The 56,655-nt window shown below is 64.4% G+C and carries 49 protein-coding genes (1 of these 49 only partly in view); 37 read left to right on the plus strand and 12 right to left on the minus strand.

Annotation, left to right across the window (positions count from 1 at the left end):
• Window positions 1-399 precede the first annotated feature (399 nt).
• The gene (msrP, locus tag ACOQFS_RS19820) at window positions 400-1,395 is read left to right on the plus strand and encodes a protein-methionine-sulfoxide reductase catalytic subunit MsrP (protein WP_421564528.1); all 996 of its coding nucleotides are present in this window, start codon (window positions 400-402) and stop codon (window positions 1,393-1,395) included.
• 105 nt (window positions 1,396-1,500) lie between these two features.
• A complete protein-coding gene (locus tag ACOQFS_RS19825) occupies window positions 1,501-2,139 on the plus strand; it encodes a sulfite oxidase heme-binding subunit YedZ (RefSeq protein ID WP_421564529.1) in 639 nt (212 codons plus the stop codon).
• 86 nt (window positions 2,140-2,225) lie between these two features.
• Here the strand turns inward: ACOQFS_RS19825 and ACOQFS_RS19830 are convergent, their stop codons facing one another.
• Window positions 2,226-3,050, minus strand: coding sequence for an MBL fold metallo-hydrolase (locus tag ACOQFS_RS19830; RefSeq protein WP_421564530.1), 825 nt, complete (start codon window positions 3,048-3,050; stop codon window positions 2,226-2,228).
• Window positions 3,051-3,185: 135 nt separating this feature from the next.
• Window positions 3,186-3,419 carry an LPS translocon maturation chaperone LptM gene (gene lptM / locus ACOQFS_RS19835; RefSeq protein ID WP_421564531.1) on the minus strand — a complete coding sequence of 78 codons (234 nt, stop codon included), beginning with the start codon at window positions 3,417-3,419 and terminating at the stop codon, window positions 3,186-3,188.
• A gap of 12 nt (window positions 3,420-3,431) precedes the next feature.
• Here lptM and cyaY point away from each other — a divergent pair, with 12 nt between their 5' ends.
• Window positions 3,432-3,761 carry an iron donor protein CyaY gene (gene cyaY / locus ACOQFS_RS19840; protein WP_421564532.1) on the plus strand — a complete coding sequence of 110 codons (330 nt, stop codon included), beginning with the start codon at window positions 3,432-3,434 and terminating at the stop codon, window positions 3,759-3,761.
• Between the two features lie 62 nt (window positions 3,762-3,823).
• Here cyaY and ACOQFS_RS19845 read toward each other — a convergent pair whose 3' ends face one another.
• Entirely contained in the window at window positions 3,824-6,142 is a 2,319-nt protein-coding gene (locus ACOQFS_RS19845; protein ID WP_421564600.1) for a penicillin-binding protein 1A, read from the minus strand.
• Between the two features lie 348 nt (window positions 6,143-6,490).
• Between ACOQFS_RS19845 and ACOQFS_RS19850 the strand changes: the two genes are divergently transcribed.
• The 25 genes from ACOQFS_RS19850 (at window position 6,491) to hisD (ending at window position 34,826) form a co-directional block, all read left to right on the plus strand.
• Entirely contained in the window at window positions 6,491-7,570 is a 1,080-nt protein-coding gene (locus tag ACOQFS_RS19850; protein WP_421564533.1) for a pilus assembly protein PilM, read from the plus strand.
• On the plus strand, window positions 7,567-8,178 hold the full coding sequence (locus ACOQFS_RS19855; RefSeq protein WP_421564534.1) for a PilN domain-containing protein: 612 nt from the start codon (window positions 7,567-7,569) through the stop codon (window positions 8,176-8,178). Before ACOQFS_RS19850 ends, ACOQFS_RS19855 begins: the two co-directional genes overlap by 4 nt.
• Before the next feature lie 2 nt (window positions 8,179-8,180).
• Window positions 8,181-8,852, plus strand: a complete 672-nt coding sequence (locus ACOQFS_RS19860; RefSeq protein WP_421564535.1) for a type 4a pilus biogenesis protein PilO — start codon at window positions 8,181-8,183, stop codon at window positions 8,850-8,852.
• Window positions 8,849-9,391 (plus strand): pilus assembly protein PilP, encoded by a 543-nt coding sequence (locus ACOQFS_RS19865; protein ID WP_421564536.1) that lies wholly within the window; start codon window positions 8,849-8,851, stop codon window positions 9,389-9,391. The genes ACOQFS_RS19860 and ACOQFS_RS19865 overlap by 4 nt, the downstream gene beginning before the upstream one ends.
• On the plus strand, window positions 9,388-11,532 hold the full coding sequence (gene pilQ, locus ACOQFS_RS19870) for a type IV pilus secretin PilQ (protein ID WP_421564537.1): 2,145 nt from the start codon (window positions 9,388-9,390) through the stop codon (window positions 11,530-11,532). Before ACOQFS_RS19865 ends, pilQ begins: the two co-directional genes overlap by 4 nt.
• A 24-nt stretch (window positions 11,533-11,556) precedes the next feature.
• Window positions 11,557-13,089 (plus strand): Ig domain-containing protein, encoded by a 1,533-nt coding sequence (locus ACOQFS_RS19875; protein ID WP_421564538.1) that lies wholly within the window; start codon window positions 11,557-11,559, stop codon window positions 13,087-13,089.
• Window positions 13,090-13,253: 164 nt separating this feature from the next.
• Window positions 13,254-14,366: a 3-dehydroquinate synthase gene (gene aroB, locus ACOQFS_RS19880; protein ID WP_421564539.1), complete on the plus strand. Its 1,113-nt coding sequence runs from the start codon at window positions 13,254-13,256 to the stop codon at window positions 14,364-14,366.
• 333 nt (window positions 14,367-14,699) lie between these two features.
• Window positions 14,700-15,872, plus strand: a complete 1,173-nt coding sequence (locus tag ACOQFS_RS19885) for a deoxyguanosinetriphosphate triphosphohydrolase (protein WP_421564540.1) — start codon at window positions 14,700-14,702, stop codon at window positions 15,870-15,872.
• A gap of 147 nt (window positions 15,873-16,019) precedes the next feature.
• Window positions 16,020-16,655 carry a DUF1415 domain-containing protein gene (locus ACOQFS_RS19890; RefSeq protein WP_421564541.1) on the plus strand — a complete coding sequence of 212 codons (636 nt, stop codon included), beginning with the start codon at window positions 16,020-16,022 and terminating at the stop codon, window positions 16,653-16,655.
• A gap of 212 nt (window positions 16,656-16,867) precedes the next feature.
• Window positions 16,868-17,725 (plus strand): class I SAM-dependent methyltransferase, encoded by an 858-nt coding sequence (locus ACOQFS_RS19895; protein ID WP_421564542.1) that lies wholly within the window; start codon window positions 16,868-16,870, stop codon window positions 17,723-17,725.
• An 83-nt stretch (window positions 17,726-17,808) separates the two neighbouring features.
• Entirely contained in the window at window positions 17,809-18,519 is a 711-nt protein-coding gene (locus ACOQFS_RS19900; protein ID WP_421564543.1) for a transposase, read from the plus strand.
• A gap of 168 nt (window positions 18,520-18,687) precedes the next feature.
• A complete protein-coding gene (locus ACOQFS_RS19905; RefSeq protein ID WP_421564544.1) occupies window positions 18,688-23,418 on the plus strand; it encodes a glutamate synthase-related protein in 4,731 nt (1,576 codons plus the stop codon).
• A gap of 54 nt (window positions 23,419-23,472) precedes the next feature.
• A complete protein-coding gene (locus ACOQFS_RS19910) occupies window positions 23,473-24,951 on the plus strand; it encodes a glutamate synthase subunit beta (RefSeq protein ID WP_421564545.1) in 1,479 nt (492 codons plus the stop codon).
• 311 nt (window positions 24,952-25,262) lie between these two features.
• Window positions 25,263-26,081, plus strand: a complete 819-nt coding sequence (locus tag ACOQFS_RS19915; protein ID WP_421564546.1) for an ABC transporter ATP-binding protein — start codon at window positions 25,263-25,265, stop codon at window positions 26,079-26,081.
• A complete protein-coding gene (gene mlaE, locus ACOQFS_RS19920; protein WP_421564547.1) occupies window positions 26,078-26,860 on the plus strand; it encodes a lipid asymmetry maintenance ABC transporter permease subunit MlaE in 783 nt (260 codons plus the stop codon). The genes ACOQFS_RS19915 and mlaE overlap by 4 nt, the downstream gene beginning before the upstream one ends.
• Window positions 26,861-26,899: 39 nt before the next feature.
• Window positions 26,900-27,388 (plus strand): outer membrane lipid asymmetry maintenance protein MlaD, encoded by a 489-nt coding sequence (mlaD, locus tag ACOQFS_RS19925; RefSeq protein ID WP_421564548.1) that lies wholly within the window; start codon window positions 26,900-26,902, stop codon window positions 27,386-27,388.
• Between the two features lie 107 nt (window positions 27,389-27,495).
• Window positions 27,496-28,239, plus strand: a complete 744-nt coding sequence (locus tag ACOQFS_RS19930; protein WP_421564601.1) for an MlaA family lipoprotein — start codon at window positions 27,496-27,498, stop codon at window positions 28,237-28,239.
• Window positions 28,240-28,386: 147 nt separating this feature from the next.
• Window positions 28,387-29,028, plus strand: coding sequence for an MlaC/ttg2D family ABC transporter substrate-binding protein (locus ACOQFS_RS19935; RefSeq protein WP_421564549.1), 642 nt, complete (start codon window positions 28,387-28,389; stop codon window positions 29,026-29,028).
• A 37-nt stretch (window positions 29,029-29,065) separates the two neighbouring features.
• Window positions 29,066-29,386: an STAS domain-containing protein gene (locus tag ACOQFS_RS19940; protein ID WP_421564602.1), complete on the plus strand. Its 321-nt coding sequence runs from the start codon at window positions 29,066-29,068 to the stop codon at window positions 29,384-29,386.
• An 83-nt stretch (window positions 29,387-29,469) separates the two neighbouring features.
• The gene (locus ACOQFS_RS19945) at window positions 29,470-30,408 is read left to right on the plus strand and encodes an ABC transporter ATP-binding protein (protein ID WP_421564550.1); all 939 of its coding nucleotides are present in this window, start codon (window positions 29,470-29,472) and stop codon (window positions 30,406-30,408) included.
• A complete protein-coding gene (locus ACOQFS_RS19950) occupies window positions 30,405-31,160 on the plus strand; it encodes an ABC transporter permease (RefSeq protein ID WP_421564551.1) in 756 nt (251 codons plus the stop codon). The genes ACOQFS_RS19945 and ACOQFS_RS19950 overlap by 4 nt, the downstream gene beginning before the upstream one ends.
• 1 nt (window position 31,161) lies before the next feature.
• Window positions 31,162-31,404 (plus strand): BolA family protein, encoded by a 243-nt coding sequence (locus tag ACOQFS_RS19955; protein ID WP_421564552.1) that lies wholly within the window; start codon window positions 31,162-31,164, stop codon window positions 31,402-31,404.
• Between the two features lie 84 nt (window positions 31,405-31,488).
• Window positions 31,489-32,760, plus strand: coding sequence for a UDP-N-acetylglucosamine 1-carboxyvinyltransferase (gene murA, locus ACOQFS_RS19960; protein WP_421564553.1), 1,272 nt, complete (start codon window positions 31,489-31,491; stop codon window positions 32,758-32,760).
• Complete coding sequence (hisG, locus tag ACOQFS_RS19965; protein WP_421564554.1) at window positions 32,757-33,416, plus strand: ATP phosphoribosyltransferase; 660 nt, start codon at window positions 32,757-32,759, stop codon at window positions 33,414-33,416. Before murA ends, hisG begins: the two co-directional genes overlap by 4 nt.
• A 24-nt stretch (window positions 33,417-33,440) precedes the next feature.
• Entirely contained in the window at window positions 33,441-34,826 is a 1,386-nt protein-coding gene (gene hisD / locus ACOQFS_RS19970; RefSeq protein WP_421564555.1) for a histidinol dehydrogenase, read from the plus strand.
• Here the strand turns inward: hisD and ACOQFS_RS19975 are convergent.
• Window positions 34,813-35,244, minus strand: coding sequence for a DUF2917 domain-containing protein (locus ACOQFS_RS19975; protein ID WP_421564556.1), 432 nt, complete (start codon window positions 35,242-35,244; stop codon window positions 34,813-34,815). The genes hisD and ACOQFS_RS19975 overlap by 14 nt on opposite strands.
• 152 nt (window positions 35,245-35,396) lie before the next feature.
• Here ACOQFS_RS19975 and ACOQFS_RS19980 point away from each other — a divergent pair, with 152 nt between their 5' ends.
• The 7 genes from ACOQFS_RS19980 (at window position 35,397) to hisA (ending at window position 40,923) form a co-directional block, all read left to right on the plus strand.
• Complete coding sequence (locus ACOQFS_RS19980; protein ID WP_421564557.1) at window positions 35,397-36,872, plus strand: PLP-dependent aminotransferase family protein; 1,476 nt, start codon at window positions 35,397-35,399, stop codon at window positions 36,870-36,872.
• A gap of 47 nt (window positions 36,873-36,919) precedes the next feature.
• Entirely contained in the window at window positions 36,920-37,144 is a 225-nt protein-coding gene (locus ACOQFS_RS19985; protein ID WP_421564558.1) for a CopG family transcriptional regulator, read from the plus strand.
• Between the two features lie 5 nt (window positions 37,145-37,149).
• The gene (locus ACOQFS_RS19990; RefSeq protein ID WP_421564559.1) at window positions 37,150-37,602 is read left to right on the plus strand and encodes a PIN domain-containing protein; all 453 of its coding nucleotides are present in this window, start codon (window positions 37,150-37,152) and stop codon (window positions 37,600-37,602) included.
• Window positions 37,599-38,729: a pyridoxal phosphate-dependent aminotransferase gene (locus ACOQFS_RS19995; protein WP_421564560.1), complete on the plus strand. Its 1,131-nt coding sequence runs from the start codon at window positions 37,599-37,601 to the stop codon at window positions 38,727-38,729. The genes ACOQFS_RS19990 and ACOQFS_RS19995 overlap by 4 nt, the downstream gene beginning before the upstream one ends.
• Entirely contained in the window at window positions 38,726-39,361 is a 636-nt protein-coding gene (hisB, locus tag ACOQFS_RS20000) for an imidazoleglycerol-phosphate dehydratase HisB (protein ID WP_421564561.1), read from the plus strand. The genes ACOQFS_RS19995 and hisB overlap by 4 nt, the downstream gene beginning before the upstream one ends.
• 51 nt (window positions 39,362-39,412) lie before the next feature.
• Window positions 39,413-40,090 carry an imidazole glycerol phosphate synthase subunit HisH gene (gene hisH, locus ACOQFS_RS20005; RefSeq protein WP_421564562.1) on the plus strand — a complete coding sequence of 226 codons (678 nt, stop codon included), beginning with the start codon at window positions 39,413-39,415 and terminating at the stop codon, window positions 40,088-40,090.
• A gap of 92 nt (window positions 40,091-40,182) precedes the next feature.
• Window positions 40,183-40,923, plus strand: a complete 741-nt coding sequence (gene hisA, locus ACOQFS_RS20010) for a 1-(5-phosphoribosyl)-5-[(5-phosphoribosylamino)methylideneamino]imidazole-4-carboxamide isomerase (protein WP_421564603.1) — start codon at window positions 40,183-40,185, stop codon at window positions 40,921-40,923.
• Window positions 40,924-41,008: 85 nt separating this feature from the next.
• On the opposite strand, the gene ACOQFS_RS20015 is transcribed toward hisA, so the two are convergent.
• The 8 genes from ACOQFS_RS20015 to ACOQFS_RS20050 are packed head-to-tail and all read right to left on the minus strand — an operon-like array spanning window position 41,009 to window position 54,728.
• Window positions 41,009-42,184: a spherulation-specific family 4 protein gene (locus ACOQFS_RS20015; RefSeq protein ID WP_421564563.1), complete on the minus strand. Its 1,176-nt coding sequence runs from the start codon at window positions 42,182-42,184 to the stop codon at window positions 41,009-41,011.
• Between the two features lie 33 nt (window positions 42,185-42,217).
• Window positions 42,218-43,591, minus strand: a complete 1,374-nt coding sequence (pelG, locus tag ACOQFS_RS20020; protein ID WP_421564564.1) for an exopolysaccharide Pel transporter PelG — start codon at window positions 43,589-43,591, stop codon at window positions 42,218-42,220.
• A 5-nt stretch (window positions 43,592-43,596) separates the two neighbouring features.
• A complete protein-coding gene (pelF, locus tag ACOQFS_RS20025) occupies window positions 43,597-45,138 on the minus strand; it encodes a GT4 family glycosyltransferase PelF (protein WP_421564565.1) in 1,542 nt (513 codons plus the stop codon).
• Window positions 45,135-46,154 carry a hypothetical protein gene (locus tag ACOQFS_RS20030; RefSeq protein ID WP_421564566.1) on the minus strand — a complete coding sequence of 340 codons (1,020 nt, stop codon included), beginning with the start codon at window positions 46,152-46,154 and terminating at the stop codon, window positions 45,135-45,137. The genes pelF and ACOQFS_RS20030 overlap by 4 nt, the downstream gene beginning before the upstream one ends.
• Complete coding sequence (locus ACOQFS_RS20035) at window positions 46,147-47,535, minus strand: PelD GGDEF domain-containing protein (RefSeq protein WP_421564567.1); 1,389 nt, start codon at window positions 47,533-47,535, stop codon at window positions 46,147-46,149. The genes ACOQFS_RS20030 and ACOQFS_RS20035 overlap by 8 nt, the downstream gene beginning before the upstream one ends.
• A 35-nt stretch (window positions 47,536-47,570) precedes the next feature.
• A complete protein-coding gene (locus tag ACOQFS_RS20040; RefSeq protein WP_421564568.1) occupies window positions 47,571-48,122 on the minus strand; it encodes a penicillin-binding protein activator LpoB in 552 nt (183 codons plus the stop codon).
• Window positions 48,123-48,151: 29 nt separating this feature from the next.
• Window positions 48,152-51,979, minus strand: coding sequence for a tetratricopeptide repeat protein (locus ACOQFS_RS20045; protein WP_421564569.1), 3,828 nt, complete (start codon window positions 51,977-51,979; stop codon window positions 48,152-48,154).
• Window positions 51,939-54,728, minus strand: coding sequence for a bifunctional glycoside hydrolase 114/ polysaccharide deacetylase family protein (locus tag ACOQFS_RS20050; protein WP_421564570.1), 2,790 nt, complete (start codon window positions 54,726-54,728; stop codon window positions 51,939-51,941). The genes ACOQFS_RS20045 and ACOQFS_RS20050 overlap by 41 nt, the downstream gene beginning before the upstream one ends.
• A 283-nt stretch (window positions 54,729-55,011) precedes the next feature.
• Between ACOQFS_RS20050 and galE the strand changes: the two genes are divergently transcribed.
• Window positions 55,012-56,034 (plus strand): UDP-glucose 4-epimerase GalE, encoded by a 1,023-nt coding sequence (gene galE / locus ACOQFS_RS20055; RefSeq protein ID WP_421564571.1) that lies wholly within the window; start codon window positions 55,012-55,014, stop codon window positions 56,032-56,034.
• 53 nt (window positions 56,035-56,087) lie between these two features.
• Window positions 56,088-56,655, plus strand: partial view of an imidazole glycerol phosphate synthase subunit HisF gene (gene hisF, locus ACOQFS_RS20060; RefSeq protein WP_421564572.1) — the 5' portion only. The gene runs 212 nt beyond the window's last position; only the first 568 of its 780 coding nucleotides appear in the window; it begins with the start codon at window positions 56,088-56,090; its stop codon lies beyond the right edge, outside the window.

Here is a 56,655-nt window from a genome sequence, read left to right on the forward strand (position 1 = left end):
TGAATCCGAGAAATCGACTGTGCGCCGGGGCTGCAGCGGGATGCCCGGACAGGCGCCTGGCGCAGTCAAGGCTGGCTGCCTTGACAAGGCAGGCAACGCAGCCGGGTGCCCGCCGCTGCCCCGGCCCAAAGGGTGAGGGTCTGGCAACGCCACACTCATCGTTGCCGCGCTCGCCGGGTGGCCAACCCGACTGCGCCCGGCGCCTTGATTGCGGCGTTGCCAGACCCTCACGCATAGCCGATTTCTCGGATTCAGTGGACTAGCCGCGGCGGCCCATTGCGGCCGCGTCCTGCATCCGGCGCACCTTCGGTGTAACCTGAACGGGCCTGGGAACGAACTTACGGTTGTTCCCTCTGACTTTTTCAGAGTCCCCTTCCCACCGAACGACCGGAGTGCGCCATGCTGATTCCATCCCGCGACACGGGTTTCATCCATCCGACGTCCTCGGACATCACGCCCCGGGCCGTCTATGAGCAGCGGCGGCAGATGCTGCGCTACCTGGCCACCGGCGCCGCTGGCGCGGCCATGGCCTCCTGGGCCGGGCGCGAGGCCCTGGCGCAGGTGCAGCGCCCGGGCAAGCTGGCCCCGCTGCCCGGCGCCAAGTCCAGCGTGGCGGGCGCGGTGTCGATGGAAAAGCTCACCGACTACAAGGACGCGAGCACCTACAACAACTTCTATGAATTCGGCACCGACAAGGCCGACCCGGCCCGCAACGCGCACACGCTGAAAACATCGCCCTGGACGGTGGAGGTGGAAGGCCTCGTCAAGAAGCCGGGCAAGTACGGCATCGAAGACCTGCTCAAACTCAGTGCGCAGGAAGAGCGCATCTACAGGCTGCGGTGCGTGGAAGGCTGGTCCATGGTGATCCCGTGGGTGGGTTATTCGCTGGCCGAACTCATCAAGCGTGTGGAGCCGCAGGGCAGCGCCAAGTATGTGGAGTTCGTGACGCTGGCCGACAAGGCCACCATGCCCTATGTGGGCTCGCGCGTGCTGGAGTGGCCGTATGTGGAGGGTCTGCGCATGGACGAGGCCCTGCACCCCCTCACCTTGCTGACGTTCGGCATGTACGGCGAAGTCCTGCCCAATCAGAACGGCGCGCCTGTACGCGTGGTGGTGCCCTGGAAGTACGGGTTCAAGAGCGGCAAGAGCATCGTCAAGATCCGGTTCGTCGAAAAAGAGCCCGCCACGGCCTGGAACAAGGCTGCACGGCAGGAATATGGTTTCTATTCCAACGTGAACCCCGAGGTGGACCACCCCCGCTGGAGCCAGGCCACCGAGCGGCGCATCGGCGAAGACGGCCTGTTCGCCAAGAAGCGCAAGACGCTGATGTTCAATGGCTACGAGGCGCAGGTGGGGCAGCTCTATGCGGGCATGGACCTCAAGAAGTTCTATTGATTTCCTGGTGTTCCTGCAAGCCCGTCCCGCGGCGAACGAGAAGACCCGGTCGCAGGGTGCTGCCGCCCACCGAGAAGGCGCAGGTGCCGGGAGGCGACTGATTCGATGAGAAAGCTGCTGCTTCACCCCGCCGCCAAACCGGTTGTGTTCGTGGTTTGGCTGCTGCCTTTTGCCTGGCTGGTGTTTGGCGCCGTCACCGACCAGCTGGGCGCCAACCCGGCGGAGGCCTTGATCCGCTCCACGGGCGACTGGACACTGCGCTCGCTGTGCCTGGTTCTCGCCGTCACGCCGCTGCGTGTGGTCACGGGCACGCCCCAGCTGGCACGCTTTCGGCGCATGCTGGGGCTGTTCGTGTTCTTTTACGCGGCCGTGCATCTGCTCAGCTACAGCGCCTTCGACATGGCGTTTGATGTGGGCGACATCGCCCGCGATATCGCCAAGCGGCCCTTTATCCTGGTGGGGTTCGCTGCCTTCGTGCTGCTGGCCGCGCTGGCCGCGACATCATTCAACCGCGCGATCAAGGCCCTGGGCGCGCGCCGGTGGCAGGCGCTTCACCGCTGCGTATACCTGGTGGCGGTGCTTTCGGTGCTGCATTTCTTCTGGATGCGTGCGGGCAAGAACGACTTTGGCGAAGTGGCGGTGTACGCCGCGATCCTCGGCGCATTGCTCGGCTGGCGCGTGTGGGACAGCCTGCGCAAACGCAGAATCGTGCGGGCGAATGCGGCGTCGGGACGGGTGCATTGAGTGCATCCGGTGAATGCGAATGCTATAAAAGTAGTAGCTGATAGCGCTTTATGGATAAGCGCTGAAGGCTAATTTCATCAAATATTTCAAGCGCCCACCCCCAGCGCGGGGCGCATCTGCCGACTCGCGGGGTCGATGAAGGCGGTTGGCACCTGGTAAGCGCGGTCGTCGAAGAGATCGATGCCGCACATCAGGTTTTCGATCCAGTGGAAGAAGTCGTTGATGGCCCTTTGCCCCTTGATGGGCGCGCCGTGCTGCGGCACCAGCATGGCAATGTCGAGCTGCCTCGCCATGCGCGCCCACAAACGCAGGATCTTGTTGGACACCATGTAGCGGCGGTGAAAGCCATCCATCCGCGGGATATGGGCCTTGAGGTCGGTCACCGGCACGCGGGCCTCGGCCCCCGACATCATCGAAACGCCCAGATCGCCCGTGAAGAGTATGCGGCTCACAGGATCGTAGAAGTGGAAATTGCCTTCGGAGTGCATGAAATGCGCAGGCAGCAGCACCAATTCGTGGCGGCCCAGCCTCAGGCGCCCGCCGCCGTCCGGAACGCCGATCACGCGGTTTTCTGTCTTGCCCACTTTGGTGAAATGCGGCGCGAAGCGTTCCCACACGCGAGAGATGACCAGATCCGCCTTGGTGCTGGTCATCCAGCGGTCCAGAGACGCGATGATGTCTGGATCGGCGTGGGACGCGATCAGGTAGGAGAGCTTGTGCGGCGGGAAATGTTGGGTCATTCCCATGAACAGCTCGTTGAACGCCAGGTTGCCCCCGGGATCGATGATGGCGCCGGTGCCGTCATCCACGATCAGGAACTGGTTGGCCTGTACCGCCAACCCATCCTCCTCAATGAGGTCGGTGAACATCAGGCAAGCGTGATTCTTGTCTCGGTAGAGCTCCAGGGCCATGGACATCGTGCAGTGCAATGAAGCACGCAATGTACGGCCGTGGTGGTGATGCGGGCTTGACGGAGATCAAGCAAAGCCCCGATGGGGGTACCTGCCGCGCGGCTGCCCTGCCAAGCCGGCTTGGCGGGCTCAGGTTCAGGGGGCGGCGGATGCGGCAGTCGCCGGGCGGGCCGCCGGCTGTTGCGATTCGGTTTGTGCGGCGCTATCGCCGCTGCGGGTCGGTGCCAGGGTCTGAGGCAAAGTGGCACGCTGCTGCGCAGCAGGGGCAGAGGGCAGGTACAGGGGCCCCCGTTGACCACAACCCGCAAGGGCTGCCGCACTGGCAGCAAGGACAAGCGTCCTGACTAGAATTTGCGAAGCTTTCAACATGCGCAAATTGTAATGACCGACCTCGAATTCCTGGACCGTGCCGAGAAGCTGCTGATGAGCGTTGAGCGCGGCTGCGATCTGATCAATGACACGACGGATGCGGACGTGGACGCCCAGCGCTCCGGCGGAATGGTCACCCTCACGTTCCCCAACCGCAGCCAGATCGTGATCAATCTGCAAAAGCCGCTGCACGAGGTTTGGATGGCCGCGCGCTCCGGCGGGTATCACTACCGCTTCGACGGGAATGTGTGGCTGGACACGAAAGGCGCGGGGGAGTTTTTCGATTGCCTGAGCCGCGATGCGGCGCAGCAGTCCGGGCTCCCGCTCATCTTCAAGGCCTGACCACGGCGTGGGCTTCAGCGTCGGGCTGCCAACGTTGGAGCCCGCGCACGTACCCTTGGGCCTCAGTTTCGGAACAGCTCAAGAATGCGATTGCGCTCTTCCACGGGCGGCGGCGCAGCCGGAGCGACTGAGGATGTCCCCATCGTGCGCTCATCCAGCCCGATGCTGGCGACCCCGGCGTTGCGCGCGTACTCTTCGTAGAACCACTCACCCCCCACGTTGACGACACCCGGCGGGACTGGCGTCTCCATCACCGGGACACCTTTGAGCGCCTGCTGCATGAAACTGATCCACACCGGCAGGCTCAGCCCGCCCCCGGTTTCGCGATTGCCCAGATTGCGCGGCGTGTCATAGCCGATCCAGGTGACGGCTGCGATGGTGGGCTGGTAGCCCGCAAACCATGCGTCCCAAGAATCGTTGGTCGTTCCGGTCTTGCCGTACAGGTCGGGGCGCTTGAGGGTGCCTTGGGCGCGGGCGGCCGTGCCAGACCGCGTCACTTCCTGCAGCAGGCTGTTCATGACGAAGGCGTTTCGCGCATCGATGGCGCGGGGCTGTTCGCTGGTCACCGGCGTCTTCGATTCGGAAATGATCCGGCCCTTGTGGTCAGTGACCTTGGCAATGAGCCAGGGATTGACGCGGTAGCCGCCATTGGCGAAGACGGAATAGCCTGTGGCCACCTGCAATGGTGTGACCGAGCCCGCACCCAATGCCATCGTCAGGAAGGCCGGATGCCTCTCGGCATCGAATCCAAAGCGTGTGATCCAATCCTGCCCCGCCCTGGGTCCCACGGCCTGTAAAACGCGAATGGAGATCATGTTCTTGGACTTGGCAAGGCCCGTGCGCAAACTCATCGGCCCGTCGTACTTGCCGTCGTAGTTCTTGGGCTCCCAGGGCTGCCCGCCGGTCACGCCGCCATCAAAAAACAGCGGCGCGTCGTTGACAACGGTTGCGGGTGTGAACCCTTTTTCAAGCGCTGCAGAATAGATGAAGGGCTTGAAGCTTGACCCGGGCTGGCGCCAGGCCTGGGTGACGTGGTTGAACTTGTTCTTGTCAAAGTCGAATCCTCCCACCAACGCCCGGATCGAACCGTTGCGAGGGTCGAGCGCTACGAATGCACCCTCCACTTCAGGGAGCTGTGTGATTTCCCAGGTCTCCTTGGGTGTCTTCACCACGCGAATGACCGCACCGCGACGAATCTTGATGTTGGGCGGTGCCTTGTCGCTGAGTCCCGACTGCGCTGGCTTGAGCCCTTCGCCGGTAATTTCAAGCGTGTCGCCGTTCGCGCGGGCGGCAACGATCTTGCGGGGGCTGGACTCCAGGACGACGGCCGAGAGCACATCGCCGTTGTCCGGGTGATTGGCCAGCGCGTCGTCAATCGCGTCCTCCACCTCCTGGGCAGCCGCAGGCAGCGCGACAAACTTCTCGGGGCCCCGGTAATGCTGCCTGCGCTCATAGTCCATGATGCCCTTGCGCAGGGCGGCATAGGCGGCGTCCTGTTCGGCGGCATTGAGGGTGGTGTAGACATTCAGTCCCCGCGTGTAGGCCTCGTTGCCGTACTGCGCGTAAATGAGCTGGCGGGCCATTTCGGCGACGTACTCGGCATGCACGCGCGTGTTGTCGGGGCCGGTTCGGATCTTCAGCTCTTCCTTCTTGGCGGCCGTGGCCTCCTGCGTGGAGATGAACCCGTTCTCTTCCATTCTCTCGATGATGTAGAGCTGGCGCGCACGAGCGCGCTTCGGATTGCTGATGGGGTTGTAAGCAGAGGGTGCTTTCGGCAAGCCTGCGAGCATTGCCGCTTCCGCAATCGAAATGGCCTTCAGCGGCTTTCCAAAATATGCTTCTGAGGCCGCTGCAAAACCATAAGCGCGGTTACCCAGAAAAATCTGGTTCATGTAAATCTCGAGAATTTGGTCTTTTGTCAACAAATGTTCGAGCTTGAACGTAAGTAAAATTTCGTAAATTTTGCGTGTAAATGTTTTCTCGGAAGAGAGATAAACATTGCGGGCGACCTGCATGGTGATAGTCGATGCGCCCTGGCTTTTTACTCTGCCCAGGTTGGCGAGGCCAGCCCGCATCACGCCCTTGTAGTCGACCCCGCCGTGCTGAAAGAAGCGTGTGTCTTCAATGGCCAGCACCGCGTCTTTCATCACCTGCGGAATCTCGCCAATGGGAGTCAGGTTGCGGCGCTCTTCGCCGAACTCACCCAGCAGTGCCCCCTCTGCGGAATACACCCGCAGCGGCAGCTTGGGCCGGTAGTCGGCGAGGTCCGATATGTCGGGAAGATTGGGGTAGGCGACAGAAAGCGCCACGGCAATGGTCAGCGCAATGGCCACGGCACCGGCAGCTACCAAGCCTGCGAGCCAAAGCACAGCCCGCAACATCCATCGGAGCCAGCCTGGCACCCGGGGCGAACTGGATCGCTTTGACTTGTCGGAAGTTGGGGACGAAGAGGATGCGGGCATATCGCTCCGGATAGGTGATACAGCCCATTATAAAAATGTCCGCCAAAGGCGACGGGAGCGTGCCGGACAGCCGGGCAAATTCTTCATGAAAGGCGTCGGGCTGCCGCCGGAAGGTGTTGCAGAGCGCAAAATTTTCGTCTGCTTTTGGCAACGCCGAGGAAGCGTTACACGGGGAAAAACCTTTGCTGGAGAACTATCTTACTGATAGCATTCATGTGAAGTGTTAAGTTTTGTTGCCTCCTTTTGGCAAGTTTCAGGGGACCCATCTTGATCTCAACGGGATCTTTGTTTAGTCGCCAGTCCACCCCGCTACTGGGAATCGACATCAGCTCCTCCAGCGTCAAGTTGGTTGAATTGGGGCGTGATAAAGCGGGAGGATTGGTGCTCGAGCGGTGCGCCATTGAGCCTTTGGAGCGTGGATGGATCACCGATGGAAACATCGAGAAGTTCGACGAGGTGGCCGACGCGTTGCGTCGTCTTGTCAAGAAAAGCGGTACGCGTACCAAAAACGTGGCACTTGCGCTGCCGCCCTCTGCGGTGATCACCAAAAAGATCACGCTGCCTGGCGGGATGACGGAGCAGGAGCTTGAAGTCCAGGTGGAGTCCGAAGCCAATCAATACATCCCTTTTTCGCTCGACGAGGTGAGTCTTGATTTTTGTGTCATTGGACCGAGCAAGAACGCCCCGGGTGATGTCGACGTGTTGATCGCAGCGTCTCGCCGGGAAAAGGTTCAGGACAGACAGGGCCTTGCAGAGGCGGCTGGCCTGAAGGCGGTGGTGGTGGACATTGAATCCCATGCTTCACGTCTCGCCGCTGGGCGCCTCATCGAGGCGCTTCCCAAACGAGGCGTCGATGCCATGGTGGCATTGTTCGAGGTGGGCGCGCTGACAACCAGCATGCAGGTCATCCGAAACGAAGAAGTCCTGTACGACCGGGATCAAGGATTTGGGGGGGCTCAACTCACTCAATTGATCGTCCGCCAGTACGGGTTTTCCGTAGAAGAAGCTGAAAGCAAGAAGCGCAGCGGCGACTTACCAGAGGATTATCAGACCGCAGTGCTTCGGCCCTTCGTCGACAGCATGGCGCAGGAAATAGGGCGCGCCTTGCAGTTTTTCTTCACCAGCACGCCCCACAACAGGGTGGACCACATCATGCTTGCCGGCGGTTCGGCGCCTCTGCCTGGCCTGACGGAAGCGGTGACCCAGCAAACAGGCTTTGCATGCAGTGCAGTCAATCCGTTTGACGGCATGGAAATCGGAAGTTCCGTCCGGCTTAAGAAAATGGTGCGTGAGGCGCCTTCCTATCTGACATCGTGCGGGTTAGCCATGCGGAGGTTCTTGCAGTGATACTGATTAATTTGCTTCCCCACCGGGAAGCAGCGCGAAAGCGTCGAAAGGAAGCGTTTCAGGCGACGATGTTCGCCTCGTTCCTGGGCGGATTGGTGATCGCCGGAGCCATCTATTGGTGGTTCCAGATGATGATTACTGCCCAACAGGAAAAAAACACCTTTCTCCAGGGTGAGATCACCATACTGGAAAACCAGATCAAGGAAATCGCCACCATTGAAGATGAGATCGCGGCGTTGCGGGCCCGACAGAAAGCGGTGGAAGATCTCCAGTCTGACCGAAACCTCCCTGTCCATCTCTTGAACGAGCTTGTGCGGCAGGTGCCTGATGGGGCCTATGTGACAAGCATCAAGCAGACTGATCAGGTGATTGCCATGCAGGGTGTTGCTCAATCCAATGAGCGAGTGTCTGAAATGCTCAGGAACCTGACGGATAACACGCCATGGTTATCCAAGCCTGAATTGGTTGAAATTGTTGCCAGCAATATTGCCTTGACCCCACGCGATCAACGCCGTGTATCTACGTTCAACCTTCGATTTCGCCTGATGCGAACGGGCGAGGTGCAGAAGGCGCAGGACGCGGCGAGTGCAACGCCGACCGGGAAATAAAGATGGTTAAAAAATCAAAACCAAAGTTTGATTTTGCAGAATTCCAAGAAAATGTTGGAAGGCAATTTCGAAATTTGGATACGAAAGACCCTTCGGTCTGGCCCATTGCCCCGAAGGTTATTCTGTGCATTTTCATCGCTGTTGGTGTCGCTGCGGGTTTGTGGTTTGCCAAGTTGAGTGATTATGAGGTGGAGCTTGAGGCTGAAGTCGCAAAAGAACAAACACTCAGAGCAGACTACCAAACAAAGCTCGTTAAAGCGGTGAGCCTTGATGCATTGAAACGGCAGCGTGAACAAGTTCAGCAGTACGTGATTCAACTCGAAAAGCAATTGCCGAGCAAGGCTGAGATGGCGGCGCTGCTTTCCGACATCAATCAGGCGGGATTGGGGCGGAGTCTTCAGTTTGACTTGTTCCGACCCGGGCAAGTTGTCGTTCGCGATTACTACGCAGAACTTCCTATCGCGGTAAGGGTGACTGGCAAGTACCATGACATGGGGGCATTTGCATCCGACGTTGCTCACCTGTCCCGCATTGTGACGTTGAACAACATTTCCATCGCCCCTACGGCCAAGGACAGCGGTACGCTGACGATGGATGCCACAGCTCGTACCTTCCGCTATCTCGATCCGGAAGAGATTCAGGCGCAAAAACAAGCGGGGACGAAGAAGCCATGACGGTAAACCGCTATTTACTGGGGATTTTGGGGCTGATGGTTATTTCCGGGTGTAGCTCATCCGGTGATGAAGAGCTGCGCCAATGGATGAGCGAACTTCGAGCGACCACAAAGCCAAGAGTTACTCCGCTGACCGAGCCTAAGCAATTTATTCCGCAGGCTTATTCTGCTGACGCAACCATTGAGCCGTTCAATTCGCTCAAGTTAACTCAAGCCCTTCGTCGAGATTCCACCCAGTTGGCTTCAAACGCTGCATTGATTGCGCCGGAGATGTCGCGCCGCAAAGAGCCGCTTGAGTCCTATCCTCTTGACGCGATGGCCATGGTGGGGAGTCTCAATAAAAAGGACGCGCCTACCGCTCTTTTGAAGGTTGACAAGTTACTTTATCAGGTGCGGCTGGGGAACTATATCGGACAGAACTACGGGAAAATAACGCGCATCAGTGAGAACTCGATTCAGCTGAGGGAGATTGTCCAAGACGCTACTGGCGATTGGATTGAGCGAGTGGTAACGCTGGACTTGCAAGAGGATAAGAAATGAAATTCACTAAAGCTAAGCCCGTGAAGATTGGTCAATTGGTATTGACTCTCTCGGCGTCTCTTTTTATGTCTCTTGGCGCATGGGCACAGGCTTCGATTCAATCGGTGTCCAGTGCGGTGCAAGGAGGCGCGGATGTGGTTCGCATCGATTTTGCCGAATCCCCCAAATCCCTGCCAACGGGTTTTTCCATTCAATCGCCCGCCCGCATCGCTTTAGATTTTCCCGGAATGGCGAACGGAAGTGGGAAAAACGCGTTCGAAATCAATCAAGGCAATCTGAAATCCATCAATGTAGTGCAGGCGGGTGATCGTGCACGTGTCGTGTTAAACCTCAAGCAACCCAGTTCTTATTCTGCCGAGATTCAAGGTAAGTCACTGTTGGTGACGCTGGGCACGCAAGGAGCAGGCGCCGTTTCTGCGCAGCAAGCCCCGAGCCAGGTTTTTAGTGACGCTGTGGGAAATGATGTTCAAGCCATCCGAGATGTCGATTTCAGGAGGGGAAGTGATGGATCTGGAAGGGTGGTGATATCTCTTCCGTCCAGCCAGGTCGGTGTGGACATTCGCCAGCAAGGGAAAGGATTGACCGTGGATTTTCTGCGCTCCACCCTTCCTGAAGGGCTGCGTAGGAGGCTGGATGTCACGGATTTTGGCACTCCTGTTCAAGTCATCAGTACCAGCCAGCAAAACGACCGTGTGCGGATGGTCATAGAACCGGTAGGTGAGTGGGAGCACAGCGCCTACCAGAGCGACAGCCAGTTTGTCGTGGAGGTCCGCAGTAAAAAAGTCGACCTTTCCAAACTCACGCAAGGGCCGGGCTATAGCGGTGAAAAGCTGTCCCTGAATTTTCAAAATATTGAAGTGAGATCGCTTCTGCAGGTGATTGCAGATTTTACGAACTTCAATATCGTGACATCGGATACCGTAACCGGATCGTTGACGTTGCGGTTGAAGGATGTACCCTGGGATCAAGCATTGCAGATCATCATGGATGCCAAAGGCCTTGGTATGCGTAAATCTGGGACCGTCCTGTGGATCGCGCCGAAGGACGAAATTGATGATCGTATTAAGAAGGACTATGAGGCGGCGCAAGCGATTCAGAAGCTTGAGCCTTTGCGTACACAAGCTTTCCAGATGAATTATGCCAAGGCTGCAGATATGGTTCTTCAGCTTACTGCGAGCAGCGGTGGGAGCGGCGGAGGAAGTACAAACAACCGGTTCTTGTCAGAGCGTGGTAGTGCGATATCGGAGCCTCGCACCAATCAGCTGTTTGTCACCGACACTCCGGCGAAGTTGGAAGAGGTTCGCCAGCTTCTTGCGACTCTGGATGTGGCGGTCAGGCAAGTGATGATCGAAGCGCGGATCGTAGAGGCTTCGGACACCTTTGGGCGGTCATTGGGGATTCGCTTGGGGGCGACAGATCTAAGAGCTAATCGTGGTGGCGACGGAGGATATGGACTCGGAAGTGGTAATCGTGTGGCATTTGGAACAAGTTACAGTAATGCTGTAGCCACCACTGGAGCCGGAGGCAGTGTCAATACGCTTGGCAATTTCGTAAATCTTCCTGCCCAAGCACAAGGAGGATATGACCCTGCTAGTTTTGCGATTTCTATTTTTAATTCGGCAGCCAATAGATTTCTGAATTTGGAAATCTCTGCGCTTGAGGCAGATGGAAAGGGGAAAATTGTCTCCAGTCCCCGGGTGGTGACTGCCGATCAAACTAAGGCTTCGATTGAGCAAGGTACGGAGTTTCCTTATCCTGTCACAGCACCCAATGGCGGAACGGTCATAGCGTTCAAGAAGGCGGTACTTAAGCTGGAAGTAACGCCGCAGATTACTCCCGAAGGAAACATTATTCTTGATTTGGATGTCAACAAAGACAGCCCCGGTGAAGTCTTAAATAATGTGCGCGCCATTAATACCAAGCATATAAAAACCCAGGTATTGGTTGAGAATGGCGGTACTGTAGTGATCGGTGGGATATTCGAGCTTTTTGAGGATAATACGGAGAGTAAGGTTCCTGTGCTTGGTGATATTCCCGGCTTGGGTAATTTGTTCAAGACGAGGACAAAGCAGGCAAACAAGCAGGAAATGCTGGTATTTATTACCCCCAAGGTGATCACGGACCGGTCGGCGATCCGTTAATGAATGAGTGTTACAGGAATAAATATGCTGAAAATTTGTAAAATACTTGCGGTTGTAGCGCTAGGTTCTTTGACTGCATGCGGTGGAGGTGGGGGGAGCCCCGGATCTTCGAACCAAGCCTACACCATCAGTGTACGCGCGGCGAAGACACAGCTGCCAATTAATATTGCTAATATGCCCGCTGGATTGGGTGCTTATGCTAGCTATACAACCACAATTTATGTGGATGCTAGAAAGGGATCAGACCCAATTCCTGGCGGCGAAAATATATTTGGTTGCAATCTGGCGGGCGGGTTGGACTCTGGTGCGCTTTATTATTTAGATGGTGATGAGGCGCATGAGGACGACAATGGAAATCCACTCGCCTACCGCTCTGTGACGTTGGGTGCCAATTCCGGCGGCGCCTCATTCCACTTTCACTCCGGTAATCAAGCAGGAACCGCCCGCATCACGTGTTCAGTGACTAATCCTGCGGATAATCGTGTGTCCAGTGCGAGTGTGGATATCGTGGTGGGTGCGGCAACCGGCAAGCCTGCAAACGTTATTGCTACCACGATGGCGCCGTACTCGATCGGTTCCAGGTTGAACGGAAGCCTGGTGCCGGACAACGTAGGCATCCAGGCGTTTGTGCGCGACGATGCCAATCAACCGGTACCCAACCCCACGGGCGGCGCAAACCTGCAAGTCAGCATCCGGTCTTTCGGAGCGTACGCTGGTGCGCGTCTGCTCTCTGGCAACCAATCCGGCAGCGTGTTGCAAGTGCGTACCATCAGCGGTGTGGGTACGATTTCGCTGAGCAGTGGTACAGATACCGGGGTCATTTTGCTTGAGTACGTGACCGATCGTTTTGACAATGACGTCTCCAACGGCATTCAGGACCCGGTAGCGTCTTTGCATGCCGTGAACGTTTCCAACATGATTGGCACGGGTCAGCCGCTGGTGATCACAAGTTCCTCGACAATTTCTGTTCCATCCGGAATATCCTTTGCGTATGCATTGTCGTTCCAGGGCGGCGTTGGGCCGTACAACTGGTCTCTGATTGGCGCTCTGCCTGCAGGGCTCACGCTGAGCGGAAGCGGTGTCATCACCGGCACTACCAGTGCTCCAGCCGGTGATTACAACGTCGTTGTGCAGGTGTCCGACGCGGCGGGTGCGATTGCAGTTCAGAACCTCAAGATCACCGTGGTTGCGCCGACTGTGACCACCCCCACAACACCCACTACGCCCACCACGCCAGCGATCGGTCCTCTGGTCTTCACCGTCAACGGCTGCAGCTCTGATGTAGGGACCGCCTGCCCTCTGCCAGCCGCCTCGAGCACAGGATCCTATTCCTACGCGTTTTCTGCAACAGGTGGCGACACCACAAAACCTGTGACATGGGTTTTCAGTGGTGTACCAGCATGGCTTACCAGCGCCACCGCTGGCAATAATGGCGTGATTACCGGAACGCCACCGGCTGGAGCAGCCTGCGATAGATTTTTGGTGACGGCGACTCGCGATACGATGTCCGTGACAAGGCAAGTGTCCATCGCTATCGACGGTGGCACATGTCCGTAGTCAACTAGCTCGACAATTTTGGGGGCATCCGTTGGTGCGCCCATGAATTTAATACGAGATGTTGGGCCCCTTGGCAATGCCTTGGGGCCTTTCTCGTTGCGTAAAATTATCTTTCTGGATTGCGCAATACTGTTTGCGCCGTTTTGCAAAAAAGTTATTGAAAAATGGACTTGGAAATAATTCCTGCAGGTGCACTTCGGATCAATCTTGATGAACGAAGCTACGCCATTCATGTGGATCATTTCGCAGACCACTCCTGGTGCGATGGCCTTGAGTTGCCCGTCGGTACGTCTGCGATGGTCGTTACGAACGATGTGGTTGGCGGTATTTATCTTCAAAGGCTTGTGGAGCGGTTGACAAGCCGCTATCCGGTTGTTCACTTTGTGGAATTGCCAGATGGTGAGGATCACAAGGACTGGAAAACCCTGGATTTGATTTTTACTGCATTGTTATCTAAGGGCTGTGACCGTAAGACGGTCTTGTACGCCTTGGGTGGTGGTGTGGTTGGCGATATGACCGGATTTGCAGCTGCGTCATATATGCGCGGTATCAAATTTGTTCAGGTGCCAACGACGCTATTGGCCCAGGTTGATTCTTCTGTCGGCGGTAAGACTGCCATCAATCACCCCTTGGGCAAGAACATGATCGGTGCCTTCTACCAGCCGCAATTGGTAGTGTGTGACCTTTCAACTTTGAAGACTCTGCCGAAGCGGGAATTGAGATCTGGCTTGGCAGAAGTGATCAAGTACGGGCCGATCGCTGATATGGAATTCATGGCCTGGCTCGAAAGTTCGGTGGAGCTTGTACTGGATGGCGATACGGATGCGCTGGCTCATTGCGTTCGTCGCAGCTGTGAAATCAAGGCGGAGGTGGTCGGGCAGGATGAGACGGAGTCGGGTCTCAGAGCCATCCTCAATTTCGGACACACCTTCGGCCACGCGATCGAGACGGGAATGGGCTACGGCGTGTGGCTCCACGGTGAGGGCGTTGCGGCGGGGATGGTCATGGCGGCAGAACTTTCTCGTCGCATGGGAATGGTCTCCTCCGAATTTGTGGCAAGGCTGACCTCGCTGATTTCTCGTGCTGGCCTGCCGACCAGGGGCCCTGTGATCGATGCCGCAGACAATGCGGGCCGATATTTGGAACTCATGCGCGTGGACAAGAAGGCTGAGGCGGGGGAGATTCGGTTTGTCGTCCTTGATGGACCAGGAAAGGCGGTTTTGCGCACGGCGCCCGATGCCCTGGTTCGGGAAGTCATCGATGCGTGCTGTGAGTAGGTGCGTCTGGGATCGCCAACGCGAGGGCTCAACGGCCTTCGCGCCTGTGGGATCGAGTTCGCAACGATCGCATTCGGTGAGGGGGCGTTCGCTTGCTGGGTCGCCAGCCCATCAGTGTGCACTGCGTCACCACCCGCTTTTGGTCAAGGCAGGTAGCGAGATCGACTGGCAGCGGCCCTGAGCGGATCAGTAGAAATCACGGTTTGCACGATTTTTTGAAGCGAACGGCGTGGGGTTCTGTCGCGATCACAGTGCGTCAAACGCGCTTGCGGTGAGAAATGAACCTGCGCCCTCAACCTGTTCCACGCTGTCCCCGTACCTCCAGAACGCGCCATGCAGACATCGCTTTTTCCTGGTTACGCGTGTGATCCTGCGACATCGCGCGGTAGGCGGTTTCACGAGCCGTCTGCGCCCACCCGCACGGAATTTCAACGTGATCGAGACCGCATCGTCCACTCCACAGCGTTTCGACGGCTGGTGTACAAGACGCAGGTGTTTCTCAACCACGAGGGCGATCTGTTCCGCACCCGGCTTACGCATTCGCTGGAGGTAGCACAGTTGGGGCGGTCGATCGCGCGGTCGCTGCACATCAACGAAGACCTGGTCGAAGCGATTTCGCTCGCACATGACCTTGGGCACACGCCGTTTGGGCACGCGGGACAAGATGCGCTGCACGCATGCATGGCGGAGCACGGCGGGTTTGAGCACAACCTCCAGAGTTTGCGCGTCGTGGACACGCTGGAGGAGCGCTACCCGCATTTCGATGGCTTGAATCTCACGTTCGAGACGCGCGAGGGCATTCTCAAGCATTGTTCACGCTCGAATGCAGAACATCTGGAGGAGCAGGAGCCTGGAGGTATCGGCGGGCGGTTCTTGCGGCGTGAGCAACCGAGCCTGGAAGCCCAGCTGTGCAATCTTGCGGACGAGATTGCGTATAACGCGCATGACATTGACGATGGGGTGCGCTCCGGCCTGATCACCATGGCGCAGCTGAGGGACGTGCCTCTGTTCGACGCGTACCGGTTTTCTGCGCAGTCCGACCACCCTGATCTCGCTGCGCCCGGGAAACAAAGGCGCCTTCTGTACGAAGCCATTCGGCGCATGCTCAGCGATCAGGTGTATGACGTGATCGACACCACGCGCGCTGCCATTGCCGAGTTCGCTCCTGCCACCGTGGATGATGTTCGGCAGCGTTGCCCGACCTTGGTGAAGTTCAGCGAGGGCATGCGTGCGAAGTCTCAGGTTTTGAAGCGATTCCTGTTCCAAAACCTTTACCGTCACCCGCAAGTGATGGAGACCACCCGGCACGCGCAGACCATCGTGCGCGAGTTGTTCGAGGCCTATCAACGGTCACCGGCCGAAATGAAGTCAGAATTTGCTGAGCGGGCCAACACCGGTGATGGGCCGCTGCGCATCCGTACCGTGGCCGACTTCATCGCTGGCATGACCGACCGTTTCGCCGCACGCGAGCATGAGCGTCTGACCGGTCGGCGGCTTCTGGATTGAGCCTGTCTGGTTGCGGTTCGCACGCATCGAGCACGTGACGTGACATCTTGGCGGCGCAGGTGGCGCAAGACGACGGGCCCGGCGCCGGTAAAATTCATTGCTCTTTCACTGCCCGCATGTTGCGCCGTGTGCGCGCCCCCCGGCCCCATGAGATCCTCCCCAACTTCGCCTGCCTCATCGTCGGGGGACACAGCGGCTCCCTATATCGACGACACAGTGAGATGGTTGGAGCGGGCTGTGATCGGCCTGAATCTGTGCCCGTTTGCCAAGAGCGTGCATGCCAAAGGGCTCATCCACTACACGGTAGTGGATGCGCGGGAACCCCAGGGCGTGCTCTTGGCCCTGCGCAGCGAACTGGAAAGCCTTGCGGCATGCAGCCCGGACGAGCGCGATACAACATTGCTGGTGCTGCCGCATTGCCTGGAAAGCTTCCTGGACTTCAATGATTTCCTGGGAGATGCCGATCAATTGCTCGAATCCATGGATCTGGATGGTGTTCTTCAAATCGCCAGCTTTCATCCGCACTTCCAGTTTGCGGGAACGTCGGCGGATGATGTGACGAACTGCACCAACCGGTCGCCGTATCCCACCTTGCATTTGCTGCGAGAGGAAAGCGTTGATCGCGCAGTGGCTGCGTTTCCGGAGGCGGAGACGATTTATGAACGCAACATCGAGGTGCTGGAGTCGCTGGGCGCATCAGGCTGGGCGGCCCTGGAGGTTGGTGCACACGACTTGCCGCGCGGATGCTCCTCGTCTCGGAAGGCAGACGGTGAGTCGCAATGAAGCAAGAAAAGAAGCGCCAGACGGCGGCACCCAAGCAAGTGCAAGAGACCACGCGCACTGAGCAGAGCGATCTGGATCGCTCATTGAACACAGCACAACAAGGCGCGAAGCACCTCAAGCCGGCCTTGGGGGGCAAGAAGGTACGTGATGCGGCGAGCGCGCAAGCGGCTCACACTCGCACATCGCCGCCAGCGCGCCCGGACGCAGCAGATTTGCCCGAGCTGCGCCCTGGCCAATCGGTGGAGCTGCTCAAGGAGTTGCACATCCTCACCCGCGACGGGCGGCTCAACCAGGACTCGCGGCGCAAGCTCAAGCAGGTCTACCACCTCTTCAACTTCATAGAGCCTCTGCTTCAAGACTTGTCCACACCGGACGCGGGAGCCACGCTGGCCGACCACGGCGCCGGCAAGTCGTATCTGGGATTCATTCTTTACGACCTGTATTTCAAGTCTGCCGGGCGCGGCCACATCTACGGGGTGGAAACCCGGGCCGAACTGGTCGAAAAGTCCCGGGCGCTGGCGTCGCGGCTGGGCTTTGGCCGCATGTCGTTCCTCAACCTTTCGGTCGCTGAATCTGCGGATGCGAAGGAGCTTCCTGCGCGCATCGACATCGTCACCGCGCTGCACGCCTGTGACACCGCCACCGATGATGCCATCGCCTTTGGGCTGCAGAAGCGGGCGCGCGCCATGGTGCTGGTGCCGTGTTGCCAGGCCGAAATGGCCGCCTGCCTGCGTCAGGGCAAGGCACTGCAGTTGGCGCGAACGCCCTTGGCGGAGCTTTGGCGTCACCCGCTGCACACGCGGGAGCTGGGCAGCCAGGTGACCAATGTGCTGCGCTGCCTTTATCTGGAGTCGCAGGGCTACCAGGTGACGGTGACCGAGCTGGTGGGCTGGGAGCACAGCATGAAAAACGAATTGATCATCGCGCGATACACCGGCCAGAAGAAGCGCAGCGCGGCCGACCGCTTGCAGGCGATCCTGGAACAATTCGGCCTGGATGGCGCGATGGGTGCGCGATTCGGCCTTGCGTCGGACGCATCGACCCCTGCACTGGCGCCCCCGTCTCGTTGAACGGGCACGCGCTCGACCCCGCGCGGCGAAAATGGGGGACGGGTTTATGATCCGCGCCTCCTGACTCGTGAAGCGATCTTGACATGGCCCGCCTGCCGCGCCTGACCTTGCCGGACCACCTGCACCACGTCATCCAGCGTGGCAACAACCGGCAGCCCATCTTCGTCGACCGCGAAGACCATGAGCTGATGCTAGCGCTGCTGGCAGAAAACGCGCAAAAGCATGCCGTGGCGGTGCATGCCTATGTGCTGATGGACAACCACTTTCACCTGCTGGCAACACCGTCGACGGCCGATGGGCTCCCGCAGATGATGCAGGCCGTGGGACGGCGCTACGTCCAAACTTTCAACCGTCGGCATGGGCGCACGGGCACGCTCTGGGAAGGCCGGTATCGCTGCACGGTGATGGAGGCGGACCGCTATCTGTTGCCAGGCATGGTCTACCTGGACCTGAACCCGGTGCGCGCGGGGGTCTGCGAGCGGGCCTCGGACTATCCCTGGTCGAGCCATGCGCACTGGCGGGGGCTGCGCAATGACCGACTCCTGACCCCGCACCCCTTGTACTGGAGCTTGGGCAACACCCCGTTTGCCCGGGAAGCGGCCTATGCATCGTTGGTTGAAGCCGGAATCGGATCGATGGAGCAGGGCGCGCTGACTGATTCCGTGTTGGGGGGATGGGCGCTGGGCCGTGCGCAGTTTGTGGAGGAACTGCAACGCGAAACGCCGCGGCGTGTTGTGCGAAGCGCCGTTGGAAGACCCAGGCTGTCAGAAAAATTGAATAAAAATAGCCCTTAGCGCTTATCTATAAAGGGTTTATAGCTATAAAAATTGATATGTCCCCAAATTTAGAAGATGCAATATCAGCGCTCAAAACAATTGGATCTGACCCTCATTAATATGCTTGCAGCGCATGTTGCAATGCACTAATCTTGCACTCCCTGCGAAAAATATGAGGAGTGCGCCATGACCACGGCCGCCGAGATCCAGCATCTGCAACAACACGGTTTGTATTCATCGGGTAACGAACACGACGCCTGCGGGCTTGGCTTCGTGGCCCACATCAAGGGTGTGAAGCGGCACGACATCGTGACGCAGGCCCTGAAGATCCTGGAAAACATCGACCACCGTGGCGCCGTGGGGGCTGACCCGCTGATGGGCGACGGCGCAGGCATCCTGATCCAGATCCCTGATGCCCTGTACCGCGAGGAAATGGCCAAGCAGGGCATCACGCTGCCCGCCGCCGGAGAGTACGGCGTGGGCATGATCTTTCTGCCTAAGGAGCACGCAAGCCGCCTGGCCTGCGAACAGGAGATGGAGCGCGCCATCAAGGCCGAAGGCCAGGTGCTGCTGGGCTGGCGCGATGTGCCCGTCAACCGCGACATGCCGATGTCGCCCACCGTGCGCAAGAAGGAGCCCATCTTGCGCCAGGTGTTCATCGGCCGTGGAACCGACGTGATCGTGCAGGACGCGCTGGAGCGCAAGCTGTACGTGATCCGCAAGACCGCCAGCGCTGCTATCCAGAACCTCAAGCTCAAGCACAGCAAGGAATACTACGTTCCCAGCATGTCCAGCCGCACTGTGGTCTACAAGGGCCTGCTGCTGGCCGACCAGGTGGGGGTGTACTACAAGGACCTGTCCGACGAGCGCTGCGTCTCGGCCATCGGCCTGGTGCACCAGCGCTTCTCCACCAACACCTTCCCCGAGTGGCCACTGGCCCACCCCTACCGCTATGTGGCGCACAACGGTGAAATCAACACCGTCAAGGGCAACTACAACTGGATGAAGGCGCGCGAAGGCGTGATGGCCTCGCCCGTGCTGGCGGCCGATCTGCAAAAGCTCTACCCCATCAGCTTCGCCGACCAGTCCGACACCGCCACGTTCGACAACTGCCTCGAACTGCTCACCATGGCCGGCTACCCCATCAGCCAGGCCGTGATGATGATGATCCCCGAGCCCTGGGAGCAGCACACCACCATGGACGAGCGCCGCCGCGCCTTCTATGAGTACCACGCCGCCATGCTCGAGCCCTGGGACGGCCCGGCCTCCATCGTGTTCACCGACGGCCGCCAGATTGGTGCCACGCTGGACCGCAACGGCCTGCGCCCCTCGCGCTACTGCATCACCGACGACGACCTGGTCATCATGGGCTCGGAGTCGGGCGTGCTGCCCATCCCCGAAAACAAGATCGTGCGCAAGTGGCGCCTGCAGCCCGGCAAGATGTTCCTGATCGATCTGGAGCAGGGCCGCATGATCGACGACGACGAGCTCAAGGCCAACGTCGTCAACACCAAGCCCTACAAGCAGTGGATCGAGAACCTGCGCATCAAACTGGACAGCGTGGGCAGCGATATGGCGTCGACGCCCGAAGCCGCGCCCCTGCCGCTGCTCGACCGCCAGCAGGCCTTCGGCTACACCCAGGAAGACATCAAGTTCCTGATGGCGCCCATGGCCAAGAACGGCGAAGAGGGCATCGGCTCCATGGGCAACGACAGCCCGCTGGCCGTGCTGTCGGGCAAGAACAAGCCGCTGTACAACTACTTCAAGCAGCTGTTCGCGCAGGTGACGAACCCGCCCATCGACCCGATCCGCGAAGCCATCGTGATGTCGCTGGTGTCCTTCATCGGCCCCAAGCCCAACCTGCTGGACATCAACCAGGTCAACCCGCCGATGCGCCTGGAAGTGAGCCAGCCCGTGCTGGACTTCGCCGACATGGCCAAGCTGCGCCACATCGAGAAGTACACGCAGGGCAAGTTCAAGAGCGCGACCATCGACATCACCTACCCGCTGAGCTGGGGCCGCGAAGGCGTCGAAGCCAAGCTGGCCTCGCTGTGTGCGCAGGCGGTGGATGCCATCAAGGGCGGCGCCAACATCCTGATCATCAGCGACCGCGCCGTGAGCGCCACGCAGGTGGCCATTCCCGCGCTGCTGGCGCTGTCGGCCATCCACCAGCATCTGGTTCGTGAAGGCCTGCGCACCACCGCTGGCTTGGTGGTCGAGACCGGCACGGCGCGCGAAGTGCACCACTTCGCCGTGCTGGGCGGCTACGGTGCCGAGGCCGTGCACCCCTACCTCGCCATGGAAACCCTGGCCGAGATGCACAAGGACATGCCCGGCGATCTGTCGCCGGACAAGGCCATCTACAACTACGTCAAGGCCATTGGCAAGGGCCTGTCCAAGATCATGTCCAAGATGGGCGTGAGCACGTACATGAGCTATTGCGGCGCGCAGCTGTTCGAGGCCATCGGCCTGAACACCGACACCGTGGGCAAGTATTTCACCGGCACCGCCAGCCGCGTGGAAGGCATCGGTGTCTTCGAGATCGCCGAAGAAGCCATCCGCATGCACAAGGCCGCGTTCGGCGACGACCCCGTGCTGGAAACCATGCTGGACGCTGGCGGTGAATATGCCTGGCGCACCCGCGGCGAAGACCACATGTGGACGCCCGACGCGATCGCCAAGCTGCAGCACAGCACGCGCGCCAACAACTGGAACACGTACAAGGAATACGCGCAGATCATCAACGACCAGAGCCGGCGCCACCTCACGCTGCGTGGCCTGTTCGAATTCAAGATCGATCCCTCCAAGGCCATCTCCATCGAAGAGGTCGAGCCTGCCAAGGAAATCGTGAAGCGCTTTGCCACGGGCGCCATGTCGCTCGGCTCCATCTCCACCGAGGCCCATGCCACGCTGGCCGTGGCCATGAACCGCATCGGCGGCAAGAGCAACACCGGCGAAGGCGGCGAAGACCAGCGCCGCTACCGCCAGGAACTCAAGGGTATCCCGATCAAGCAGGGCGATACCCTCAAGAGCGTGATCGGCGCCGAAAACGTCGAGGTCGACCTGCCCTTGCAGGACGGGGACTCGCTGCGCAGCCGCATCAAGCAGGTGGCCTCGGGCCGCTTCGGCGTCACGGCCGAATACCTGTCCTCGGCCGACCAGATCCAGATCAAGATGGCCCAGGGCGCGAAGCCCGGCGAAGGCGGCCAGCTGCCCGGCGGCAAGGTCTCCAACTACATCGGCAAGCTGCGCCACAGCGTGCCCGGCGTGGGTTTGATCTCGCCCCCGCCGCACCATGACATCTACTCCATCGAAGATCTGGCCCAGCTGATCCACGACCTGAAGAACGTGGCACCGCACGCCAGCATCAGCACCAAGCTGGTGTCCGAAGTGGGCGTGGGCACCATCGCTGCCGGCGTCACCAAGTGCAAGAGCGACCACCTCGTGATCGCCGGCCATGACGGCGGTACGGGCGCATCGCCCTGGTCGTCCATCAAGCATGCCGGCGGCCCCTGGGAAATCGGCCTGGCTGAAACTCAGCAGACCCTGGTGCTGAACCGCCTGCGCGGCCGCGTGCGCGTGCAGGCCGACGGCCAGATGAAGACCGGCCGCGACGTTGCCATCGGCGCGTTGCTGGGCGCCGATGAATTCGGCTTCGCCACGGCGCCCCTGGTCGTCGAGGGCTGCATCATGATGCGCAAGTGCCATCTGAACACCTGCCCCGTGGGCGTGGCCACGCAGGACCCCGAGCTGCGCAAGAAGTTTTCGGGCAAGCCCGAGCACGTGGTGAACTACTTCTTCTTCATCGCCGAAGAAGTGCGCCAGATCATGGCCCAGCTGGGCATCCGCAAGTTCGACGACCTGATCGGCCGCTCCGACCTGCTGGACACCCGTGCCGGCATCGAGCACTGGAAGGCGCGCGGCCTGGACTTCAGCCGCCTGTTCGCCCAGCCCAATGTGCCGGCCGACGTGCCACGCTTCCATGTGGACGTGCAGGACCACAACATCACGAACACGCTGGACCGCAAGCTCATCGAGCGCAGCAAGCCTGCCATCGACAAGGGCGAGCGCGTGCAGTTCATCGAGGTGGCGCGCAACGTGAACCGCTCTGTGGGCGCGATGCTCTCCGGTGCCGTCACGCGCGTGCACCCCGAAGGCCTGCCGGACGACACCATCCGCATCCAGCTCGAAGGCACGGGCGGCCAGTCCTTCGGTGCGTTCCTCACACGTGGCATCACGCTGTACCTGATCGGTGATGCCAACGACTACACAGGCAAGGGCCTGTCGGGTGGCCGTGTGATCGTGCGCCCCAGCATCGACTTCCGCGGCGACGCTGTGCGCAACACCATCGTGGGCAACACGGTGATGTATGGCGCCACCAGCGGTGAGGCCTTCTTCAGCGGTGTGGCGGGCGAGCGCTTTGCCGTGCGGCTGTCGGGCGCGACGGCGGTGGTCGAAGGCACGGGAGACCATGGCTGCGAATACATGACCGGCGGCACGGTGGTGGTGCTGGGCAAGACGGGCCGCAACTTTGCCGCCGGCATGAGCGGCGGCGTGGCCTATGTGTATGACGAAGACGGCCAGTTCGACACCCGCTGCAACATGTCCATGGTGACGCTGGAGCGCATCCTGCCCGCGACCGAGCAGGAAACCACCGTGCCGCGCTCGATCTGGCACGGCGGCCTGAGCGACGAGGCGCAGCTCAAGAAGCTTCTGGAAGACCACAACCGCTGGACCGGCAGCAAGCGCGCCCGCGAGATCCTGGACAACTGGGCCGCATCGCGCGGCAAGTTCGTCAAGGTCTTCCCGACCGAATACAAGCGCGCACTCGCTGAGATCTATGAACGCCAGGTGCTTGAAGAGCCGGCCACGCCGGCCGTGGCAGCGCCAGAAAAAGTGGCCGTGCCCGCCAAGTAAGGCGCAGAGCCCCGCCGCACCCCGTTCACAGATACAAGACTCAAGGACACCGTCATGGGAAAGACCACCGGCTTCATGGAATACGAGCGCATCGAAGAGGGCTACAAGCCCGTCGGCGAGCGCGTGAAGCACTACAAGGAATTCGTCATCGGCCTCGATGACGCGCAGGCCAAGATCCAGGGCGCGCGCTGCATGGACTGCGGCACGCCGTTTTGCAACAGCGGCTGCCCTGTCAACAACATCATTCCGGACTTCAACGACCTGGTGTACCACCAGGACTGGAAGAGCGCGATCGAGGTGCTGCACAGCACCAACAACTTCCCCGAGTTCACCGGCCGCATCTGCCCCGCACCCTGCGAGGCGGCCTGCGTGCTCAACGTGAACGACGACGCCGTGGGCATCAAGTCCATCGAGCACGCCATCATCGACCGCGCCTGGGACGAAGGCTGGGTGCAGCCGCGCCCGGCCAAGCACCAAACAGGCAAGAAGGTGGCCGTGGTGGGCTCCGGCCCTGCGGGCATGGCGGCAGCCCAGCAACTGGCGCGTGCCGGCCACAGCGTCACGCTGTTCGAGAAGAACGACCGCGTGGGCGGCCTGCTGCGCTACGGCATTCCGGACTTCAAGATGGAGAAGTCGCACATCGACCGCCGCGTGAAGCAACTCGAGGCCGAGGGCGTGGTCATCCGCACCAGCGTGTTCGTCGGTGCTGCCAAGGACGGCCTGGGCAAGGGCTCCAAGGTGACCAACTGGGCCAAGGAGACCGTCACGCCCGAGCAACTGAACAAGGAGTTCGATGCGGTGCTGCTGACCGGCGGCGCCGAGCAGTCGCGCGACCTGCCCGTGCCCGGCCGCGACCTGGATGGCATCCACTTCGCCATGGAGTTCCTGCCCCAGCAGAACAAGGTCAACGCCGGCGACAAGCTCAAGGGCCAGTTGCGCGCTGACGGCAAGCACGTCATCGTGATCGGTGGCGGCGACACCGGCTCCGACTGCGTGGGCACCAGCAACCGCCACGGCGCGGTGAGCGTCACGCAGTTCGAGCTGATGCCCCAGCCGCCCGAGCAGGAAAACCGCCCGATGACCTGGCCCTACTGGCCGATCAAGCTGCGCACCAGCTCCAGCCATGAAGAGGGTTGCGAACGCGAGTTCGCCATCTCCACCAAGGAATTCATCGGTGAAAAGGGCAAGGTCACCGGTCTCAAGACGGTGCGCGTGGAGTGGAAGGACGGCAAGATGGTGGAGGTGGCCGGCTCCGAGCAAGTGCTCAAGGCTGACCTCGTGCTGCTGGCCATGGGCTTTGTGAGCCCTGTGGCCGCCGTGCTGGAAGCCTTCGGCGTGGACAAGGATGCGCGTGGCAACGCGCGCGCCAGCACCGACTTCGACGGCGGCTACGCCACGAACGTACCCAAGGTCTTTGCGGCCGGCGACATCCGCCGCGGCCAGAGCCTGGTCGTCTGGGCCATCCGCGAAGGCCGTCAGGCCGCCCGGTCCGTGGACGAGTTCCTCATGGGCTACTCGGACCTGCCCCGCTGAACCACTGCAGCGCAGGCAAAAGCGGACAACGGCGCCCGGGGGCGCCGTTTTTCGTGGACACGGCGGTCGGCTGTGGCGCCAAAGACGCAGGCAAACAATGGGGTTTGCGGCCACAATCTCGCCTCCCCTCCAGCAGACGGTTCGGTCTCTGGGCTCCCAGCCCTGAATCCCGCCAGAACCCCTTGAATCGCGTCAGTTTGCAAACATACATGCATGTATGTTTGTTGATTCGGCTACCATCGCACGAACTGTGGCGTGCTGGCGGGGTGGGTTGACTGCTCCCACCGCTGCGTCGCCTCTTTTCCCATTGCATGTCTGACAACCCCTATCTTGCAGAGTTGCGCAACGTCACCTTCTCCTATGGGGAGAGGGTGATCCTGCGCGACCTGACGCTGGCAGTGCCGCGTGGCAAGGTGACGGCCTTGATGGGGGCGTCCGGCGGCGGCAAGACCACTGTGCTGCGACTCATCGGGGGGCAGCACCGGGCCCAGAAAGGCGAGGTGCTGTTTGACGGCCAGGACGTGGGCCAGATGGATGTGGCGGGCCTGTATGCCGCGCGGCGGCGCATGGGCATGCTGTTTCAGTTTGGCGCGCTGTTCACCGACCTGAGCGTGTTTGAAAACGTGGCCTTTCCCCTGCGCGAACACACGGACCTGCCGGAAGCGCTGATCCGCGACGTGGTGCTGATGAAGCTGCACGCCGTGGGCCTGCGCGGCGCGCGCGAGCTCATGCCGAGCGAGATTTCCGGCGGCATGGCGCGGCGGGTGGCGCTGGCACGCGCCATTGCGCTGGACCCTGAGCTGGTCATGTACGACGAGCCTTTCGCGGGGCTGGACCCGATTTCGCTGGGCACGGCCGCTCAACTCATCCGCCAGCTCAACGACTCCATGGGGCTCACGAGCATTGTCGTGTCGCACGATCTGGAGGAAACCTTCCGCCTTGCAGACCACGTCATCATCCTGGGCGATGGGGTCGTGGCAGCGCAGGGCACGCCCGACGAGGTGCGCGCATGCTCCGATCCGCTGGTGCACCAGTTCGTGCACGCGCTGCCCTCCGGGCCCGTGCCTTTCCACCACCCCGGGCCGGGTGTGGCTGAAGATTTCGGGCCCATCGAAGGGCGCACGCAATGAGTTGGTACAAGCCTTCCGACGTGGGCTGGGCCGTGCGCAGCAAGCTGGCCGACATCGGCATGAGCGCCCGCCTCTTTGCCCAGCTGGTGCGGCTGGCGGGCCCCACTTTTTTACGTCCCGCGCTGGTGCGCGACCAGGTGCATTTCCTGGGCAACTATTCGCTCTCCATCATCGCGGTATCGGGCCTGTTCGTGGGGTTTGTGCTGGGGCTGCAGGGGTACTACACCTTGCAGCGCTATGGCTCCTCGGAGGCACTCGGCCTGCTGGTGGCCCTGTCGCTGGTGCGGGAGCTGGGCCCGGTGGTGACGGCGCTGCTGTTTGCGGGCCGTGCCGGCACATCGCTCACGGCGGAGATCGGCCTCATGCGCGCGGGCGAGCAGCTCAGCGCCATGGAGATGATGGCGATCGACCCGGTGCGGCGCATCCTGGCGCCGCGATTTTGGGGTGGCGTGATCGCGATGCCCCTGCTGGCCGCCGTGTTCAGCGCCGTTGGCATCATCGGCGGCTGGGTGGTGGGCGTGCTGATGATCGGCATCGACGCAGGCGCCTTCTGGAGCCAGATGCAGGGCGGTGTGGACGTGTGGCGGGATGTGGGCAACGGCGTGCTCAAAAGCCTGGTCTTCGGCGTCACGGTGACCTTTGTGGCGCTGCTGCAGGGCTACAGCGCCAAGCCGACGCCGGAGGGCGTCTCACGCGCCACCACCCGCACGGTGGTGATGGCGTCGCTCGCAGTGCTGGCGCTGGACTTCGTGCTCACGGCACTGATGTTCAGTATCTGACGCCGGCACCGCTGGCACCTGAAGAGGAATCAAAACACAATGCAACGCTCCAAGAACGATCTGTGGGTAGGGCTGTTTGTGATGCTGGGGCTGGTGGCGCTGGTGTTTCTTGCGCTCAAGTCGGCCAACCTGCTGAGCCTGAATTTCCAGTCCGGCTACCGCATCACCGCGCGCTTCGACAACATTGGCGGGCTCAAGCCGCAGGCCGCCGTGCGCAGCGCGGGCGTGCTCGTGGGCCGGGTGGAGTCCATCGCCTTTGACGACAAGATCTTCCAGGCCCGTGTGACGCTGTCCATGGACGACCGCTACGCATTTCCCAAAGACAGCTCGCTCAAGATCCTGACCAGCGGGCTGCTGGGCGAGCAGTACATCGGCATCGAAGCCGGGGCCGAAGAGAAGACCCTCGTGGAGGGTGACTCTGTCACGGCCACGCAGTCTGCGATCGTGCTCGAAAATCTCATTGGACAATTTCTTTACAGGCAGGCCGAAAGCGGCAGTACGCCCTCCGGGGCCGGCAACAAAAAATGACGATCAGACCACCCACGTCCCTGGCAGACCAGCAGGGCAACTTCAAGCGGGGCTGCGCACAAGGCGCCCTGCACGGCAACGGCCGCTTCGCCCGCATCGCCATCAATATGGTGGTGCGCGGTCTTGGCCTGGGGCTGGGCGTCGCGCTGACCGCCGGCTGCGCCACCGTGGCGTACCCCGACCCGCGCGACCCGCTGGAGTCGTACAACCGCAGCATGACGCGGTTCAACGAGCAGGTCGATGCCATGGTGCTCAAGCCGGTGGCCATCGCCTACCGGGAAGTCACCCCCGCGCCGGTGCGCACGGGGGTGAGCAACTTCTTCGCCAACCTGAGCGACGTGTGGTCTTTTGTGAACAACGTGCTGCAGCTGCGCGGCGAGGCCGCCGCGTCCAGCTTCATGCGGGTCAACGTGAACACCTTCATGGGCCTTGGCGGCGTGCTCGACATTGCCAGCGAACTCGGCATCGAGCGGTACCGCCAGGACTTCGGCCTGACCCTGGGCCGTTGGGGCGTGGGCACAGGTCCCTATGTGGTGCTGCCCATCCTGGGCCCTTCCACCGCGCGCGACACGCTGGCCTTGCCCCTGGACGCGAAGGGCAACCTCGTGGGCTATGTCGACCCGGTGTCGGCCCGCAACGCGCTGTACGCGCTGCGCGCCGTGGACGCCCGTTCCAATCTGCTGCGTGCGAGCAATGTGCTCGACAGCGCCGCGCTCGACAAGTACAGCTTCACCCGCGACGTGTTTCTGCAGGTCCGCAGCCAGGCGGGGCAGGGGCCGCATGCGTCTGAGCGCGAAGGCGATGACGCCAATGACGGCATGCTCCCTCCAGAGCCGCCGCCGGCGAGATAGTCGCGCCATGCAGGTCGTGCGAAATGCCGTGGGCCACGACCCGGCCCAGGTCGCGTACGTTTTGCAACACCTGCAGCGCAGCGGCCGGAACCCTGGACAGGGCAATGAATCGATCCACGACGGGATCCCTGGAAAGTAGAGGAAACAATGAACCGACGTACCCTGGGGCAGATGGCGCTGTGTGCAGCCGCTGCCGTTTCGCTGGGCATGCCCCTCGCGGCACTGGCGGCCGACGAAGCGCCCGATGCGCTCATCAAGCGGCTTTCCGCCGACGTGCTGACGACGGTGAAGGCCGACAAGGCGATCCAGGCCGGCGATCTGGGCAAGATCATTGCGCTGGTCGATGGCACGGTGATGCCGAATGTGAACTTTCGCCGCATGACGGCCGCCGCCGTGGGGCCGGGCTGGCGCCAGGCCACGCCCGAGCAGCAAAAGCGGCTGCAGGACGAGTTCAAGGTCCTGCTGGTGCGCACCTACGCCGGTGCACTGGCACAGGTGAACGATCAGTCCATTCAGGTCAAGCCGCTGCGCGCTGCGCCTGGCGACAAGGATGTGCTGGTGCGCACCGAGATCGTGGGCCGGGGTGACCCCATCCAGCTGGATTACCGCCTGGAAAAGACGCCGGGCGAGGGCGCTGGCTGGAAAATCTACAACCTGAACGTGCTGGGTGTCTGGCTGGTGGAGACCTACCGGGGGCAGTTCGCCCAGGAGATCAATGCCAAGGGCATTGACGGACTCATCGACACGCTGGTGGCCCGTAACAAATCGAACGCTGCGGCCTTGCGCTGAAGCGACGATGTCCCCGCGCACCCCCATGACGGCCGCCATGCTGGTATTGCCCGCCGAACTCACGCACCGCGAGGCTGCGGTGTGCCTTGCCATGCTCCTGCAAGGGCTCAAGGTGCATGGCGAGAGCGAGCTGGTGGTGGACGCTCGCGCGCTGGCCGTGTTTGACACCTCGGCGCTGGCCGTGCTGCTGGAATGCCGGCGGGAGGCGCTCTCCGAGGGCAAGACCTTCGCCGTTCAGGGCCTGCCAGCGGCATTGCACGGCATGGCGGGGCTGTACGGAGTGGAGTCCCTGCTGGCCCCGGCCACACCGTCTGACCCATCCGCGCCGGCCGACCCGTCCGTCGCGTCCGCCTCATAGCGGTCCACCGCTACCAGCCACGCCACGCTCCACGCGCCCCCCTGCGGCAGGGGTTGGGGGCAGGCCTTAAAATCGTGGGCTTCATGCCCGCAGTCTCTTTCCAAGCCGTCTCCAAGACCTTCGCCACACCCAAGGGCCCCTTCCAGGCACTCAACCATGTCAGCCTGGACATCGAGGAGGGCGAGTTCTTCGGCCTTCTGGGCCCCAATGGCGCGGGCAAGACCACCCTCATCAGCATTCTGGCGGGCCTTGCGCGCGCCAGCGATGGCCGCGTGCTGGTGCAGGGCAGCGACGTGCAGGCCGACTTCGCCGCCGCCCGCCGCAAGCTCGGCGTGGTGCCGCAGGAGCTGGTGTTCGACCCGTTCTTCAACGTGCGCGAATCGCTGCGCATCCAGTCGGGCTACTTTGGCGTGAAGAACAACGATGCCTGGATCGACGAGCTGCTCGAAAACCTGGGCCTGGCCGACAAGGCCAATGCCAACATGCGCCAGCTGTCGGGCGGCATGAAGCGCCGCGTGCTGGTGGCCCAGGCGCTGGTGCACAAGCCGCCCATCATTGTGCTCGACGAGCCCACGGCCGGCGTGGACGTGGAGCTGCGCCAGACCCTGTGGCATTTTGTGGCCCGCCTGAACAAGGAGGGCCACACCGTGCTGCTCACCACGCACTACCTTGAAGAGGCCGAGGCCCTGTGCGGCCGCATCGCCATGCTCAAGTGGGGGCAGATCGTGGCGCTCAACCGAACCAGCGAACTGCTGCAGGCCGCCTCGGGCAGCATCCTGCAGTTCAAGACCGACGCCGCGCTGCCGCCGTCGCTCGCCCCCTTGGCGCGCGTCACGGGCCGCATCGTGCAGCTGCCCGCGCTCGATGCTGCAGAAATCGAAAGCCACCTGGCTGCGCTGCGCGTGGCGGGCGTGGAGGTGCATGACATGGAAATCCGCCGGCCCGACCTGGAAGATGTCTTCCTGCAGGTGATGTCCGGCGCCAAAGCCGGCCACGCTTCGCTCGAAGGAGTGGCGCTGTGACGGGCTGGCAGACGCTGTTCTACAAAGAGGTGCTGCGCTTCTGGAAGGTCAGCTTCCAGACCGTGGCCGCGCCCGTGCTCACCGCCGTGCTGTACCTGCTGATCTTCGGCCATGTGCTCGAAGACCATGTAAAGGTGTACGACCGCATCAGCTACACCGCCTTCCTGGTGCCGGGCCTGGTGATGATGAGCGTGCTGCAGAACGCCTTTGCCAACAGCTCGTCGAGCCTGATCCAGAGCAAGATCATGGGCAGCCTGGTGTTCGTGCTGCTCACGCCGCTGTCGCACTGGGCGTGGTTTGTGGCGTATGTGGGCTCGTCCGTGGTGCGCGGGCTGGTGGTGGGGCTGGGGGTGTTCGTCGTGACGCTGGCGTTTGCACGGCCTGAGTTTGCAGCGCCCTTGTGGGTCCTGGTGTTCGCCTTTCTGGGCGCGGCGCTGCTGGCCACGCTGGGGCTGATCGCGGGGCTGTGGGCCGACAAGTTCGACCAGCTCGCTGCGTTCCAGAATTTCGTGGTGGTGCCCATGACGTTTCTGTCGGGCGTGTTCTATTCCATCCAGTCGCTGCCGCCCTTCTGGCAGACGGTGAGCCACCTCAACCCGTTCTTCTACATGATCGATGGCTTCCGCTACGGCTTCTTCGGCCAGAGCGACACCTCGCCCTGGCTCAGCCTCACCATCGTGGGCATCGCCTGGCTGGCCGTGAGCGCGCTGGCCGTCCACCTGCTGCGCACCGGCTACAAAATTCGGAACTGACATGACTGCTGAAGAACTCCAGAACCTCATCACCGCGGGCCTTGCCTGCGAACACATCACGCTCGAAGGCGATGGCCGCCACTGGTATGCCACCATCGTCTCGGCCGAGTTCGAGGGCAAGCGCGCCATTGCGCGCCACCAGCGCGTGTATGCCACGCTGGGCTCCAAGATGCACACCGACGAAGTGCATGCGCTGTCGATGAAGACCTACACCCCAGCCGAATGGGCGGCGCAGGGTGCTTGAACGTTTTGCTATTGAATTTATAGCTGTCAGCGCTTTATCAGTAAGCGCTGAAGCATGTTTTTAACCAAAGTTTTTTGATCTGAGATGGACAAACTCCTGATTCGCGGCGGCCGTACCTTGCAGGGCGAGGTGCTGGTGTCCGGCGCCAAGAACGCCGCCCTGCCGGAGTTGTGCGCCGCGCTGCTCACCGCAGAGCCGGTGACGCTGCTCAACGTGCCCCGGCTGCAGGACGTGAGCACCATGCTCAAGCTGATCCGCAACATGGGCGTGGCGGCCGAACGCGCGGACGATGGCACCGTGCGCATCGACGCCAGCGCGCTCAGCACGCCCGAGGCGCCGTACGAGCTGGTCAAGACCATGCGCGCCTCGGTGCTGGCGCTGGGCCCGCTGCTGGCGCGTTTTGGCGAGGCCACGGTGTCGCTGCCGGGCGGCTGCGCCATCGGCTCGCGCCCGGTGGACCAGCACATCAAGGGCCTGCAGGCCATGGGTGCCGAGATCGTGGTCGAGCACGGCTACATCATTGCCAAGCTGCCCACAGGCTGGAAGCGCCTGAAGGGCGCGCGCATCACCACCGACATGGTCACGGTGACGGGCACCGAGAACTTCCTCATGGCCGCCGCGCTGGCCGAAGGCGAGACGGTGCTCGAAAACGCCGCACAAGAGCCCGAGATTTCCGACCTGGCCGAGATGCTGATCGCCATGGGCGCGAAGATCGAAGGCCACGGCACCAGCCGCATCCGCATCCAGGGCGTGGACAAGCTGCGCGGCTGCACCCACCGCGTGGTGGCCGACCGCATCGAGGCGGGCACCTTTTTGTGTGCCGTGGCGGCCACGGGTGGCGACGTGACGCTGCGCCATGGCCGCGCCGACCACCTCGATGCCGTGATCGAGAAGCTGCGCGAAGCCGGAGCCGACGTGCAGGCGGTGGAGGGCGGCATCCGCGTGCAAAGCGCGGGTGGCGCCACGCTCAAGGCCCAGGGCTTTCGCACCACGGAGTACCCTGGCTTTCCGACCGACATGCAGGCCCAGTTCATGGCGCTCAACTGCATTGCACAGGGCACGGCCACGGTCACCGAAACGATTTTTGAAAACCGCTTCATGCACGTCAACGAGCTGGTGCGCCTGGGCGCCAGGATCCAGACCGATGGCAAGGTGGCGGTGATCGAGGGGGCTCCACGCCTGTCGGGGGCCACCGTGATGGCCACCGACCTGCGTGCCTCGGCCAGCCTCGTCATTGCCGGCCTGGTGGCCGAGGGCGAGACCGTGGTCGACCGCATCTACCACCTGGACCGCGGCTACGACTGCATGGAAGCCAAACTGCGCGGCATGGGCGCCGATATTGAAAGAATCCGATGACGAACCCGACGATCACCCTGGCGCTGTCCAAAGGCCGCATCTTTGAGGAGACCCTGCCGCTGCTGGCCGCTGCCGGCATCGAAGTGCTGGAAGACCCCGAGAAGTCGCGCAAGCTGATCCTGCCCACCAACCGCCCCGACGTGCGCGTGGTGCTGGTGCGCGCGACCGACGTGCCCACCTATGTGGAATACGGCGGCGCCGACATCGGCGTGACGGGCAAGGACACGCTCATCGAGCATGGCGGCCAGGGCTTGTTCCAGCCGCTGGACCTGCGCATCGCCAAGTGCCGCGTGAGCGTGGCCGTGCGCAGCGATTTCGACTACGAGCGCGCCGTCAAGCAGGGCGCGCGCCTGAAGGTGGCCACCAAGTACACGTCGATTGCCCGCGACTTCTTTGCCACCAAGGGCGTGCACGTGGACATGGTCAAGCTCTACGGCAGCATGGAGCTGGCGCCGCTCACCGGCCTGGCCGACGCCATCGTCGATCTGGTCTCCACCGGCAACACCCTCAAGGCCAACCACCTGGTCGAGGTCGAGCGCATCATGGACATCAGCTCCTGCCTGGTCGTGAACCAGGCCGCGCTCAAGCTCAAGCAGGCACCGCTGCGGCGCATCATCGATGCGTTTGCGTCGGCCGTCCCGCCGGAAACGAACTGACTCCCCCCACAGATTGACAACACCATGACCCTGGTAGCTGCTCCCGCCCGCCTGTCCACCGTTGCGGCCACGTTCGAGGCTGATTTCGCAGCCCGGCTGCACTGGTCTGCCGACACCGACGCGGCCATCGAGCAGCGCGTGGCCGACATCCTGGCCGATGTGCAACAGCGCGGCGACGCGGCCGTGCTGGAATACACCGCCCGCTTCGACGGCCTCAGCGCCCCCGGCATGGCGGCGCTGGAGCTGACGCAGGCAGACTTCAAGGCCGCGTTCGACGCCATTCCACAGGCCCAGCGCGACGCGCTGCAGGCCGCCGCCAAGCGCGTGCGCAGCTACCACGAGGCGCAGAAAAAGGCCTCTGGCGAAAGCTGGAGCTACCGCGACGAGGACGGCACCTTGCTGGGCCAGAAGGTAACGCCCCTCGACCGCGTGGGCATCTACGTGCCGGGCGGCAAGGCGGCGTATCCGTCCAGCCTGCTGATGAACGCCATCCCGGCCCATGTGGCGGGCGTGCAGGAAATCATCATGGTCGTGCCCACGCCCGTGCGCGGCAGCGTGGCCACGGGCGGAACGGGTGCGCAGCTGGCCTCCAGCATGGGCGAGCGCAACGAGCTGGTGCTGGCGGCCGCCTATGTGGCGGGCGTCACGCGCGCCTTCACCATCGGCGGCGCGCAGGCCGTGGCCGCGCTGGCCTACGGCACGGCCACCGTGCCCAAGGTGGACAAGATCACCGGCCCCGGCAACGCCTATGTGGCCAGCGCCAAGAAGCGCGTGTTCGGCACCGTGGGCATCGACATGATCGCGGGCCCGAGCGAAATCCTGGTGCTGGCCGACGGCTCCACGCCGCCCGACTGGGTGGCGATGGACCTCTTCAGCCAGGCCGAACACGACGAGCTGGCCCAGAGCATCCTTCTGTGCCCCGATGCGGCCTATATCGACGCCGTACAGGCCAGCATTGATCGCCTGCTGCCCACCATGCCGCGCGCCGAGATCATCGCCAAGAGCCTCACCGGCCGGGGCGCGCTGATCCTGACGAAGGACATGGAGGAAGCCTGTGCCATCAGCAACCGCATCGCGCCCGAGCACCTGGAGGTGAGCAGTACCGACCCGCACCGCTGGGAGCCGCTGCTGCGCCACGCGGGCGCGATCTTCCTGGGGGCTTACACCAGTGAGTCGCTGGGCGACTACTGCGCAGGCCCCAACCACGTGCTGCCCACCAGCGGCACGGCACGCTTCTCGTCACCCCTGGGTGTGTACGACTTCCAGAAGCGCAGCAGCCTGATCGAAGTGAGCGAGGCCGGTGCCCAGGTGCTGGGCACCATTGCCGCCGAGCTGGCCTACGGCGAGGGCCTGCAGGCCCACGCGCAGGCGGCAGAGATGCGGCTCCAGGGCAGCATCACGCGGCGCTGAGCGGGCCCACGGCGCCCCGGGCGCAGCCCGCCGCGCTGCTGGTGGGCGGCACCACGGCCAGGGTCTGGGGTGCTGCCACCGGTGCAGGCGGGTACGCAGCGCCTGGCATCGCGCGGTGCTTCGCCCAGTTCAGCCGTGCAGGGCGGCTGCCTTCGGCGCTCACGCGCAGCCGCACCGGGCCGGTGAACGACAGGCGCTGCCCGGCCTCCAGGAAATAGTCTTCGAGCAGACCGTCGCAGGTCACCCAGACGCGGCCTTGTTCGACTTCGAGCAGGGCGATCTCGCCCGCACGGAAGTCCAGCACCTGCACGGCCTGCAGCGGCGGCAGCGGCTGGCGCTTCCATTGCAGGGTGAGAGGCACCGCAGGCAAGGCGGGCAGCGTGGGGGACGGCGGGGTGGGGGTGTGCAGCGTGTTCATGCCTTCACTGTGGGGCCGGGCTGCGCGCAGCGCTACGGACAGGTATGCAGGACCTGAGCCAGTACAGATCGACTGCACTGGTCATCTGTACTGTACGGGGTGCATCGACTCTGTACTGGCTGCTTTTCCAGTTGCCAGTACAGAATGCCGCCATGGCCACCGAGGATGCTCTACCGCTTTATCTCCAGATCGCCGAGCAGCTCGCGCAGCTGATCCGCAACGGCACGCTCGCGCGCGGCGAAAAGCTACCTTCGGTGCGCGAGCTGGCGCGCCAGCACGGCGTGGCGCAGACCACGGTGGTGCAGGCCTACCACTGGCTGGAAGACGCGCGCCTGGTCGCGGCCCGCCCGCGGTCCGGCTTCTTTGTGGCGGCGCGGCCGGTGAGCCTGCCCGAGCCCAGCACGCCGCGCCCACTGCGCCGCCCGCGCGAGGTGTCGGTGGACTGGCTGGGCCAGCGCATCCTGGGACGCCATCAGCCCGAGGACATGATCTCCTTCAGCAGTGGCACGCCCGGCCCCGAACTGTTCAACCCCGACCGCGTGCGCCGCGCCGTGGTGCGCGCGGCGCAGCGCCACCGCAACCTGCTGTGCACCTACCCGGGCTCGGCCGGGCATGTGGACGCCCGCCGCGCGCTGGCGCGGTATGCGGTCAGCCTGGGCTGCAGCCTGGACCCGGAGAACATCGTCATCACCGGCGGCTGCATGGACAGCATTGCGCTGTGCCTGCGCGCCGTGACGCAGCCGGGCGATGTGGTGGCGCTGGAGTCGCCCACGCATTTCTCGTTTCTGGAGGTGCTGCAGGGCCTGCACCTGAAAGCGCTGGAGATTCCCACCCACCCGCGCCACGGCCTGTCGCTGGATGCGCTGCAGCTCGCGCTCGATACCCAGCCCGTCAAGGCCGTCATGGTGGTGCCCACGCTCAGCAACCCGCTGGGCAGCTGCATGCCGCAGGCCGAGCGCCGGCGCCTGGCGCAGATGGCGGCGGGCCACGGCATGGCGGTGATTGAGGACGCGATCTACAACGACCTGGCTGAGGTGGACGAGATGCGCCGCACCGTCAAGTCGTACGACACCACGGGCCATGTGATGCTGTGCGATTCGTTCTCCAAGACGCTGGCGCCGGGCCTGCGGCTGGGCTGGCTGGAGGCCGGCCGCTGGACCGACAAGGTGCGCGCCATCAAGGACCTGCAGGCGGGCGGCCAGTCGGCCGTGCTGGAGCTGGCGCTGGCCGACCTCATCACCCAGGCGGGCCACGCGGCCGCCATGCGCCAGCTGCATGCCGGCGTGGCGGCGCGCATGGACGAGGCGCGCCGCGCGATTGCCGCGCACTTTCCGCCCGGCACGCGGGTGAGCGACCCGCCGGGCGGCCTGCTGCTGTGGCTGGAGCTGCCCCGCGCGCTGGATTCGGTGCAACTGCACGAGGCCTGCCTGGAGCAGCAGATCCTGGTCGCACCCGGCACGGTGTTCAGCACCAGCGGGCGCTTTCGCAACTGCCTGCGCATCGGCGTGGGCGGCGACTGGTCGGCCGCGCACCTTGCGGCGCTGCGCACCGTGGGCGACACGGCCACCCGCATGTTGGAAAGGGGCGGCAGTCGGCCTGAAGGCGTCGGCCGGATGGGATTGGTCTGAAGTCACACGAATTTCGTGGAACACGAAGTTCGTGTAACATGCTTTCCATGAAGAACATCACCGTCACCATGGACGACGCCGTTGCCGAATGGGTGCGCGTGGAGGCGGCCAAGCGCGGCAGCAGCGTGTCGCGCCTGCTGGGCGAGTGGCTGGCCGAGAAGATGCGGCAAGAAGATGCCTATGCCCAGGCCATGCGCGAGGCGCTGGGTTTTGAATCCTGGGGCGCATCGAGCGGCCCGTATGTGCCCCGCGAGACGCTTTTTCTGCGCTGACCGACATGGCGGCCCCCCCCATCTTTGTCGACACCGAAATCCTGCTGGCCAGCGTGGACGAGCGCGATGCCGAGCGCCAGGCGCGCGCCCGCGAATGGATCAGCTTTTGCTGGCAGACGCGCAGCGGCCGCATCAGCTCGCAGGTGCTCAATGAGCTGTACAACCAGGCGATCCAGCGCTTTGACGGCCCCCAGGTGCTGCAGCAGGTGCGCGCCCAGGTGCGCCGCCTGCGCGTGTGGCTGCCGCCGCACCTCGATGCGTACACCGTGGACGGCGCCTGGGACCTGCAGGACCGCTACCGCCTGGGCTACTGGGACGCGCTCATCCTCTCGTCCGCCCACCAGCAGGGCTGCCGCTACCTGCTGACCGAAGCCTTGCCGCACGGCCAGTCGCTGGACGCCGTGCAGCCCATCAACCCCTTTCTTGTCGCACCTTCAGAACTGGACACCGCCGAATGACCGCTCCATCGTCCCCCCTGCAGGCCCTGGCCCGCATCCGCCCCGACGTGCGTACCATGCACGCCTATGCCGTGCAGCCCTCCACCGGCATGCTCAAGATGGACGCCATGGAGAACCCGTTCCGCTTGCCCGCGCACCTGCAGGCGGCGCTGGGCCAGCGCCTGGGCGCGGTGGCGCTCAACCGCTACCCCGGCGACCGCCTGCTCGACCTGAAGGCGGCACTGGCCCAGTACGCCGACCTGCCCGAGGGCTACGGCATCGTGCTGGGCAATGGCTCGGACGAACTCATCACCCTGCTGGCGCTGGCTTGCGCGCAGCCCGTGGACAAGGATGGAAGGGGCCAGCGGGCCACCATGCTCGCGCCCATGCCGGGCTTCGTGATGTACCCGCTATCGGCGCAACTGCAGGGCCTGGACTTCGTGAGCGTGCCGCTCACGCCCGACTTCGAGCTGGATGAGCCCGCCATGCTGGCCGCCATCGCGCAGCACCAGCCCGCCATCACCTACGTCGCCTACCCCAACAACCCCACGGCCACGCTGTGGGACGAGGGCGCGGTGCAGCGCATCATCGACGCCGCCGGCGCGCAGGGCGGCATCGTGGTGATGGACGAGGCCTACCAGCCCTTCGCCAGCCGCACCTTCATCGACCGCATGCGCGCCGAACCGGCCCGCAACGCCCACGTGCTGCTCATGCGCACGCTCAGCAAGTTCGGCCTCGCGGGCGTGCGCCTGGGCTACCTCATCGGCCCCGCCGCCTTCGTCGCCGAGATCGACAAGGTGCGCCCGCCCTACAACGTGAGCGTGCTCAACTGCGAGGCCGCGCTGTTCGCGCTGGAGCACGCCGATGTGTTTGCCGCGCAGGCCGCCGAGATCCGCGCCGAGCGCACGAAGGTGATTGCCGCCCTGCGCCAGATGCCCGGCATCGAAAAATGCTGGGACAGCGAGGCCAACATGATCCTGGTGCGCGTGGCCGATTCCGCCCGGGCCTACGAGGGCATGAAAACCCGCAAGGTCCTCGTCAAGAACGTTTCTACAATGCACCCCATGCTGGCCAACTGCCTGCGCCTCACCGTGGGCGCCGCCGAAGACAACGCGCAGATGCTGGCCGCGCTCCAAGCCTCCCTATGACTTCCTCCGCTCTCGTCCCCACTCCTGCGGCCGACCCCCTGGCCGACCGCATCGCCGAGGTCACCCGCAACACCGCCGAGACGCGCATCACCGCGCGCATCAACCTCGACGGTACCGGCCAGGCCCAGCTCTCCACCGGCATCGGCTTCTTCGACCACATGCTCGACCAGATCGCCCGCCACGGCCTGATCGATCTCACCATCGACTGCGAAGGCGACCTGCACATCGACGGCCACCACACGGTCGAAGACGTGGGCATCACCCTCGGCCAGGCCTTTGCGCGCGCCGTGGGCGACAAGAAGGGTATCCGCCGCTACGGCCACGCCTATGTGCCGCTCGACGAAGCCCTGAGCCGCGTGGTGGTCGACTTCTCGGGCCGCCCCGGATTGCACATGGACGTGAAGTTCACGGCGGGCAGCATCGGCCAGCTGGACACGCAGCTGGTGTACGAGTTCTTCCAGGGTTTCGTGAACCATGCGGGCGTGACGCTGCACATCGACAACCTCAAGGGCTTCAATGCCCACCACCAGTGCGAGACCATCTTCAAGGCGTTCGGGCGCACCCTGCGCGCGGCGCTGGAGCGCGACCCGCGCTCGGCCGGCGTGATCCCGTCCACCAAGGGTTCGCTGTGAAATATTGGATCAAATCAGGCTTTAGCGCTTGATGGATAAGCGTTTGTAGCTATGAATATAGAAGCAAAAACGGTGGCCGTGGTGGACTACGGCATGGGCAACCTGCGCTCGGTGTCGCAGGCCGTGCAGGCCGCGGCCGAGGGCACGGGCTGGACGGTGGTGGTCACCCAGCGGCCCGAAGACGTGCGCGCCGCCGAGCGCATCGTGCTGCCCGGCCAGGGCGCCATGCCCGACTGCATGCGCGAGCTGCGCGAGTCCGGCCTGCAGGAATCGGTGCTCGAAGCCGCGGCGTCCAAGCCGATGTTCGGCGTGTGCGTGGGCATGCAGATGCTGCTGGACCACAGCGCCGAAGGGGATACGCCGGGCCTGGGCCTGATCCATGGCGAGGTGCTCAAGTTTGACCTGGCCGGCCGCACCCAGGCTGATGGCAGCCGCTTCAAGGTGCCGCAGATGGGCTGGAACCAGGTGCGCCAGCTGCGCCATGCCCACCACGGCGGCGGCGTGCACCCGGTCTGGGCCGGCGTGCCCGACAACAGCTACTTCTACTTCGTGCACAGCTTTTACGCGGTGCCGCAAGATCCCGCCCACGGTGCAGGGCAAACGGACTATGGCAGTTTGTTTGCGGCGGCCATTGCACGCGATAATATTTTTGCCACGCAGTTCCACCCGGAAAAGAGCGCGGAGCATGGCCTGGCCCTGTACCGCAACTTTCTGCACTGGAACCCCTGAGCCGTTTTTTTCCTTTTCTTCCACCCCCTCACCCCTTCAACCCTCCCGTTCGGGCTGCGCCGCTTCGGCCACTCCCCCCGAACCCCATGACCATGCTGCTCATCCCCGCCATCGATCTCAAAGACGGCCACTGCGTACGCCTCAAGCAAGGCGATATGGACCAATCCACCACCTTCGGTGAAGACCCCGCCGCCATGGCGCGCAAGTGGGTGGATGCGGGCGCACGCCGCCTGCACCTCGTGGACCTGAACGGTGCGTTTGCGGGCGTGCCCAAGAACTACAGCGCCATCAAGGCCATCCTGAAGGAAGTGGGCGATGACCTGCCGGTGCAGCTGGGCGGCGGCATCCGCGACCTGGACACCATCGAGAAGTACATCGACGGCGGCCTGCGCTACGTGATCATCGGCACGGCCGCCGTGAAGAACCCGGGCTTCCTCAAGGACGCGTGCAGCGCCTTCGGCGGCCACATCATCGTGGGCCTGGACGCCAAGGACGGCAAGGTGGCCACAGACGGCTGGAGCAAGCTCACCGGCCACGAAGTGGTCGACTTGGCCAAGAAGTTCGAGGACTGGGGCGTCGAATCCATCATCTACACCGACATCGGCCGCGACGGCATGCTCTCGGGCATCAACATCGACGCCACCGTCAAGCTCGCGCAGTCGCTCACCATTCCCGTCATCGCCTCGGGCGGCCTGTCGAACATGGCCGACATCGAGCAGCTGTGCGCCGTGGAAGACGAGGGCGTGGAAGGCGTGATCTGCGGCCGCGCCATCTACAGCGGCGACCTCGACTTCGCTGCCGCCCAGGCGCGGGCGGACGAACTCAACGGCTGAGGCAGCCCACGCCGGATTGTTTGCTCCTGAAAGTGGAGCAAACTTTCCTTATTCAGCAAGCGCTGAGGGCGATTTTTATGAAGAATCAGACGCAGGCCGGCAGCGCGCGGCCTGCGTTGACGCTGTCCACCGCCCCCAGCAGTGCCGTCCAGTAGGTCGGCAGGCCGTTCCAGGGGTTGCCCACGCCCGTGGCGGGGTTGAAGGGCCGGTGCGTCACATACACCCAGCCCGCCTGGTAGCGGGCCGATGCGGCCGCCCTGACGGCCGTCTGCATGGCGGCGCAGGTGTCCACGTTGTGCACAAGAGCAGCCTGGCGCGCGTTGGGCAGGGTGTAGAGCCAATCCCCTGCAGTGGTGCGCGGGTCGTAGCCTGCAAAGGTGCCGCCCTGGCCCTCGAACGTGGTGAGCACGTCGGCAACCTGCGCATAGTCGGCCACCGGAATGGTGCCCGGGTTGCCGACGACCAGCAGGCTGGAATCCTTGGCCTTGATGTAGTCGTAGATCTCGCGGTAGAACGCCAGCCGGTTGGCGGTGGCGGCCATCTCGTCCAGGAAGATGCCCTGCACCAGCCCACGCCCATAGAGCGAGAAATACGCGTCGATGTCGGCGCGGATACTGGCGAGGCTGCGCTGGCCCGTGCCGTAGCCGGTGTACACGTAACCCACCAGCTGCCCGCCCGCGGCCGTGAAGGCGCTCGCCGCGCGGGCGATGTTGGCGTCGGCGGTGGCAGCGGGGCCGTCCGAGGGGTTCAGGATGGCGGTGATGCGCACGCCGGGCTGGGCTGCCGCGCCCGCCGTGAGCGCATCCCACGCGGTGGCGCCGCTGCCGCTGGGGTAGAAGTAGGCGGGCACCAGCACCCGCAGGGGCTGGGCGGCCGGCCGCAGGTACACGGTGCGCACCGCGTTGACGGTTGCGCCGTTGGCGGTCACCGTGGCCTGCACCTGCTGCCGCCCGGCGGCGATGCCGGCCAGGGAGGCAGAGGCCACGCCGCTGCTGGTGGTGGTCGTGGCGCTCGCAGCGCCCGCGCTGATCTGCACGGCCGTGCCGTTGGGTGCGGCCGATCCATCGATGGTCACCGTGGCCGAGACGACGAGCGGCGCGGTGGCGCTGTAGACCTCTTCCGCGGCGGGCGCCGTGAGCTGGACGGCGACCCGGGTGCCCCCGCTGGGCTGCTGGACTACGCCCTGGCCGCCGCCACCGCAGGCGGCCAGCAGGCTGGCAAGGGAGAGCGCTCCAAGGCGCAGGCGGGAGGGGCGCAGCATGGCGAGGGTTCCTTGTGATCGTGCGGAAAGCCGCTATTGGAGCATGAAGGTCTCGTACTCCAGGCGGCCCAGCTGGCGCGACAGCATGAACAGGCCGGTGCACAGCGTGATCAGCGTCGCCAGCGCAAAGCCGTAGCCATAGAGCGCTGCCCCCGCCCAGAGCGTGAAGCCCGTGAGTGCCACGTTGAGCACCACGAACTGCACGCACAGCAGCAGCACCGTGCGGCGCTGGTCCAGGTAGAAGAACACGTTGAGAATGGCCATCAGCCCCACCTGCAGGCCCGCTCCCACGGTCTGCACGTGCAGCAGCGGGAGGTACAGCTGCGAGATGCCCAGCGCCGACAGTGCGGCGGGGCCGGCCACCATGGTGACGAGCACGGCCAGGGTCTGGATCTTCCCGATCTCGGCCAGGCCCTGCTGGATGGAGTAGACCATTTCGTCCCGCATGGATTCGATGTATTCCAGAGAGCCACCGCTGCGCACGGCGTCATAGAACTTGTCGTAGAACTCGACGAAGTCGGTCTCGATGCGCACCAGGAACACCGCCATGCCCGGGATGATGGACAGGTAGGCGAGGAACACCGGCAGGTCGTAGATCAGCGAGGCACGCAGGTGGCCCACGATGGCGTCCGACGTGGGCGGGAAGTACCAGAACATGAACTTGTCGACCCATACGCCCAGGTTGTAGAGCAGGCCGATCAGCATGAGCGAGGGGTACAGCAGGGACCGCTGCGCAAAGTCGAACGCGATCAGCGGGCCGCGCGGGTTGAACTCGCGCACGATCAGCACCCACATGCCGGCCAGCAGCACGTAGTTGCCGATGACGAAGCCGCCCAGCAGCCCCTCCAGCCCCCAGGGGCGCAGCAGCAGCGACACGCCCACGATGAGCAGGTAGGCCAGGCCGAACAGCGCCACGATGATCTTGTAGCGCTTCATGCCCGACAGCAGGATGGTCACCACCCACACGCCGCACATGATGACGAAGCCGGCCAGCATCAGCAGCCGGTACAGCAGGCCTTCGCCCGGCAGCACCACGAACAGCGCCACCGTGCCGATCAGGCCCGAGGCCAGCAGCACCAGCAGCAGCAGACCGTGCAGGTTGGGCAGGATCAGCTCGCGGCGCTTTTCGAACAGCCGGTCGGACACGAAGCGCGTGAACGCCAGCTGCACCAGCCCCGTGAGGATCAGGCTGCCCGCGACCAGGTAGGTCACCGAGGTCTGGAACTGCGTGACCAGGTGCGAAGGCACCACCACGCTGGCGCTGAAGATACCCACCAGCAGGATGCCCACGATGGAAAACACCCACGGCCCCGAGCCGATGACGCCTGCGTAGGCATACGCCTGAACCAAGTGGATCAGGGTGTTCTTGCGCAGCATGCGGCGCAGTTCGAATCCAATGCCCGCCATATCCGTCAGTGCGCTTTCTCGCCGCTGCGCGCAAAGGCGTCTTCGTAGACGCGGCGGTAGCGGTCGAACATCATGGTGTCGGTGTAGAAGCGCTCCACCCGTGCGATGGCTGCCTGGCTGGCTGCCTGCCAGGCCCCGGGGTCCTTGAGCAGTTCCAGCGACGCGTCGGCCAGCTGCTGCGGGTCGGCGATCGGCACCACGCGGCCCGAGGCGCCGAGCGCGCGGTCTTCAGGTTCCAGTCCCTCGACGAGCTGGCGGCACGAGCCCACATCGGTGGTCACGGTGGGCACGCCCGCGGCGTAGCCCTCCAGAATCACGAGCGGCAGGGCCTCGCTGATGGACGAGAGCACCACGAGGCCGATCTGGGGCATCAGGTCTTCCACCTTCTGGAAACCCAGGAATCGAACCCGGTTCTCCAGGCCCAGGCTGCGCACGAGGTTCTCGCATTCGCTGGCGTAGGCGGGGTCTTCCTCGGCAGGGCCGGCGATCCAGCCCTCGGCCTCGGGCAGCTGGTTGACCACGCGGCGCATGGCGCGGATGAAGGTCTTGATGTCCTTGATCGGCACCACGCGGCCGATCAGGCACAGCACCGGCGGCACCGTGGCGGGGCGCTTGTCCCGCAGCGGCGCGAAGCGCGAAAGCTGGATGCCGTTCGGGATGTTGGACGTGCGCTCGGGAGCCGCGCCGTCCGCGATCTGGCGCAGCCGGTTGGCCTCGTAGAGGGCGATGATCGGATCGGCAGACGCGTAGCAATAGTGGCCCAGCCACTCGAAGAACCAGATCCACATCTGCCGGAAGTACGACAGCTCGGTCGGGTCGCGCTGGAAGACGTTGCGGTTGTCCCGGATCCACTCGCTCTTGAACAAGTCGATCTTGCGTTCCTTGGTGTAGATGCCGTGCTCGGAGAGGATGAGCGGCGTGCCCCGGGTCTGGTTCAGCAGGGCGCCCAGAAAGCCGGCATACCCGGTCGACGCGCAGTGCGCCACCCGCACGGGGATCACCGAGCGCGCGACGCGGGCCAGCATCCACAGCGGCTGGTACATGATGCGCACCGTCCAGAAGAAGTCCACGAACGATGGGTCGGAGCAGTGCCGCCGGTAGCCGTCGCAGATCAGCTCCCAGGCGCGCTCGCTGTAGAGAAAGTCGTCCAGTTCCAGCCGGCCGCCAGGCTGCATCTCGCGCACGATGCTCTGCAGCAGTCCCAGCGTGTGGGTGATGGGCGCCCGGTTCTCGAAGGCATCGATCAGTGCGCGCACCTGCGCAAAAGCCTCGGCCGACCCGGTGCGCCGCGCGGGCAGGCCTTCGGCCTGCAGCTGGTCGTAGAGGTAGTGCTCTTCGAAATGCACCACGTTGGCGGGCAGCTGGTAGCGGAAGTCCGCATAGTCCTCGCGCCGGCTGCCCAGGAAGATGATCGCGAACCGGTAGCCCGGGTACGCGCGGATGATCTGGTTGATCCAGCTGGACACGCCCCCGCTCACGTAGGGAAAGGTGCCTTCCAGCACCAGCGCCACGTCCGCGTCGGTCGCCTTGGGGTGGTTGGCGCTCATCGCAGGCGGCTCCAGTAGTCAATCACGGGGCGCAGCCGGGGCAGCGCGTCCCACTGGCCCAGCTCGTGCAGCAGCTCCCGGGCGCGATCGAAATCGTTCTGTTCAAAGGCCGCTTCGGCCTGGTAGGGCAGCACCCGCGTGGCGGGCAGGCCTAGCGACCGTGCGTCTTCATAGGCGCGGGTCGCACCTTCCAGATCCCCTTGCTCATGCAGCAAGCGCCCGCGCCGCAGCGTGAGCTGCGGGTGCTGGGGGCGCTGGCGCAAGACGTCGTCGCAGTAGCGCAGGGATTCGCCAATGGCGTGCTGGCGCAGGTCGCCCTGCACCAGCTGCTGGTAGACCAGCTCCCAGTAAAGGTCGGACAGGCGCTGCGAGGCTTCGAGCGAAAGCGGCCCCGGTGTGTCGGTGCCCTCGGCCGCCTGAGCGGCCTGCAGGGCGGCCAGCTCGGTGTCGATGGCGCGGTTCACGCGCTTCTCAAGCGTGTCCAGCATGCCGTAGGCGAGCAGGCGCAGGTCTTCGCTCGGGTCTGACAGCACGGTGCGCAGCAGGGGCGAGGCCACGCGGCCGGACACGAACTGCAGCGCCACCATGGCGCTCATGCGCGCCTGCGCGGGCGCCTGCGGGTTGCCCAGGAACGAGCGCAGCCCTGCCTGGCGGAAACTGCCCTGCATGCGCTGGTGCAGGTCGAACTCCGGCAGCTGCAGCGATCCGAAGTCCTCCGGGCGTGTGGGCGCACGGTAGACGTACAGCACCACCACGGCCAGCAGGATGCCCAGAAAGCCGGCCACCGGCACCGTGAAGCTGAACGCTGCGGCGAGTGTCAGCACCGCCCAGCGAGGCCGCGCGCGCGTGGACACGGTCAGCGGCAACAGGGCCAGCGCCAGCAGCACACTGGCCCCCGCGTGCACGACCAAGTAGGCCGCCAGCGCAACGTCGGAGCGGCCCTGCAGCAGCGCGGGCCCGCTCCATGCACCCACTTCGAGCAGCAGCGCCGACAGGCCCAGTTTGAGGTTAACCATGGGCGTCGCTGATGCGCACGATGCGCTGCAGGGTTTCGAGCGGCGCGCGCGCGTCGAGCGCGAACACGTGGGGGAACACCCCAGCATCGGCCAGCGGCTGTCCGTCGAGGCGCTCGCACCATTGCTCGAGCCGCGCGATGTAGCCCTCGGCCGTGGCGTGGCTGCCCAGCGGCATCAGCACGGCCAGCACCTGCCGGTCCGGCCCGCTCAGGTGCCACACCTCGTCCAGTTCGCGCTTCATGCGCAGGATCTGCTCCGGCAGTCCCCGCTCTATCGCGCGGATCGAGAACTCCAGTGCCACCACCATGCTGCCCACCTGGGTGGCCTGGCTGACATGCGCCAGGCGCTGCACCTCGAACGCGAAATCCGCAGGGCAGTAGGGGATGGCGTCGAGGATGGGGGCGGCCAGGGCATGGGTGGCCAGGCCGTCGGTGTAGTAGCCCAGCAGCAGGTTGATGGTCTGCAGGTTCTCGTCCTGCAGAGAAAAGAAGGGCATCTCGTCGACCACCAGCATACCGTAGATGGCGCCACCCAGGTCCAGCAGCGGCGCCGCCACGAGGTACTGGCTGTGCTGCTGGTTGGCCACCGCCTGGCTGATGTGGCACAGCTTGTGGGTCTCCAGCGCCTGGGTGAGCAGGGGGTCGTGCTGGCGCAGCGCCGGCATCTGGCCGATCTGGGCCAGCGGCTCGGTCGTCACGCCATCGTCGGTGGCGGCATGCAGCGAGGCCGATTCGATCTGGCAGTACTGGGCCAGCAGGCGCAGCAGGGTGGCCGCACCCTGCTCGCCGCCCTGGGTCTTCTGCAGGGCGGCCAGGGCATCACGCATGGACATGGGGCGGCCGATCAGCTCCTGCTCCAGCCGGTCGTGCGACAGGCGCAAAAGGTAGTATTGGCGCACCAGGTGTTCCAGGCGCTGGTCCAGGTAGGCCTGGCTGATCTCGGCCCGCCTGGTGCGCGCGCGCCATACGCTGGAAAACTCGCCCACCAGCATGACCAGGATCAGCCCGCCGAGAAAATAGACCTGCGGAAACTGATGCAGCTGCCCGAGGTTGAGCACGAGCCAGCCCGCAAGGAGCACAAAGGCACCACCCAGGCCTGTCAGCGGGCCGTACCGCAGCGCCAGCACCACCGGCGCCAGCCAGGCCCAGGGAAAGCTCGCATCCGCCCACAGCGGGTCGTCCGGATTGGCCAGCAGGCCGAGCCCGATGGCAAACAGCGGCAGCACGAGGGTCTCGCCCAGCATGACGCCCGGGCGCGTGTCCGTGGCGGCCAGCTTCCCGAGCAGCGTGGCCGGGAGGTGGGCACGCGCCGGCGCCGTGGGCTGGGCGGTGGCGACCGCGCGGCGCGGCCCGGCGGGCGTCTGAGGAGGGACAGAGGACATGGGTGGCAAAAAGTGCAGGCGTCAGAGTGCAGGCGTCAGCGCAGGGACGACAGACCCGTGCCGAGCAGGTCGCGGATCAGTTTCTGGCCCACGGCAGACAGGGCTTCGCGGCTCCAGCCGCTCTTGCCGCCAGCTCCCGTCCAGAGGGTGTCGCCCGTGGTCACGTCGATGATGCGCAGCGTGACCCCGGCGGCGGGCTCGCCGTCCACGCCGACCTTGTACCGCCACTCGTCCACGGCGCCGGTGAGGGCGTAGCGCGCCTTTTGCTCGCGCGCCCAAGCCAGGGCCTCCTGCTGGCGCTTCACGTCGCCCGCGTCAAACAGCGCTTCCTGCTGCGAGGTGGGCTGGTGGCGCAGAACGCGGCCCACGCCTTGCGCGTGCAGCAGCGCTTCGGCGATCGCTTCGGCGCGATTGCCTGCAAGCGGGGTCTCCGTGTTGTTGGCGAAGGGGAGAACGGCCCAGGTCGCCTGGCGTTCCAGCGTGGGCGCACGGCCCCGGTCGGTGGTGGTGCAGGCGGCGAGCAGGGACAGGCCGACAGCGGCGGCGGCAAGCGCGCACCGGCGGGAAAGCGTGGGGATAGAGCGCATGGAGGTCCTCTTGAGGGAGTGGGCAGCGGTTAAAAATGAAGGCGGTAGGAGATTTCCAGGTCGCGCGACGGGCCGTCGCTTTTGAGGCCGCTTTTTTCATAGCCCCACGAAAAGCGCAGATGGTCGGGGCCCACCACGCTGGTGGCAACGCCCAAGCGCAGGCCGTAGCCCGGACCAAAGCGGCTGTGCCAGGTGCGGCTTGCGATGGCATAGGGGCGCAGCTTGCGGCTGTACTCTTCCTCGAAGCGCATGTTGGTCGAGACCTGCAGGCCATAGAAGCGGAAGCTGTCGGGCAGGAAGTAGTCGATGCCGGGCCCGTCTGCCAGGGGGGGCAGATAGCGGCGGTACCCCTCGTCGCGCGCGGACAGCAGCGACAGGTCGGCGCGCCGGTATCCGTGGTACGAGGCGAACGCGCCGAATTCGAGCAGGGGGGCATCCTGCCGGTAGGTGTGGGTGTAGTACACCATGGCATGGCGCCCGCTGCCGAGCGCGCCGCCCGTCTGCAGCTGGTAGCGCTCGCCCCACAGCGTGATCGTGATGGCGTCCTGCCGCGTCGCCTGGTAGCGCACCGAGGCGGACACCCGGTCCTTCATGCCGGCAATGCGCAGGGCCAGGCTGTCCTGCGTGGGAAGGCTGATCCCCAGCGACATGCGCAACTGCAGCCGCTCGTCGATGCGCTGCATGTGCTCGATCTCGACCGGATGGAAGGTGGCGAAGCTCCTGTGCTCGGCCACGCTGAGCTGGGTTTCCCCGTCGGGATGCCGCCAGCGCAGCCGCGCCTGGGCGGCGGTTTCGTGGGGCGGGGACGTCACCGCGTCAGCGCGCGTTGCCTGGCGCAGGGTGCGGCCGTGGCTCAGGTCCAGCGACAGGCGGGGCGTGAGCGCGAGGTGCACCTTTTCTTCGAGCGACTTCTCGTCCATGCCGGACAGCCGCTGCACGCGCGCCTTGGCGCCTGCGTGGTCACTGAACGCCAGCAGGGATTCCGTCAGTTGCAGGTGCAGCGTCTCGTCATCGTACTGGTGCCCCATGCCCTCGAAGGCGGCGGTTTGCGCCAGGCGCAGGTCGTCGACAGCGCGGGCGGCGTTGACGCGGTCGTAGCGGGGCAGGCGCTCGTCGAAGGATTCGAGCAGCTGGCCCGTGGACGCCTTGTCCTTCTCCGCCAGTGCCAGGGTGATGTCGGCCCACAGCGGCCGGTTGGAACGCAGGCCCTGCGAGCGCGCGTACTGGTGCCACAGAAAGGCGCGTTCTGCGCTGTACTGGCCTGCGTCCTGCAGCCAGCCAATGGCGGTTTCGGCAGCCGCATTCGAGAGCTTGCCTTCCGCGTCGCGGTCCAGCCGCAGCAGCTCGCGCAGCACGTCCATCGCCGGGTCGCCGGGTCGCTGGGAGAGCACGAGGCGCGCGCGCGCCACGCGCCGCGTGGTGTCCAGGCCTTCTTCGGTGAGCCATTCGCGGGCAGGCGCGCGCTTGCGCTGGTCCAGCAGCAGCTGGCGGCGCAGGCGCCAAGCCTGGTCGAACTGCTGGTTCTGGTCCAGCGCGTCGGCATAGTTCATGAGCCAGAGGAAATTCCCGGCCTTGGCAGACACGCGAGGGCGCAGATAGCGGTCCAGCGCGGTCTGGGGCAGGGACAGCGCCTGCCATGCCGCAGCCAGCGAATCGTGCAGGCCCTCGTCGCGGCTCCAGACGGGTTCGTGTGTGGTCAGCAGGGTCCGCAGGCTGACGGCGTCGTTTCCGTCGATGAACAGCCACAGCAGCGCGCTGCGCATGTCGGTGGACTCGGGTGCAGCGCGCAGCCCCGCCAGCAGGCTCGCGCGGGCGCGACCGGTGTCGCCGATGTTCTGGTAGTACGTGCCCGCCAGCCGGAGATATTCGGGCGTCACCGCCAGATCTGCGGCGGCCTTGCGCTGGGGGGCGCTGGGCTTGTTCACTTGGTTGATCAGCGCGGCTGCGTCGCTCCAGCGGCTGCGGCTGACATGGAAAGTGAGCGCATTCACCAGGTAGTCGGGGCGGTGGTAGCGCTCCCAGGCCAGTTCGTTGAGGCGGGCGGCTTCGAGGGGGTGCTCATCCTGGATCAGGCGGATCAGGGCTTCATAGTCCGAGGTTTCGGCTTCCGGCAGCGTGATGAGCTTGCGGTAGGCCTCCACGGCGAGTGCGAGTCGCTGGCGGCCCTCCGCCAGATGCCCCGTCATGCGCCAGAAGTCCTGCGCCTGGTCTGGCGCAACCTCGCCATGGCGCGCCGCCTCCAGCCAGGGCAGGCCCACCTGCGGCTGGCGCAGCAGCAGCGCCAGCACGGCCGCCTGCATGGCCCGTGCCGGTGTCAGCATGCCGGGTTCGGCGAGCAGGCTGCGCCAGTGCTTGAGGGCCAGTTCGGGTTGGCCCGCGCGTTCGGCCAGCTGGGCCAGCAGCTCGCGCCCCTCTGCATTGCGGACGTTCGCCTCCAGGTAGTCGATCGCAGGCTGCGGCTCGCCCAGGCGTTCGTAGGCGCCGACCAGCTCGCGCACCAGGCGCATGTCGGAAGCGTTGCCGCGCAGCTGGTAGCGCAGGGCCTGCACCAGGGCCGCGTCGTCAAACTGCCCCGGTGCGATGCGCAACACCGCCTGCCAGGCGTCGTCGCGCTGGGTTCTCTGGGCCACCACCAGCCAGTTCTCCAGGGCGACGATGGGGCGCCCGGTCCATTCGGAGACCTTGGCCAGCCGCTCGCGCCAGGCGACGTCCTGCGGACGTTGCTGCACGGCAGAGCGCGCGATGGCCCAGGCGTCGTCCTGCTTGCTGTTTTCAAGGAAGACTTCGTAGGCCAGCGTGTAGACGGTATCGTCGAACGGGAGCGCCGGGGTGGGCGGCTTTGCCGGTTGCGCGGTGGGGACGAGGCCCCAGCCGTGTGCAGTCTGCGACGCCCATTGGGGCAGCGAGAGCCACTGCGCGCCGTCATCAAACGCTGCGGCGCGTGCGAGCATCGTGCTGGCCCCAGGCAGGGCCAGCGACATCCGCAGAAGTTTGCGGATGTACCGGTCTGCCACGTCGGGCCGGGCGGCAGAGCGCGCCAGCCGCGTCATGCGCAGCAGGACTTGCGGGTCATCGGCCAGCGGGCCGATCTCGCGCTCACCCAGCGCCAGCGCGTCCGCCGGTCGGTTGCCCGACTGCAGTACATCGAGCGCGGCCAGGAAATAGGCCTTGGCGCGCTGGGGGTCGGGTGTGGCCTTGCGGGCCAGTATGTACAGGTCTGCACTGCGCTGGTAGTCGGAAACGCCCAGGGCCTCGCGCGCAGCCTGCTCGTACTGGCGGGCCAGCGCATTGGGATCGTTCGGGTCTAACGCAGGCTCTGGCGCGTTCGCAACGGGTTCGGGCTCCCGCAGCTGTGCGGCCCAGGCGTTCAGCTGCTCGCGCCGCTCGTCCGACCACACATTGCGGGACAGCGCGCGCAGGCTCTGGCGCAGAGGCTCTCTGCGCTGCGCGCGAAGCTCCTCCTCATCCGGCGGAATCGCGATGTACTCGGCGTAGTCGAGCTCCCATTCCAGCCAGGCGCGCTCGCGCAGCACGCGTTCGTCTTCGCTGACCAGGGGCGCCAGCAGCGCAGCACGTGCCTCGGGGTATTCGCCCAGCCGCATGTGCTGGCGTACCAGCAGCAGCCGCAGCTCCGCGTTGCCGGGGTCGCTTCGGAGCAGGTTGCGCAGATACACGACCGACAGCGCGATGTCGGTGCCCGCCGTGGATGCCGCGAGGCGCCGCTCCAGATCCTGGCGCGGGTACATCAGCAACAGGCCGCCACCCACCAGACCCGCCAGCAGCGCGATGAGCCAGGGCGGGGCTACAACGGGGCGCTCAGCGGGCGGGGCATGCAATCTGGATGTCTGCAGTGGCATGGGGCAGTCGGTAAGCGCGCGCGGCGGGGGCGGTGCGACGGGAAGATGTTTGGGCGGTCAGAGCACGGCCTTCGGAGCGCACCTGGCAATTTTCGGCATGGAGCAGGCTGAACTCCAGTGGGGCGTACCCGCGCAGCGCAAAGTCGACACCTGTGCCGTTCGCACGGGGCGTCCAGCTTTCCAGGCGCGCATTCGCGTCGTGCAGCGCAGGCACGGCGGCGGGTGCGCCCGTGGTGCGCAGCTGTGCGGAGCCTCCGGCCAGGTGCACATAGCGGCCCTGCGGTGCGTCGTGCCACCCTGCCACGCCGGTGCTGGCGAGCAGGTCGGGCGTGCCCAAATCGGCCGGCAAGCGCAGCGTGCGCAGGTCGCCCGCGCCCCGGATGCGCCAGCCTGCGCCGTCGCGCGCGAGGGCCATGTTGTGCCAGTCGCGCACCTTGCGGATGTATTCGGAGGGGAAGACCGGGTGCAGGGGCTGTTCCTGGGCCCAGCGGTAGGCCTTGTGCAGCGCCGCGAGGCCCGCCCTCTTGCTGGCGGAATAGGTGTGGTAGTAGATATCCACGGGCTTGAGGCGGCGGGGAGACTCTGTCATTTCGAAGGTCTGGAGCACGCGCTGGTAGCCGTAGAACGGTCCTTTCCACAGATTGGTGTAGATGTTCTCGTTGGTGATGGGGGCATACACCTGGAGGAAACCGTTCTTGGTGATGCCCAGCGGGCCGACCTCGGTGAGGGTCGGCACGTTGTGGCTGATGGAGGTGTCCCCGCCGTTCATGTTGAGCAGGCCCGCACGTTCGGTGATCTCCAGGGCCTCGGCGTTGGGTGCGGTGTCGCCCGACCAGAGCAGGATCTTGACCTGCTTGCCCGGTGGCGCCAGCCGCTGGTTGATGTAGTCAGAGGAGCCCACGATCTCGCGCCGCAGGTCCATGGTGTAGCCCGGCAGGCTCAGGCTTTCGGCGGCTTCGGTCTTGTCGCCGAACACGCCGTGGCGCACGCTGGTGTCCCACAGGAAGGGGTGCGAGTAGGTGTGGCTGGCAAGCTCCACATGCGGCAGTGCGAAAAGCTTGCGCGCGATGTCTTCGAGCTGCGGGCTGAGCGCCGGATACAGGCCGTGCGGCGCGGTTTCTGCCTCGATGACCGAGACGGCATGCGGGATGCGGTACTTTTCAATGATCTCCACGCGCATGGCGTCGGCGGCCAGCGGGCTGCCGGGCAGCTCGGCCCGCGAGGCAAAGCCGTCGCCGTCAATGTGCGCGAACAGCAGGCGCCGGCCGTTTTCGGTGGTGGTGTCCGGCACCGGCATGGGCGGCAGGCGCAGCGCCTTCACCAGCAGCGTGAAGGGGTCGGCCACCCAATGCGAGAACTCCGTGCCTGGAACCTCCGAAGTGACAAAGGGGCTGCTGAGAAAACCGCCCCAGCCCGTCAGTGCTCCGCCCAGCAGCCGGTCCCCGCGGTCGTCCTGGAGTTCGATCAGGGGCTCTGGAGGGGTGTTGCCCGTCCAGGTGAATCGCGGGCCGTTCAGGGGTTCGGGCTGCGCCTCGAAACCGAGCAGCGGGCTGTGCCGCACGATGCGCTGCGGCCCGCGCGGGCGGGCCAGCGCGATGCCCAGCTTTTCAGACAGGGCCGGCGTGGGTGCAAAGCCAAAGTCGCCCAGCACCAGCAGCGGCATGCGCTCCTGCAGCCGCGCCTGCAGCCAGCGGGCAAGTGCGGCTGCACGGTTTTCTGGCACATAGCCGGTGAACCACGTGACCACCCCGGCGTAGCGGTCAGCGCCCACGTTCGGGGGGGCGCCATCGCGGATGTCCGCAAAGTCGACCACGTAGCCCAGGTAATTGAGCGGCATCTGCAGGAACCGGTGTGCCAGCGAGTAGTTGATCGAGGGGGTCTCGGCGCCGTTGTAGACCACGAGCACGCGGCGGGGCACGGGCTCGATCAGGCCGATGCCGTTGGTCTCCAGGTTCGCGTCCGAGACCCAGGGCGTGAATCCCAGCGCCGCGATGTCGGCGGCCGTCTGGCGTGTGAGCGCGCGGTCGTGCGGGGGCACATAGTCGATGGCAAGCACTGCAATGCCGTCGCGGTCCCTGATGGTGCGCAACTGGCCAACGAGCCAATCGCGGTCTGCCGGGAGCACTTCTTCATAGCGCCGGGCCTGGGCATTCCAGCCCCGAAACAGCGACTCCGCCGCCACCATGCGTATCTTGTCTTTCACCCGCGGGACGATTTCGAAGCCCCGGTTCAGGATGAGCTGGATGCCGGGGAACCGGGCATGCAGGGCTTCCACCACACGCACCAGCCCGGCCTGCTGCGCGGCCTCGTCGTACTTCTCTGCGAGGCGGTAGGAGTCGAGGGTATCGAGGAAAAAGCCGCGGTAGCCGCGCTGCCACAGCGGTTCGACCACCTCGCGCGCGAAGAAGTCGGGCCACTCCGCCGGCGTCTGGTCGATCACCTCCGAGTTCCAGGTGCCGTTGCGGGCCAGCTTCCAGGGGGTGGGAATGCGCGTGAAGTAGGGGCGCGAAGCCTGCACCTCGGCCACGGACACATAGGCGTACAGCTCGGTGGCCTGGGTGCGCTGCAGGCGAGGGTCGTGGCCGTGGTCCGGCTCCACCACCACGATGTCGAAAACCCGCAGCTCATTCAGCGGCGCGGCGCTGCCGTAGTGCAGTGCAATGGCGGGGCCCTGGGCCTGCCGGGCGATGGCCGTGCCGTGGAGCAGCATGGCGATCAACAAGGCAGTGAAAAAGCGAAGGGCGGCCATGCAGGGGTCGATGGGCAAAGCTCTGAGAAATACGGAAGGGTGAGGGCGGGGAAGCGTCAAATTATCTATCGACTGAAGGCGGGCAATTGTCAACGATTCTTTCATGAGGCAGGGGGTGGCAACGCGTTAAAGTGCCGGGCGGCAGAGCGGCTTTTTCAAGCATTTCAAAGTGCAGCGAGGCTGACAGTTCTGTCTTGTGTGAGCGCATTGGCGACCCCGCTGGCTGAGCCTGGCGCTTCCATGCACTTCCATTGAATGACCACCCCAGGCAAGGACCCACCCTGTGATACTCGTAACCGGCGGCGCTGGATTCATCGGCTCGCACACCTGTGCAGCGCTCGCCCAGGCTGGCGTTCCCTTTCTCGTTCTCGACAACTTCAGCAACAGCCGCCGCTCGGTGCTCGAACGGCTCGGGCGTGTGATCGGGGCCGACGTGCCCTGCGTCGAAGGCGACGTCCGCGACGAGGCCTTGCTCGCGCGTGTGCTGGCGGAGCATGCCATCACCGGGGTGATCCATTTTGCGGCCTTCAAGTCGGTGGGCGAATCGGTGAAGGAGCCGCTGCGCTATTACGACAACAACGTGGCCGGCACGCTGGCGCTGCTGCGTGCCATGAAGGCGGCGGGCGTCTACACCCTGGTGTTCTCTTCGTCGGCCACGGTGTACGGCGAGCCCGCCTCGCTGCCCGTGCAGGAGGACTTCCCGCTTTCGGCCACCAACCCCTACGGCTGGTCGAAGCTAATGATGGAGCAGATGCTGGCCGATCTGGATGCGTCCGATCCCGGACGCTGGCGGATTGCCCGGCTGCGTTACTTCAACCCGGTCGGCGCCCATGAAAGCGGGCTGATCGGAGAAGACCCCCAGGATGTGCCCAACAACCTGGCACCCTATGTGGCCCAGGTGGCCTGCGGCTGGCGCGAAGCCCTGTCCGTCTACGGCGACGACTATCCCACGCCGGACGGCACGGGCGTGCGCGATTACATCCATGTCTGCGATCTGGCCGAGGGCCATGTGGCTGCGCTGCGTTATCTGCAGGGCCACCCCGGGCTGCTCACGGTGAACCTGGGAACGGGGCGCCCGGTGTCGGTGCTGGAGATGGTGCGCGGCTTCGAGCAGGCCAGCGGGCGGCCCGTGCCCTATCGCATCGTGCCGCGCCGCACCGGGGACGTGGCGGCATGCTGGGCCGACCCGGCCCTGGCCGAGCGGCTGCTGGGCTGGCGTGCTCAGCGCGACCTGCAGCGCATCTGCGCCGACGCCTGGCGTTGGCAGGACGGCGTGGCCCGCGAACTGCGCGCCGCAGCGGCCTGACCGCTGTCACATCCTGGCTGTCGCGGCGGGCGCGCATGGTATCTTGCGCGCCTATGCTTGCCAAACGAATCATTCCCTGCCTGGACGTCACCGGAGGCCGCGTGGTCAAGGGTGTCAATTTTGTTGAACTGCGCGATGCGGGCGATCCGGTCGAAATCGCCGCGCGCTACAACGCGCAGGGGGCCGATGAGCTGACTTTCCTGGACATCACCGCCACCAGCGACGGGCGCGACCTGATCCTGCACATCATCGAGGCCGTGGCCAGCCAGGTGTTCATTCCGCTCACCGTGGGCGGCGGCGTGCGCACCGTCGAAGACGTGCGCCGCCTGCTCAATGCGGGGGCCGACAAGACCAGTTTCAATTCGGCCGCCATTGCCAATCCCGACGTGATCAGCGCTGCCAGCGACAAGTACGGCGCGCAGTGCATTGTGGTGGCCATCGACGCCAAGCGCCGCCAGGGCGACGACGCGGTTGCGCGCGGCGAAGGCTGGGATGTGTACAGCCACGGCGGCCGCAAGAACACGGGCCTGGACGCCGTGCAGTGGGCCGCCGAGATGGCCCGCCGCGGTGCGGGCGAGATCCTGCTGACCAGCATGGACCGCGATGGCACCAAGGCCGGCT

The organism is Paracidovorax sp. MALMAid1276, from assembly GCF_049198005.1.
Taxonomy (GTDB): Bacteria; Pseudomonadota; Gammaproteobacteria; order Burkholderiales; family Burkholderiaceae_C; genus Acidovorax.

What these genes read in the sequence shown, in the direction of transcription:
- ACOQFS_RS19910 (WP_421564545.1), top strand. Translation starts at nt 23,473, where the DNA reads ATGGGAAAGACCACCGGCTTCATGGAATACGAGCGCATCGAAGAGGGC.
- ACOQFS_RS20045 (WP_421564569.1), bottom strand. Translation starts at nt 51,979, where the DNA reads ATGCCACTGCAGACATCCAGATTGCATGCCCCGCCCGCTGAGCGCCCC.
- pelG (WP_421564564.1), bottom strand. Translation starts at nt 43,591, where the DNA reads ATGGCGGGCATTGGATTCGAACTGCGCCGCATGCTGCGCAAGAACACC.
- hisG (WP_421564554.1), top strand. Translation starts at nt 32,757, where the DNA reads ATGACGAACCCGACGATCACCCTGGCGCTGTCCAAAGGCCGCATCTTT.
- hisA (WP_421564603.1), top strand. Translation starts at nt 40,183, where the DNA reads ATGCTGCTCATCCCCGCCATCGATCTCAAAGACGGCCACTGCGTACGC.
- pilQ (WP_421564537.1), top strand. Translation starts at nt 9,388, where the DNA reads ATGAAATTCACTAAAGCTAAGCCCGTGAAGATTGGTCAATTGGTATTG.
- cyaY (WP_421564532.1), top strand. Translation starts at nt 3,432, where the DNA reads ATGACCGACCTCGAATTCCTGGACCGTGCCGAGAAGCTGCTGATGAGC.
- murA (WP_421564553.1), top strand. Translation starts at nt 31,489, where the DNA reads ATGGACAAACTCCTGATTCGCGGCGGCCGTACCTTGCAGGGCGAGGTG.
- ACOQFS_RS19945 (WP_421564550.1), top strand. Translation starts at nt 29,470, where the DNA reads ATGCCCGCAGTCTCTTTCCAAGCCGTCTCCAAGACCTTCGCCACACCC.
- ACOQFS_RS19875 (WP_421564538.1), top strand. Translation starts at nt 11,557, where the DNA reads ATGCTGAAAATTTGTAAAATACTTGCGGTTGTAGCGCTAGGTTCTTTG.
- pelF (WP_421564565.1), bottom strand. Translation starts at nt 45,138, where the DNA reads ATGAGCGCCAACCACCCCAAGGCGACCGACGCGGACGTGGCGCTGGTG.
- ACOQFS_RS19975 (WP_421564556.1), bottom strand. Translation starts at nt 35,244, where the DNA reads ATGAACACGCTGCACACCCCCACCCCGCCGTCCCCCACGCTGCCCGCC.
- ACOQFS_RS19865 (WP_421564536.1), top strand. Translation starts at nt 8,849, where the DNA reads ATGACGGTAAACCGCTATTTACTGGGGATTTTGGGGCTGATGGTTATT.
- ACOQFS_RS19995 (WP_421564560.1), top strand. Translation starts at nt 37,599, where the DNA reads ATGACCGCTCCATCGTCCCCCCTGCAGGCCCTGGCCCGCATCCGCCCC.
- ACOQFS_RS20050 (WP_421564570.1), bottom strand. Translation starts at nt 54,728, where the DNA reads ATGGCCGCCCTTCGCTTTTTCACTGCCTTGTTGATCGCCATGCTGCTC.
- ACOQFS_RS20030 (WP_421564566.1), bottom strand. Translation starts at nt 46,154, where the DNA reads ATGGTTAACCTCAAACTGGGCCTGTCGGCGCTGCTGCTCGAAGTGGGT.
- ACOQFS_RS20015 (WP_421564563.1), bottom strand. Translation starts at nt 42,184, where the DNA reads ATGCTGCGCCCCTCCCGCCTGCGCCTTGGAGCGCTCTCCCTTGCCAGC.
- lptM (WP_421564531.1), bottom strand. Translation starts at nt 3,419, where the DNA reads ATGTTGAAAGCTTCGCAAATTCTAGTCAGGACGCTTGTCCTTGCTGCC.
- ACOQFS_RS19900 (WP_421564543.1), top strand. Translation starts at nt 17,809, where the DNA reads ATGGCCCGCCTGCCGCGCCTGACCTTGCCGGACCACCTGCACCACGTC.
- hisH (WP_421564562.1), top strand. Translation starts at nt 39,413, where the DNA reads ATGAATATAGAAGCAAAAACGGTGGCCGTGGTGGACTACGGCATGGGC.
- ACOQFS_RS19885 (WP_421564540.1), top strand. Translation starts at nt 14,700, where the DNA reads ATGCAGACATCGCTTTTTCCTGGTTACGCGTGTGATCCTGCGACATCG.
- ACOQFS_RS19905 (WP_421564544.1), top strand. Translation starts at nt 18,688, where the DNA reads ATGACCACGGCCGCCGAGATCCAGCATCTGCAACAACACGGTTTGTAT.
- ACOQFS_RS19940 (WP_421564602.1), top strand. Translation starts at nt 29,066, where the DNA reads ATGCTGGTATTGCCCGCCGAACTCACGCACCGCGAGGCTGCGGTGTGC.
- ACOQFS_RS19955 (WP_421564552.1), top strand. Translation starts at nt 31,162, where the DNA reads ATGACTGCTGAAGAACTCCAGAACCTCATCACCGCGGGCCTTGCCTGC.
- ACOQFS_RS19915 (WP_421564546.1), top strand. Translation starts at nt 25,263, where the DNA reads ATGTCTGACAACCCCTATCTTGCAGAGTTGCGCAACGTCACCTTCTCC.
- mlaE (WP_421564547.1), top strand. Translation starts at nt 26,078, where the DNA reads ATGAGTTGGTACAAGCCTTCCGACGTGGGCTGGGCCGTGCGCAGCAAG.
- ACOQFS_RS20040 (WP_421564568.1), bottom strand. Translation starts at nt 48,122, where the DNA reads ATGCGCTCTATCCCCACGCTTTCCCGCCGGTGCGCGCTTGCCGCCGCC.
- ACOQFS_RS19930 (WP_421564601.1), top strand. Translation starts at nt 27,496, where the DNA reads ATGGTGGTGCGCGGTCTTGGCCTGGGGCTGGGCGTCGCGCTGACCGCC.
- ACOQFS_RS19860 (WP_421564535.1), top strand. Translation starts at nt 8,181, where the DNA reads ATGGTTAAAAAATCAAAACCAAAGTTTGATTTTGCAGAATTCCAAGAA.
- ACOQFS_RS19990 (WP_421564559.1), top strand. Translation starts at nt 37,150, where the DNA reads ATGGCGGCCCCCCCCATCTTTGTCGACACCGAAATCCTGCTGGCCAGC.
- mlaD (WP_421564548.1), top strand. Translation starts at nt 26,900, where the DNA reads ATGCAACGCTCCAAGAACGATCTGTGGGTAGGGCTGTTTGTGATGCTG.
- ACOQFS_RS19825 (WP_421564529.1), top strand. Translation starts at nt 1,501, where the DNA reads ATGAGAAAGCTGCTGCTTCACCCCGCCGCCAAACCGGTTGTGTTCGTG.
- msrP (WP_421564528.1), top strand. Translation starts at nt 400, where the DNA reads ATGCTGATTCCATCCCGCGACACGGGTTTCATCCATCCGACGTCCTCG.
- ACOQFS_RS19845 (WP_421564600.1), bottom strand. Translation starts at nt 6,142, where the DNA reads ATGTTGCGGGCTGTGCTTTGGCTCGCAGGCTTGGTAGCTGCCGGTGCC.
- aroB (WP_421564539.1), top strand. Translation starts at nt 13,254, where the DNA reads ATGGACTTGGAAATAATTCCTGCAGGTGCACTTCGGATCAATCTTGAT.
- hisB (WP_421564561.1), top strand. Translation starts at nt 38,726, where the DNA reads ATGACTTCCTCCGCTCTCGTCCCCACTCCTGCGGCCGACCCCCTGGCC.
- ACOQFS_RS19980 (WP_421564557.1), top strand. Translation starts at nt 35,397, where the DNA reads ATGGCCACCGAGGATGCTCTACCGCTTTATCTCCAGATCGCCGAGCAG.
- hisD (WP_421564555.1), top strand. Translation starts at nt 33,441, where the DNA reads ATGACCCTGGTAGCTGCTCCCGCCCGCCTGTCCACCGTTGCGGCCACG.
- ACOQFS_RS19890 (WP_421564541.1), top strand. Translation starts at nt 16,020, where the DNA reads ATGAGATCCTCCCCAACTTCGCCTGCCTCATCGTCGGGGGACACAGCG.
- ACOQFS_RS19985 (WP_421564558.1), top strand. Translation starts at nt 36,920, where the DNA reads ATGAAGAACATCACCGTCACCATGGACGACGCCGTTGCCGAATGGGTG.
- ACOQFS_RS20035 (WP_421564567.1), bottom strand. Translation starts at nt 47,535, where the DNA reads ATGTCCTCTGTCCCTCCTCAGACGCCCGCCGGGCCGCGCCGCGCGGTC.
- ACOQFS_RS19830 (WP_421564530.1), bottom strand. Translation starts at nt 3,050, where the DNA reads ATGGCCCTGGAGCTCTACCGAGACAAGAATCACGCTTGCCTGATGTTC.
- ACOQFS_RS19935 (WP_421564549.1), top strand. Translation starts at nt 28,387, where the DNA reads ATGAACCGACGTACCCTGGGGCAGATGGCGCTGTGTGCAGCCGCTGCC.